The 55,521-nt window shown below is 72.0% G+C and carries 61 protein-coding genes (2 of these 61 cut by a window edge); 55 read left to right on the forward strand and 6 right to left on the reverse strand.

Annotation, left to right across the window (positions count from 1 at the left end; translation table 11 throughout):
- The 37 genes from rpoB to ABIE39_RS05255 all read left to right on the forward strand — a co-directional run.
- A protein-coding gene (gene rpoB / locus ABIE39_RS05075; RefSeq protein ID WP_175007841.1) for a DNA-directed RNA polymerase subunit beta crosses the window boundary here: on the forward strand, positions 1-63 show its end. It extends 3,450 nt beyond the left edge of the window; the window shows 63 of its 3,513 coding nt (coding positions 3,451-3,513); its start codon lies off the left edge, out of view; its stop codon occupies positions 61-63.
- A 116-nt stretch (positions 64-179) separates the two neighbouring features.
- The gene (locus tag ABIE39_RS05080) at positions 180-4,061 is read left to right on the forward strand and encodes a DNA-directed RNA polymerase subunit beta' (RefSeq protein ID WP_209827138.1); all 3,882 of its coding nucleotides are present in this window, start codon (positions 180-182) and stop codon (positions 4,059-4,061) included.
- 458 nt (positions 4,062-4,519) lie between these two features.
- Complete coding sequence (rpsL, locus tag ABIE39_RS05085) at positions 4,520-4,894, forward strand: 30S ribosomal protein S12 (protein WP_021479869.1); 375 nt, start codon at positions 4,520-4,522, stop codon at positions 4,892-4,894.
- Positions 4,894-5,364 carry a 30S ribosomal protein S7 gene (gene rpsG / locus ABIE39_RS05090; RefSeq protein ID WP_021479870.1) on the forward strand — a complete coding sequence of 157 codons (471 nt, stop codon included), beginning with the start codon at positions 4,894-4,896 and terminating at the stop codon, positions 5,362-5,364. Before rpsL ends, rpsG begins: the two co-directional genes overlap by 1 nt.
- A gap of 116 nt (positions 5,365-5,480) precedes the next feature.
- The gene (gene fusA, locus ABIE39_RS05095; protein WP_074808892.1) at positions 5,481-7,583 is read left to right on the forward strand and encodes an elongation factor G; all 2,103 of its coding nucleotides are present in this window, start codon (positions 5,481-5,483) and stop codon (positions 7,581-7,583) included.
- Between the two features lie 128 nt (positions 7,584-7,711).
- Complete coding sequence (tuf, locus tag ABIE39_RS05100; protein ID WP_053369624.1) at positions 7,712-8,908, forward strand: elongation factor Tu; 1,197 nt, start codon at positions 7,712-7,714, stop codon at positions 8,906-8,908.
- 479 nt (positions 8,909-9,387) lie between these two features.
- Entirely contained in the window at positions 9,388-9,696 is a 309-nt protein-coding gene (gene rpsJ, locus ABIE39_RS05105; protein ID WP_012867945.1) for a 30S ribosomal protein S10, read from the forward strand.
- 14 nt (positions 9,697-9,710) lie between these two features.
- Complete coding sequence (rplC, locus tag ABIE39_RS05110; RefSeq protein WP_021479874.1) at positions 9,711-10,373, forward strand: 50S ribosomal protein L3; 663 nt, start codon at positions 9,711-9,713, stop codon at positions 10,371-10,373.
- Positions 10,374-10,378: 5 nt separating this feature from the next.
- Positions 10,379-11,083 (forward strand): 50S ribosomal protein L4, encoded by a 705-nt coding sequence (rplD, locus tag ABIE39_RS05115; RefSeq protein WP_021479875.1) that lies wholly within the window; start codon positions 10,379-10,381, stop codon positions 11,081-11,083.
- The gene (gene rplW, locus ABIE39_RS05120; protein WP_021479876.1) at positions 11,080-11,370 is read left to right on the forward strand and encodes a 50S ribosomal protein L23; all 291 of its coding nucleotides are present in this window, start codon (positions 11,080-11,082) and stop codon (positions 11,368-11,370) included. The genes rplD and rplW overlap by 4 nt, the downstream gene beginning before the upstream one ends.
- Positions 11,371-11,401: 31 nt before the next feature.
- Positions 11,402-12,238 carry a 50S ribosomal protein L2 gene (gene rplB / locus ABIE39_RS05125; RefSeq protein ID WP_021479877.1) on the forward strand — a complete coding sequence of 279 codons (837 nt, stop codon included), beginning with the start codon at positions 11,402-11,404 and terminating at the stop codon, positions 12,236-12,238.
- Between the two features lie 15 nt (positions 12,239-12,253).
- Positions 12,254-12,535 (forward strand): 30S ribosomal protein S19, encoded by a 282-nt coding sequence (gene rpsS, locus ABIE39_RS05130; RefSeq protein WP_021479878.1) that lies wholly within the window; start codon positions 12,254-12,256, stop codon positions 12,533-12,535.
- Positions 12,536-12,593: 58 nt separating this feature from the next.
- The gene (gene rplV, locus ABIE39_RS05135) at positions 12,594-12,965 is read left to right on the forward strand and encodes a 50S ribosomal protein L22 (RefSeq protein ID WP_021479879.1); all 372 of its coding nucleotides are present in this window, start codon (positions 12,594-12,596) and stop codon (positions 12,963-12,965) included.
- Complete coding sequence (gene rpsC, locus ABIE39_RS05140) at positions 12,965-13,810, forward strand: 30S ribosomal protein S3 (RefSeq protein ID WP_034654910.1); 846 nt, start codon at positions 12,965-12,967, stop codon at positions 13,808-13,810. The genes rplV and rpsC overlap by 1 nt, the downstream gene beginning before the upstream one ends.
- Before the next feature lie 3 nt (positions 13,811-13,813).
- The gene (gene rplP / locus ABIE39_RS05145) at positions 13,814-14,233 is read left to right on the forward strand and encodes a 50S ribosomal protein L16 (RefSeq protein WP_021480428.1); all 420 of its coding nucleotides are present in this window, start codon (positions 13,814-13,816) and stop codon (positions 14,231-14,233) included.
- A complete protein-coding gene (rpmC, locus tag ABIE39_RS05150) occupies positions 14,233-14,469 on the forward strand; it encodes a 50S ribosomal protein L29 (RefSeq protein WP_021480429.1) in 237 nt (78 codons plus the stop codon). Before rplP ends, rpmC begins: the two co-directional genes overlap by 1 nt.
- An 11-nt stretch (positions 14,470-14,480) precedes the next feature.
- Positions 14,481-14,771 (forward strand): 30S ribosomal protein S17, encoded by a 291-nt coding sequence (rpsQ, locus tag ABIE39_RS05155; RefSeq protein ID WP_021480430.1) that lies wholly within the window; start codon positions 14,481-14,483, stop codon positions 14,769-14,771.
- Positions 14,772-14,978: 207 nt separating this feature from the next.
- Positions 14,979-15,347: a 50S ribosomal protein L14 gene (gene rplN / locus ABIE39_RS05160; protein ID WP_021480431.1), complete on the forward strand. Its 369-nt coding sequence runs from the start codon at positions 14,979-14,981 to the stop codon at positions 15,345-15,347.
- A 2-nt stretch (positions 15,348-15,349) separates the two neighbouring features.
- Entirely contained in the window at positions 15,350-15,691 is a 342-nt protein-coding gene (rplX, locus tag ABIE39_RS05165) for a 50S ribosomal protein L24 (protein ID WP_021480432.1), read from the forward strand.
- Positions 15,691-16,260, forward strand: coding sequence for a 50S ribosomal protein L5 (gene rplE / locus ABIE39_RS05170; RefSeq protein WP_087471317.1), 570 nt, complete (start codon positions 15,691-15,693; stop codon positions 16,258-16,260). Before rplX ends, rplE begins: the two co-directional genes overlap by 1 nt.
- A gap of 1 nt (position 16,261) precedes the next feature.
- A complete protein-coding gene (locus ABIE39_RS05175) occupies positions 16,262-16,447 on the forward strand; it encodes a type Z 30S ribosomal protein S14 (protein WP_021480434.1) in 186 nt (61 codons plus the stop codon).
- A gap of 81 nt (positions 16,448-16,528) precedes the next feature.
- Positions 16,529-16,927 (forward strand): 30S ribosomal protein S8, encoded by a 399-nt coding sequence (gene rpsH, locus ABIE39_RS05180; RefSeq protein ID WP_021480435.1) that lies wholly within the window; start codon positions 16,529-16,531, stop codon positions 16,925-16,927.
- A gap of 19 nt (positions 16,928-16,946) precedes the next feature.
- Entirely contained in the window at positions 16,947-17,483 is a 537-nt protein-coding gene (rplF, locus tag ABIE39_RS05185; RefSeq protein ID WP_021480436.1) for a 50S ribosomal protein L6, read from the forward strand.
- A gap of 2 nt (positions 17,484-17,485) precedes the next feature.
- On the forward strand, positions 17,486-17,857 hold the full coding sequence (gene rplR, locus ABIE39_RS05190) for a 50S ribosomal protein L18 (RefSeq protein WP_021480437.1): 372 nt from the start codon (positions 17,486-17,488) through the stop codon (positions 17,855-17,857).
- Positions 17,858-17,897: 40 nt separating this feature from the next.
- Complete coding sequence (gene rpsE, locus ABIE39_RS05195) at positions 17,898-18,554, forward strand: 30S ribosomal protein S5 (protein WP_021480438.1); 657 nt, start codon at positions 17,898-17,900, stop codon at positions 18,552-18,554.
- Positions 18,554-18,736, forward strand: coding sequence for a 50S ribosomal protein L30 (rpmD, locus tag ABIE39_RS05200; protein ID WP_021480439.1), 183 nt, complete (start codon positions 18,554-18,556; stop codon positions 18,734-18,736). The genes rpsE and rpmD overlap by 1 nt, the downstream gene beginning before the upstream one ends.
- 2 nt (positions 18,737-18,738) lie before the next feature.
- Positions 18,739-19,293: a 50S ribosomal protein L15 gene (rplO, locus tag ABIE39_RS05205; RefSeq protein ID WP_074808895.1), complete on the forward strand. Its 555-nt coding sequence runs from the start codon at positions 18,739-18,741 to the stop codon at positions 19,291-19,293.
- A gap of 310 nt (positions 19,294-19,603) precedes the next feature.
- Positions 19,604-20,902: a preprotein translocase subunit SecY gene (secY, locus tag ABIE39_RS05210; RefSeq protein WP_175007842.1), complete on the forward strand. Its 1,299-nt coding sequence runs from the start codon at positions 19,604-19,606 to the stop codon at positions 20,900-20,902.
- Between the two features lie 50 nt (positions 20,903-20,952).
- Positions 20,953-21,510 carry an adenylate kinase gene (locus tag ABIE39_RS05215; RefSeq protein WP_354050892.1) on the forward strand — a complete coding sequence of 186 codons (558 nt, stop codon included), beginning with the start codon at positions 20,953-20,955 and terminating at the stop codon, positions 21,508-21,510.
- Positions 21,511-21,550: 40 nt separating this feature from the next.
- Positions 21,551-22,387 carry a type I methionyl aminopeptidase gene (gene map / locus ABIE39_RS05220; RefSeq protein ID WP_074808899.1) on the forward strand — a complete coding sequence of 279 codons (837 nt, stop codon included), beginning with the start codon at positions 21,551-21,553 and terminating at the stop codon, positions 22,385-22,387.
- Between the two features lie 304 nt (positions 22,388-22,691).
- Positions 22,692-22,913, forward strand: a complete 222-nt coding sequence (gene infA, locus ABIE39_RS05225; protein WP_012867920.1) for a translation initiation factor IF-1 — start codon at positions 22,692-22,694, stop codon at positions 22,911-22,913.
- A 96-nt stretch (positions 22,914-23,009) separates the two neighbouring features.
- On the forward strand, positions 23,010-23,123 hold the full coding sequence (rpmJ, locus tag ABIE39_RS05230; RefSeq protein ID WP_009740505.1) for a 50S ribosomal protein L36: 114 nt from the start codon (positions 23,010-23,012) through the stop codon (positions 23,121-23,123).
- A gap of 237 nt (positions 23,124-23,360) precedes the next feature.
- Entirely contained in the window at positions 23,361-23,735 is a 375-nt protein-coding gene (gene rpsM, locus ABIE39_RS05235; RefSeq protein WP_021479758.1) for a 30S ribosomal protein S13, read from the forward strand.
- A gap of 113 nt (positions 23,736-23,848) precedes the next feature.
- The gene (rpsK, locus tag ABIE39_RS05240) at positions 23,849-24,253 is read left to right on the forward strand and encodes a 30S ribosomal protein S11 (protein ID WP_021479759.1); all 405 of its coding nucleotides are present in this window, start codon (positions 23,849-23,851) and stop codon (positions 24,251-24,253) included.
- Positions 24,254-24,470: 217 nt separating this feature from the next.
- Positions 24,471-25,490 carry a DNA-directed RNA polymerase subunit alpha gene (locus ABIE39_RS05245; RefSeq protein ID WP_074808900.1) on the forward strand — a complete coding sequence of 340 codons (1,020 nt, stop codon included), beginning with the start codon at positions 24,471-24,473 and terminating at the stop codon, positions 25,488-25,490.
- Positions 25,491-25,564: 74 nt separating this feature from the next.
- Positions 25,565-26,122: a 50S ribosomal protein L17 gene (rplQ, locus tag ABIE39_RS05250; protein WP_175007843.1), complete on the forward strand. Its 558-nt coding sequence runs from the start codon at positions 25,565-25,567 to the stop codon at positions 26,120-26,122.
- Positions 26,123-26,341: 219 nt separating this feature from the next.
- Complete coding sequence (locus tag ABIE39_RS05255; RefSeq protein WP_354050713.1) at positions 26,342-27,229, forward strand: alpha/beta fold hydrolase; 888 nt, start codon at positions 26,342-26,344, stop codon at positions 27,227-27,229.
- A gap of 16 nt (positions 27,230-27,245) precedes the next feature.
- On the opposite strand, the gene ABIE39_RS05260 is transcribed toward ABIE39_RS05255, so the two are convergent.
- Positions 27,246-28,016, reverse strand: coding sequence for an ROK family protein (locus ABIE39_RS05260; protein ID WP_108050515.1), 771 nt, complete (start codon positions 28,014-28,016; stop codon positions 27,246-27,248).
- A 131-nt stretch (positions 28,017-28,147) separates the two neighbouring features.
- Between ABIE39_RS05260 and truA the strand changes: the two genes are divergently transcribed.
- Entirely contained in the window at positions 28,148-29,026 is an 879-nt protein-coding gene (gene truA, locus ABIE39_RS05265; protein WP_255437038.1) for a tRNA pseudouridine(38-40) synthase TruA, read from the forward strand.
- A gap of 56 nt (positions 29,027-29,082) precedes the next feature.
- Here the strand turns inward: truA and ABIE39_RS05270 are convergent, their stop codons facing one another.
- The gene (locus ABIE39_RS05270) at positions 29,083-29,484 is read right to left on the reverse strand and encodes a DUF5709 domain-containing protein (RefSeq protein WP_034654904.1); all 402 of its coding nucleotides are present in this window, start codon (positions 29,482-29,484) and stop codon (positions 29,083-29,085) included.
- A gap of 144 nt (positions 29,485-29,628) precedes the next feature.
- On the opposite strand from ABIE39_RS05270, the gene ABIE39_RS05275 reads away from it, so the two are divergent.
- The 9 genes from ABIE39_RS05275 (at position 29,629) to ABIE39_RS05315 (ending at position 42,600) form a co-directional block, all read left to right on the forward strand.
- Positions 29,629-30,228, forward strand: a complete 600-nt coding sequence (locus ABIE39_RS05275) for a DUF937 domain-containing protein (RefSeq protein ID WP_175007846.1) — start codon at positions 29,629-29,631, stop codon at positions 30,226-30,228.
- Between the two features lie 63 nt (positions 30,229-30,291).
- A complete protein-coding gene (locus ABIE39_RS05280) occupies positions 30,292-31,986 on the forward strand; it encodes an ABC-F family ATP-binding cassette domain-containing protein (protein WP_074808910.1) in 1,695 nt (564 codons plus the stop codon).
- Between the two features lie 272 nt (positions 31,987-32,258).
- Positions 32,259-37,097, forward strand: coding sequence for a DUF7927 domain-containing protein (locus ABIE39_RS05285; protein ID WP_354050716.1), 4,839 nt, complete (start codon positions 32,259-32,261; stop codon positions 37,095-37,097).
- 129 nt (positions 37,098-37,226) lie between these two features.
- On the forward strand, positions 37,227-38,147 hold the full coding sequence (gene trhO, locus ABIE39_RS05290) for an oxygen-dependent tRNA uridine(34) hydroxylase TrhO (protein WP_086148956.1): 921 nt from the start codon (positions 37,227-37,229) through the stop codon (positions 38,145-38,147).
- A gap of 170 nt (positions 38,148-38,317) precedes the next feature.
- Positions 38,318-38,761 carry a 50S ribosomal protein L13 gene (gene rplM, locus ABIE39_RS05295; RefSeq protein WP_021479847.1) on the forward strand — a complete coding sequence of 148 codons (444 nt, stop codon included), beginning with the start codon at positions 38,318-38,320 and terminating at the stop codon, positions 38,759-38,761.
- A gap of 45 nt (positions 38,762-38,806) precedes the next feature.
- Positions 38,807-39,295 (forward strand): 30S ribosomal protein S9, encoded by a 489-nt coding sequence (rpsI, locus tag ABIE39_RS05300; RefSeq protein ID WP_074808912.1) that lies wholly within the window; start codon positions 38,807-38,809, stop codon positions 39,293-39,295.
- A gap of 149 nt (positions 39,296-39,444) precedes the next feature.
- Complete coding sequence (glmM, locus tag ABIE39_RS05305; protein WP_175007849.1) at positions 39,445-40,806, forward strand: phosphoglucosamine mutase; 1,362 nt, start codon at positions 39,445-39,447, stop codon at positions 40,804-40,806.
- A complete protein-coding gene (locus tag ABIE39_RS05310; RefSeq protein WP_499278623.1) occupies positions 40,803-41,447 on the forward strand; it encodes a peptide deformylase in 645 nt (214 codons plus the stop codon). Before glmM ends, ABIE39_RS05310 begins: the two co-directional genes overlap by 4 nt.
- Positions 41,448-41,712: 265 nt before the next feature.
- Positions 41,713-42,600 (forward strand): DedA family protein, encoded by an 888-nt coding sequence (locus tag ABIE39_RS05315; RefSeq protein WP_209827149.1) that lies wholly within the window; start codon positions 41,713-41,715, stop codon positions 42,598-42,600.
- A gap of 38 nt (positions 42,601-42,638) precedes the next feature.
- Here the strand turns inward: ABIE39_RS05315 and coaA are convergent, their stop codons facing one another.
- Together coaA and ABIE39_RS05325 are read right to left on the reverse strand one after the other, a co-directional pair.
- The gene (gene coaA, locus ABIE39_RS05320; protein ID WP_044144243.1) at positions 42,639-43,628 is read right to left on the reverse strand and encodes a type I pantothenate kinase; all 990 of its coding nucleotides are present in this window, start codon (positions 43,626-43,628) and stop codon (positions 42,639-42,641) included.
- 94 nt (positions 43,629-43,722) lie between these two features.
- Positions 43,723-44,619 (reverse strand): DUF72 domain-containing protein, encoded by an 897-nt coding sequence (locus ABIE39_RS05325; RefSeq protein WP_354050719.1) that lies wholly within the window; start codon positions 44,617-44,619, stop codon positions 43,723-43,725.
- Between the two features lie 143 nt (positions 44,620-44,762).
- On the opposite strand from ABIE39_RS05325, the gene glmS reads away from it, so the two are divergent.
- A complete protein-coding gene (gene glmS / locus ABIE39_RS05330) occupies positions 44,763-46,640 on the forward strand; it encodes a glutamine--fructose-6-phosphate transaminase (isomerizing) (RefSeq protein WP_354050721.1) in 1,878 nt (625 codons plus the stop codon).
- Between the two features lie 119 nt (positions 46,641-46,759).
- Positions 46,760-47,110, forward strand: coding sequence for a holo-ACP synthase (locus tag ABIE39_RS05335; protein ID WP_021482029.1), 351 nt, complete (start codon positions 46,760-46,762; stop codon positions 47,108-47,110).
- Positions 47,111-47,276: 166 nt separating this feature from the next.
- On the opposite strand, the gene ABIE39_RS05340 is transcribed toward ABIE39_RS05335, so the two are convergent.
- Positions 47,277-48,203, reverse strand: coding sequence for a type IV toxin-antitoxin system AbiEi family antitoxin domain-containing protein (locus tag ABIE39_RS05340; protein WP_354050723.1), 927 nt, complete (start codon positions 48,201-48,203; stop codon positions 47,277-47,279).
- Positions 48,204-48,413: 210 nt separating this feature from the next.
- Positions 48,414-49,463 carry a TIGR03560 family F420-dependent LLM class oxidoreductase gene (locus ABIE39_RS05345; RefSeq protein ID WP_175007854.1) on the reverse strand — a complete coding sequence of 350 codons (1,050 nt, stop codon included), beginning with the start codon at positions 49,461-49,463 and terminating at the stop codon, positions 48,414-48,416.
- 146 nt (positions 49,464-49,609) lie between these two features.
- Here ABIE39_RS05345 and ABIE39_RS05350 point away from each other — a divergent pair, with 146 nt between their 5' ends.
- From ABIE39_RS05350 to rimI, 6 genes are all read left to right on the forward strand, one after another.
- On the forward strand, positions 49,610-51,433 hold the full coding sequence (locus tag ABIE39_RS05350; RefSeq protein WP_354050725.1) for an NAD(P)H-hydrate dehydratase: 1,824 nt from the start codon (positions 49,610-49,612) through the stop codon (positions 51,431-51,433).
- A gap of 116 nt (positions 51,434-51,549) precedes the next feature.
- Positions 51,550-52,458: a pseudouridine synthase gene (locus ABIE39_RS05355; RefSeq protein WP_342779526.1), complete on the forward strand. Its 909-nt coding sequence runs from the start codon at positions 51,550-51,552 to the stop codon at positions 52,456-52,458.
- A 184-nt stretch (positions 52,459-52,642) separates the two neighbouring features.
- Complete coding sequence (gene alr, locus ABIE39_RS05360; RefSeq protein ID WP_354050894.1) at positions 52,643-53,890, forward strand: alanine racemase; 1,248 nt, start codon at positions 52,643-52,645, stop codon at positions 53,888-53,890.
- 77 nt (positions 53,891-53,967) lie between these two features.
- The gene (gene tsaE / locus ABIE39_RS05365; protein ID WP_074809371.1) at positions 53,968-54,465 is read left to right on the forward strand and encodes a tRNA (adenosine(37)-N6)-threonylcarbamoyltransferase complex ATPase subunit type 1 TsaE; all 498 of its coding nucleotides are present in this window, start codon (positions 53,968-53,970) and stop codon (positions 54,463-54,465) included.
- A 46-nt stretch (positions 54,466-54,511) separates the two neighbouring features.
- Positions 54,512-55,231, forward strand: coding sequence for a tRNA (adenosine(37)-N6)-threonylcarbamoyltransferase complex dimerization subunit type 1 TsaB (gene tsaB, locus ABIE39_RS05370; protein ID WP_209827155.1), 720 nt, complete (start codon positions 54,512-54,514; stop codon positions 55,229-55,231).
- A protein-coding gene (gene rimI / locus ABIE39_RS05375) for a ribosomal protein S18-alanine N-acetyltransferase (protein ID WP_175007858.1) crosses the window boundary here: on the forward strand, positions 55,228-55,521 show its 5' portion. Its footprint extends 246 nt past the window's final position; only the first 294 of its 540 coding nucleotides appear in the window; its start codon is at positions 55,228-55,230; its stop codon lies off the right edge, out of view. The genes tsaB and rimI overlap by 4 nt, the downstream gene beginning before the upstream one ends.

Consider the following 55,521-nt stretch of genomic DNA (forward strand, 5'->3'; position numbering starts at 1 on the left):
GAAGAGCTCGGCATCGACCTGTCGCGCCGCCCCAACGCGGCGTCCAGCGTCGACGAGATCTGATCTCGGGCAGGTGGGAGCGGGTCACCCCGCTCCCACCGACGACCCCCACACCAACCGTCTTTTTGGCGTCGGGGCCGGCCACGGCCGGTCCCGGCAGGCGAAGGAAGTAGGACAACTTGCTCGACGTCAACGTCTTCGACGAGCTGCGTATCGGCCTGGCCACGGCCGACGACATCCGTGCGTGGTCGCACGGTGAGGTGAAGAAGCCCGAGACCATCAACTACCGCACCCTCAAGCCCGAGAAGGACGGACTCTTCTGCGAGAAGATCTTCGGCCCGACCCGGGACTGGGAGTGCTACTGCGGCAAGTACAAGCGCGTGCGCTTCAAGGGCATCATCTGCGAGCGCTGCGGCGTCGAGGTGACGCGCTCGAAGGTGCGTCGTGAGCGCATGGGCCACATCGAGCTCGCCGCGCCGGTCACGCACATCTGGTTCTTCAAGGGCGTGCCCTCGCGCCTCGGCTACCTGCTCGACCTCGCGCCGAAGGACCTCGAGAAGGTCATCTACTTCGCGGCGTACATGATCACCTCGGTCGACGAGGAGGGCCGCCAGGAGGACCTCCCGAACCTCCAGAACGAGATCGACCTGGAGAAGAAGGAGATCGCGGACGCCCGCGACAACGACATCAACTCCCGCGCCCAGAAGCTCGAGGCCGACCTGGCCGAGCTCGAGGCCGAGGGTGCCAAGGCCGACGCGCGCCGCAAGGTCCGCGACTCGGCCGAGCGCGAGATGGCGCAGATCCGCAAGCGCGCCGACGCCCAGCTCGACCGTCTCGAGCAGGTGTGGGACCGCTTCAAGAACCTCAAGGTCGCCGACCTCGAGGGCGACGAGATGCTGTACCGCGCCCTCCAGGACCGCTACGGCACCTACTTCGAGGGCTCGATGGGCGCCGCGGCGATCCAGAAGCGTCTCCAGGACTTCGACCTGGAGGCGGAGGCCGAGTCCCTGCGCGAGACCATCCGCTCGGGCAAGGGCCAGCGCAAGACGCGTGCCCTCAAGCGCCTCAAGGTCGTCAACGCGTTCCTCACCACGACCAACTCGCCCACGGGCATGGTGCTCGACGCCGTCCCGGTCATCCCGCCGGACCTGCGCCCGATGGTGCAGCTCGACGGTGGCCGCTTCGCGACGAGCGACCTCAACGACCTGTACCGCCGCGTGATCAACCGGAACAACCGCCTCAAGCGTCTGCTCGACCTGGGTGCGCCGGAGATCATCGTCAACAACGAGAAGCGGATGCTCCAGGAGGCCGTCGACTCGCTGTTCGACAACGGCCGCCGTGGTCGTCCGGTCACCGGCCCGGGCAACCGCCCGCTCAAGTCCATCTCGGACATGCTCAAGGGCAAGCAGGGTCGTTTCCGTCAGAACCTGCTCGGCAAGCGCGTCGACTACTCGGGCCGTTCGGTCATCGTCGTCGGCCCGCAGCTCAAGCTGCACCAGTGCGGCCTGCCGAAGCAGATGGCGCTCGAGCTGTTCAAGCCGTTCGTCATGAAGCGCCTCGTCGACCTCAACCACGCGCAGAACATCAAGAGCGCGAAGCGCATGGTCGAGCGTGCCCGCCCGGTCGTGTGGGACGTGCTCGAAGAGGTCATCACCGAGCACCCCGTGCTGCTCAACCGTGCACCGACGCTGCACCGCCTGGGCATCCAGGCGTTCGAGCCGCAGCTCGTCGAGGGCAAGGCGATCCACCTGCACCCGCTCGTCTGCGCCGCGTTCAACGCGGACTTCGACGGCGACCAGATGGCCGTCCACCTGCCCCTGAGCGCCGAGGCGCAGGCCGAGGCCCGCATCCTCATGCTCTCGAGCAACAACATCCTCAAGCCGTCGGACGGCCGTCCGGTGACCATGCCCTCGCAGGACATGATCATCGGTCTGTACCACCTGACGAGCGACCGCGACGGCGCCGAGGGCGAGGGTCGTGCGTTCGGCTCGGTGGCCGAGGCGATCATGGCGTTCGACCAGGGCACCCTGGACCTCAACGCCCGGGTGAAGATCCGCACGACGGACCTCGTCCCGCCGGTCTCCGGCTTCGAGGCTCCCGAGGGCTGGGAGGAGGGTCAGCCGATCCTCTTCGACACCACGCTCGGTCGCGCGCTGTTCAACGAGACGCTCCCCGTCGACTACCCGTACGTGAACTCGGTCGTCGACAAGAAGCGCCTCTCGGCGATCGTCAACGAGCTCGCGGAGCGCTACCCGAAGGTCGAGGTCGCGGCGTCGCTCGACGCGCTGAAGGCCGCCGGCTTCCGCTGGGCGACCCGCTCGGGCGTCACGATCGCGATCTCCGACGTGGCGACGCCCAAGGAGAAGGCCGTCATCCTCGAGCAGCACGAGGAGCGCGCGCTCAAGGTCCAGCAGCAGTACGACCGTGGTCTCATCACGGACGACGAGCGCCGTCAGGAGCTCATCGAGATCTGGACCCAGGCGACGGACAAGGTCGCGTCGGTCATGCGCGAGAACCTCGAGGCGAACGACCGCAACACCGTGTACCGCATGGTCGGTTCGGGTGCCCGTGGTAACTGGATGCAGGTCCGTCAGATCGCCGGTATGCGCGGTCTCGTGGCGAACCCGAAGGGCGAGATCATCCCGCGCCCGATCAAGTCCAACTACCGCGAGGGCCTGTCCGTCCTCGAGTACTTCATCGCGACGCACGGCGCCCGCAAGGGTCTGGCGGACACCGCGCTGCGGACCGCCGACTCGGGCTACCTCACGCGTCGTCTCGTGGACGTGTCGCAGGACGTCATCGTCCGCGAGGAGGACTGCGGCACCGAGCGCGGCCTGACGCTGCCGATCGCCGAGGAGCTCGCGGGCAAGCTCGTGCGCCACCCGAAGGTGGAGACGAGCGTCTACTCGCGCACCCTCGCGGCCGACCTGGTCGACCCCGACGGCAACGTCGTCGGCAAGGCCGGCGACGACGCGGGCGACGTCCTCATCGACGCCGCGGTCACCGCGGGCGTCCGTGAGGCCAAGGTCCGCTCGGTCCTCACGTGCGAGTCGCGCGTCGGCACGTGCGCCAAGTGCTACGGGCGGTCGCTCGCCACGGGCAAGCTCGTCGACATCGGCGAGGCGGTCGGCATCATCGCTGCCCAGTCGATCGGTGAGCCGGGCACGCAGCTGACGATGCGTACCTTCCACACCGGTGGTGTCGCCTCCGCGGACGACATCACGCAGGGTCTGCCGCGTGTCACGGAGCTCTTCGAGGCCCGCACCCCCAAGGGTGAGGCGCCCATCGCGGAGTTCTCGGGCCGCATCGCGATCGACGACTCGGAGCGCTCGCGCCGTCTGGTGCTCACGCCGGACGACGGCTCGGAGGAGATCGCCTACCCGGTGACCAAGCGTGCCCGCCTGCTCGTGCAGGACGGCGACCACGTGAACGTCGGCACGCAGCTCGTCCAGGGTGCGGTGGACCCGAAGAAGGTCCTGCGCATCCTCGGCCCGCGCGCCACGCAGAAGCACCTGGTGGACGAGGTCCAGGAGGTCTACCGCTCGCAGGGCGTGGACATCCACGACAAGCACATCGAGGTCATCGTTCGGCAGATGCTGCGTCGCGTGACCGTGCTCGACTCGGGCGACTCGCACCTCCTGCCGGGCGAGCTCGCCGAGCGCGGCCGCTTCGAGGACGCGAACCGTCGCGCGGTGGCGGAGGGTGGCCAGCCGGCCTCCGGCCGTCCCGAGCTGATGGGCATCACGAAGGCGTCGCTCGCGACGGACTCGTGGCTCTCGGCCGCGTCGTTCCAGGAGACGACGCGCGTGCTCACCGAGGCGTCGATGAGCGGTCGTCGTGACCCGCTCCTCGGCCTCAAGGAGAACGTCATCATCGGTAAGCTCATCCCGGCCGGTACCGGTCTTCCGCGGTACACCAAGGTCCAGGTCGAGCCGACCGAGCAGGCGAAGACGGAGCTCTACCCGAGCTTCGGCTACGACGAGATCGACTTCCCGGCGCTCGGCATGGGCTCCGGCGAGGCGATCCCGCTCGAGGACCTGGACTTCGGCGACTACCGCTGACGTCCCCCGACGGGTGCCCGTCGGCCCGCCGCACCTCGTGTGCGGCGGCCGGCGGGCACCCGTCGTCGTCCCTCCTGCGGGACGACGACGCAGCCCGGGGGAGCGTCCGCGGTCGCGACCTGCTCCTTTGACTCCTTGCCGGGTGGCAGGTAACCTGGTAAACCGTGCCCGCGCCGTCGGGCCCTCCGTGATGTCCCTGGCGGGACGGTGCGGGCGAGAGATCGTCGCACACCGCCGCGTGGCGGTCTCCGGACGGGCCGATGTGAGTGCCCGGGCACTCCGGATCCCGGTCCTGGTGGCGCCGTCGCGCCCACGGTCGGGAGACGGACCATCGAGCCGGTGGTAGGTGGCTGCTGCAGCGTCTCTCGCGCTGCGGGTGCCTCGTGCGATCGGCTCCAGCAGCCAGCACGACCACCATCGGGGATAGCCCCGGTAGCTCGAGAAGACACGGAGACGTAGTGCCTACGATCCAGCAGCTCGTCCGCAAGGGGCGGACCTCGAAGGTGGGGAAGTCCAAGACTCCCGCCCTCAAGGGCTCCCCGCAGCGGCGCGGTGTGTGCACGCGCGTGTACACCACCACCCCGAAGAAGCCGAACTCCGCGCTGCGCAAGGTCGCTCGCGTGAAGCTCTCCTCCCAGGTCGAGGTCACGGCCTACATCCCCGGCGTCGGCCACAACCTCCAGGAGCACTCCATCGTGCTCGTGCGCGGCGGTCGTGTGAAGGACCTCCCGGGTGTGCGCTACAAGATCGTGCGCGGCGCGCTCGACACGCAGGGCGTGAAGAACCGCAAGCAGGCCCGCAGCCGCTACGGCGCCAAGAAGGAGAAGAGCTGATGCCTCGCAAGGGCCCGGCCCCGAAGCGGCCGCTCATCGTCGACCCGGTCTACGGGTCTCCCGTCGTCACGCAGCTCATCAACAAGGTGCTGCTCGACGGCAAGAAGTCCACCGCCGAGTCGATCGTCTACGGCGCCCTCGAGGGCGTCCGGGCGAAGACGGACGGCGACCCGGTCGTGGTGCTCAAGCGCGCGCTCGAGAACGTCCGCCCGGCGCTCGAGGTCCGCTCGCGCCGCGTCGGTGGTGCGACCTACCAGGTCCCGGTCGAGGTGCGCCCCGCGCGTGCGACGACCCTCGCGCTGCGCTGGCTCACGGACTACTCGCGCGCCCGTCGCGAGAAGACCATGACGGAGCGCCTCATGAACGAGATCCTCGACGCGAGCAACGGCCTCGGCGCCGCGGTCAAGCGCCGTGAGGACATGCACAAGATGGCGGAGTCCAACAAGGCCTTCGCCCACTACCGCTGGTAGTCCGCACGACGGGCCCCGGGGACCGGAGCGTCCCCGGGGCCGTCGGCGGGTCGAGGCCGGTCACCCCGGTCCGAGCAGCGCCCCCGACTCAACCCATCTAACGAGGGAAGCAGACCGTGGCACTTGACGTGCTGACCGACCTGAGCAAGGTCCGCAACATCGGCATCATGGCCCACATCGATGCCGGGAAGACCACGACCACCGAGCGCATCCTGTTCTACACGGGTGTGAACTACAAGCTCGGCGAGACGCACGACGGCGCGTCCACGACCGACTGGATGGAGCAGGAGAAGGAGCGCGGCATCACGATCACGTCCGCCGCCGTCTCGTGCTACTGGAACAAGAACCAGATCAACATCATCGACACGCCCGGCCACGTCGACTTCACGGTCGAGGTCGAGCGCTCCCTGCGCGTCCTCGACGGCGCCGTCGCCGTCTTCGACGGCAAGGAGGGTGTCGAGCCGCAGTCGGAGACGGTGTGGCGCCAGGCGGACAAGTACAACGTCCCCCGCATCTGCTTCGTCAACAAGATGGACAAGCTCGGCGCGGACTTCTACTTCACCGTCGACACGATCATCAACCGCCTCAAGGCGAAGCCGCTGGTCATCCAGCTCCCGATCGGTGCCGAGAGCGAGTTCACCGGCGTCGTCGACCTGCTCGAGATGAAGGCGCTCGTCTGGCACGGGGAGACCCAGCTCGGCGAGGCGTACGACACCGAGGAGATCCCCGCGGACCTGGTCGAGAAGGCCCAGCAGTACCGCAGCGAGCTCGTCGAGGCCGTCGCCGAGGCCGACGAGGAGCTGCTCGAGAAGTACCTCGGTGGCGAGGAGCTGACGATCGCCGAGCTCAAGGCCGGCATCCGCAAGCTCGTCATCGCGGGCGAGGCGTTCCCGGTCCTGTGCGGCTCCGCGTTCAAGAACAAGGGCGTCCAGCCCATGCTCGACGCGGTCATCGACTACCTGCCGTCGCCCCTCGACGTGCCGGCGATCGACGGTCACGACCCGAAGGACGAGGAGAAGGTCATCCAGCGTCACCCCGACGCCTCGGAGCCGTTCTCCGCGCTCGCCTTCAAGGTCGCGGCGCACCCGTTCTTCGGCAAGCTCACCTACGTCCGCGTGTACTCCGGTCGTGTCGAGCCCGGCCAGCAGGTCGCGAACTCGACCAAGGGCAAGAAGGAGCGCGTCGGCAAGATCTTCCAGATGCACTCCAACAAGGAGAACCCGGTCGACGAGGCGAGCGCCGGTCACATCTACGCGGTCATCGGCCTCAAGGACACCACGACCGGTGACACGCTGAGCGACATGGCGAACCCGGTGATCCTCGAGTCGATGAGCTTCCCCGAGCCCGTCATCGACGTCGCGATCGAGCCGAAGACGAAGGCCGACCAGGAGAAGCTCTCCACGGCGATCCAGAAGCTCGCCGAGGAGGACCCGACCTTCCGCGTGAAGCTGGACGACGAGACCGGCCAGACCGTCATCGGCGGCATGGGCGAGCTCCACCTCGACATCCTCGTCGACCGCATGCGTCGCGAGTTCAAGGTCGAGGCGAACGTCGGCAAGCCGCAGGTCGCGTACCGCGAGACGATCCGCCGCAAGGCCGAGAAGATCGAGTACACGCACAAGAAGCAGACCGGTGGGTCCGGGCAGTTCGCGAAGGTCCAGGTGACCTTCGAGCCGCTCGACACGTCCGAGGGCGAGCTCTACGAGTTCTCCAACGCGGTCACCGGTGGTCGCATCCCGCGCGAGTACATCCCCAGCGTCGACGCCGGCATCCAGTCCGCGATGGAGCTCGGCGTGCTCGCCGGCTTCCCGCTGGTCGGGGTGAAGGCGATCCTGCTCGACGGCGCCTACCACGAGGTCGACTCCTCGGAGATGGCGTTCAAGATCGCCGGCTCGATGGTCCTCAAGGAGGGCGTCAAGCGGGCGGACCCGGTTCTGCTGGAGCCGGTGATGGCGGTCGAGGTGCGTACGCCCGAGGAGTACATGGGCGACGTCATCGGCGACCTGAACTCACGTCGTGGAATGATCCAGTCCATGGAGGACGCGACGGGTGTGAAGGTCGTCCGGGCCCACGTACCGTTGTCAGAGATGTTCGGGTACATCGGTGACCTCCGGTCCAAGACCCAGGGTCGTGCGGTGTACTCGATGCAGTTCGACAACTACGCCGAGGTTCCTCGGAACGTTGCCGAAGAGATCATCAAGAAGACCCGGGGCGAGTGAGTCCCCACAGGTCGAAGACCCGCACAACCATCAACCTGTAGGAAAACCGCAACGCCCCGCGGATGTAGGATCTCTCGGTCGACATTCGCAACGTTCGGCACATCTACCCAAGTCCCAGGAGGACCCCAGTGGCTAAGGCCAAGTTCGAGCGGACCAAGCCGCACGTCAACGTCGGCACCATCGGTCACGTCGACCACGGTAAGACGACGCTCACGGCGGCGATCTCGAAGACGCTCGCGGACACGTACCCGGACCTGCCGGCGAACACGCAGCGCAACTTCGACGAGATCGACGCGGCTCCCGAGGAGAAGCAGCGCGGTATCACGATCAACATCGCGCACATCGAGTACGAGACGCCGAAGCGCCACTACGCGCACGTCGACGCCCCGGGTCACGCCGACTACATCAAGAACATGATCACCGGTGCCGCCCAGATGGACGGCGCGATCCTGGTGGTCGCCGCGACCGACGGCCCGATGGCCCAGACGCGCGAGCACGTCCTGCTCGCCCGCCAGGTCGGCGTGCCGTACCTGCTCGTCGCGCTCAACAAGTCCGACATGGTCGACGACGAGGAGATCCTCGAGCTCGTCGAGATGGAGGTGCGCGAGCTCCTCTCCTCGCAGGAGTTCGACGGTGACAACGCGCCGGTCGTGCGCGTCTCCGGTCTCAAGGCGCTCGAGGGCGACCCCGAGTGGACCGCGAAGATCCTCGAGCTCATGGAGGCCGTGGACGAGAACGTGCCCGAGCCCGTCCGCGAGCTCGACAAGCCGTTCCTCATGCCCGTCGAGGACGTCTTCACGATCACCGGTCGTGGCACCGTCGTCACCGGCAAGGTGGAGCGTGGCACGCTCGACCTCAACTCGGACGTCGAGATCGTCGGCATCCGCGCGCCCCAGAAGACCACGGTCACGGGCATCGAGACGTTCCACAAGCAGATGGACCAGGCTCAGGCCGGCGACAACACCGGTCTGCTCCTGCGCGGCATCAAGCGCGAGGACGTCGAGCGCGGCCAGGTCGTCGTGAAGCCGGGCTCGATCACCCCGCACACGCAGTTCGAGGCGCAGGTCTACATCCTGGGCAAGGACGAGGGCGGCCGTCACAACCCGTTCTACTCGAACTACCGTCCGCAGTTCTACTTCCGCACGACGGACGTCACCGGCGTCATCACGCTGCCCGAGGGCACCGAGATGGTCATGCCCGGCGACAACACCGAGATGACGGTCGAGCTGATCCAGCCGATCGCCATGGAGGAGGGCCTCGGCTTCGCCATCCGTGAGGGTGGCCGCACCGTCGGCTCGGGCCGCGTCACCAAGATCCTCAAGTGATCTGACGCTGCCTCCGCAGCATCTCGTCGAAGGCCCGGTCCCGTCCGCGGGGCCGGGCCTTCGGCCTGCGGTCACCGTCACAGCGACGTCGTGCCGTCCCGACTTGGACGACGGCACCTTCGTGTGGCAGACTGTTCAGGTTGCCTGTTACGGGTGCGCTCTTTCACGTGTCGAACAGTGTGTTGAACCGGTCCTCTCGCCGAGGGCCAGGACCCCGGGACATCTCCCGGGTCTGCGGGTTGAGCTCTCTGTGTCGCCATGGATCGAGTACCCCGCGGAACACACGTTCCGACAGGCTCGCACAAACGTTGTGGTCCGGTTCGCGGAGCCGTGCGTCAGCACGGAGCCCGGCGGGAGTCCACATATCCAACGGCCCTGCGCCTCTCGGCGTGTGCGCCCAGGTGCGTCGCGACTACGCGACACGCCCGAGCGCGGGGGTCGGACAGCTAGCGGTTCGAGAGAGAGAGTCAGACGACGCCATGGCGGGACAGAAGATCCGCATCCGGCTCAAGTCCTACGACCACGAGGTCATCGACAGCTCGGCGCGCAAGATCGTCGACACGGTGACGCGCGCTGGTGCAACGGTCGTGGGTCCGGTGCCGCTGCCGACGGAGAAGAACGTCTTCTGCGTCATCCGGTCGCCTCACAAGTACAAGGACAGCCGCGAGCACTTCGAGATGCGCACGCACAAGCGGCTGATCGACATCATCGATCCCACGCCGAAGGCGGTCGACTCGCTCATGCGTCTCGACCTGCCGGCTGACGTGAACATCGAGATCAAGCTCTGAGGCTGGAGGACATCATGACTACCCCCCAGCAGAACGCGCGCCCGGTCACCGCGGTGCTCGGCACGAAGCTCGGGATGACGCAGCTCTGGGACGAGGCCGGGCGCCTCGTGCCCGTGACCGTCGTCGCGGTCGGCACGAACGTCGTGACGCAGGTGCGCACGTCGGACGCCGACGGCTACGCCGCCGTGCAGCTCGCCTACGGCCAGATCGACCCGCGCAAGGTCACGAAGCCGCTCAAGGGCCACTTCGAGAAGGCCGGCGTCACGCCGCGTCGTCACGTCGCCGAGGTCCGCACCACCGACGCCACCGAGTACTCGCTCGGCCAGGAGATCACCGCGGAGGCCTTCGAGGCCGGCGCCGTGGTCGACGTCGTGGGCACGACCAAGGGCAAGGGCACCGCCGGTGTCATGAAGCGTCACGGCTTCTCCGGCGTGGGTGCCTCCCACGGCTCGCACCGTAACCACCGCAAGCCCGGCTCGATCGGTGGGGCCTCGACCCCGTCGCGCGTCTTCAAGGGCCTGCGCATGGCCGGTCGGATGGGCAACGTCCGTCAGACCACCCAGAACCTGACCGTCCACGCGGTCGACGCCGAGAAGGGTCTGCTGCTCGTCAAGGGCGCGGTTCCCGGCCCCAAGGGCGGCGTCGTCCTCGTGCGCAGCGCCGCGAAGGGAGCGTGAACCCCATGTCCGCTCTGACCGTTGACGTGCTGGACCCCAAGGGCAAGAAGGCCGGCACCGCCGAGCTCCCCGCCGAGGTGTTCGACGTCGAGCTCAACGTCCCGCTGATCCACCAGGTCGTCGTCGCCCAGCGTGCCGCTGCACGCCAGGGCACCCACGACACCAAGTCCCGCGGCGAGGTCCGCGGTGGTGGTCGCAAGCCGTACAAGCAGAAGGGCACCGGCCGCGCCCGCCAGGGTTCGACCCGTGCGCCGCAGTTCGCCGGGGGTGGCGTCGTCCACGGCCCGACGCCGCGCTCGTACGACCAGCGGACGCCCAAGAAGATGAAGGCCGCCGCCCTCCGCGGTGCCCTCTCGGACCGCGCCCGCAACGGCCGTGTCCACGTGGTGACCGGCTTCGGCGTCGACGGCCTGCCGTCGACCAAGACCGCCGTCACGACGCTCGCCAAGCTCTCCGGGCGCAAGCACGTCCTCGTCGTCACCGAGCGTGGTGACGAGCTGACGATCAAGTCGCTGCGGAACGTCGAGCAGGTCCACCTCCTGGTGGCCGACCAGCTCAACACCTACGACGTGCTCGTCTCCGACGACGTCGTCTTCACGCAGGGCGCGCTCGACGCGTTCCTGACGGGCCCGGCCACGGGTCGCTCCGCGAAGGCCGTCGCCACCTCCACCGAGGCGGACGAGACTGCTGCCGAGGAGGCCGCGAAGTGACCACCGTGACCAAGGACCCCCGTGACGTGATCCTCGCGCCGGTCGTCTCCGAGAAGAGCTACGGCCTGCTCGACGAGGGCAAGTACACGTTCGTCGTCGACCCGCGGGCCAACAAGACCGAGATCAAGATCGCCGTCGAGCAGATCTTCTCGGTCAAGGTCGCCTCGGTGAACACGATCAACCGCAAGGGCAAGACGCGTCGCACGCGTTTCGGCCTGGGCAAGCGCAAGGACACCAAGCGTGCGATCGTCACCCTCCGCGAGGGCACGATCGACATCTTCGGCTGAGCCGACGAGAGCAGATTGAGGACAGATCCCCATGGGAATCCGTAAGTACAAGCCGACGACGCCCGGCCGCCGCGGCTCGAGCGTCGCCGACTTCGCCGAGATCACGCGCTCGCAGCCGGAGAAGTCTCTGGTCCGCCCGCTCTCCAAGAGCGGCGGCCGCAACAGCTCCGGTCGTATCACCACCCGTCACAAGGGTGGTGGCCACAAGCGTGCGTACCGCGTGATCGACTTCCGTCGTCACGACAAGGACGGCGTGCCGGCGAAGGTCGCGCACATCGAGTACGACCCCAACCGCACCGCGCGCATCGCGCTCCTGCACTACGCGGACGGCGAGAAGCGTTACATCGTCGCGCCGGCGAAGCTCAAGCAGGGCGACGTCGTCGAGGCGGGCGCGGGCGCGGACATCAAGCCCGGCAACAACCTGCCGCTGCGCAACATCCCGACCGGTACGGTCATCCACGCCATCGAGCTCAAGCCCGGTGGCGGCGCGAAGATCGCCCGTTCGGCCGGTGCGTCCGTGCAGCTCGTCGCCAAGGACGGGCCGTACGCGCAGCTGCGCATGCCCTCCGGCGAGATCCGCAACGTCGACCTGCGCTGCCGCGCGACGGTCGGCGAGGTCGGCAACGCCGAGCAGTCGAACATCAACTGGGGCAAGGCCGGCCGCATGCGCTGGAAGGGCAAGCGCCCGACCGTCCGCGGTGTCGCCATGAACCCGATCGACCACCCGCACGGTGGTGGTGAGGGCAAGACCTCCGGTGGTCGCCACCCGGTGAGCCCGTGGGGCCAGCCGGAGGGTCGTACCCGCCGTCCCAACAAGCCGAGCGACAAGCTGATCGTGCGTCGTCGCCGTACCGGCAAGAAGCGCTGATAGGAGCCTGGAGACATGCCTCGTAGCCTGAAGAAGGGCCCCTTCGTCGACGACCACCTGCAGAAGAAGGTGGACGCTCAGAACGAGAAGGGGACCAAGAACGTCATCAAGACCTGGTCCCGTCGGTCGGTCATCACGCCCGACTTCCTCGGTCACACGTTCGCCGTGCACGACGGTCGCAAGCACACGCCGGTGTTCGTCACCGAGTCGATGGTCGGCCACAAGCTCGGCGAGTTCGCTCCCACGCGGACCTTCCGCGGCCACGTGAAGGACGACAAGAAGGGTCGTCGCCGCTGACCCCCGGGTCAGTCTGGTGACGACCTGGACGGTCAAGAGACAAGAAGGCAGGACAGCAATGGAAGCCAAGGCGCAGGCGCGGTTCGTCCGTGTCACGCCCCAGAAGGCCCGGCGCGTCGTGGACCTCATCCGTGGCAAGCAGGCCTCCGAGGCCGTCGCGGTGCTGAAGTTCGCACCGCAGGCGGCGAGCGAGCCCGTCCGCAAGGTCGTGGAGAGCGCCATCGCCAACGCCCGGGTGAAGGCGGACCGCGCGAGCGAAGCGTTCGAGGAGCAGGAGCTCGTCGTGCGTGAGGCGTTCGTCGACGAGGGCCCGACCCTCAAGCGTTTCCGCCCCCGGGCCCAGGGCCGTGCGAACCGCATCCTCAAGCGCACCAGCCACATCACCGTGGTCGTCGCTCCGCGTGAGAACACGAAGGGAAGTGCCCGATAGTGGGACAGAAGGTTCACCCGCACGGGTACCGCCTCGGCATCACCACCGACCACCGGTCGCGCTGGTTCGCCGACAGCACCAAGCCCGGACAGCGGTACCGCGACTACGTCCGCGAGGACGTCCAGATCCGCAAGCTCATGAGCACGGGTCTCGAGCGCGCCGGCATCTCCAAGGTCGAGATCGAGCGCACCCGTGACCGCGTCCGCGTGGACATCCACACGGCGCGCCCGGGCATCGTCATCGGTCGCCGTGGCGCCGAGGCCGACCGCATCCGCGGCGAGCTCGAGAAGCTCACCGGCAAGCAGGTGCAGCTCAACATCCTCGAGGTGAAGAACGCCGAGACGGACGCGCAGCTCGTCGCCCAGGGGATCGCCGAGCAGCTCGCGAGCCGCGTCTCGTTCCGTCGTGCCATGCGCAAGGGCATCCAGTCCGCGCAGCGCGCCGGCGCGAAGGGCATCCGCGTGCAGGTCTCCGGCCGCCTCGGTGGCGCGGAGATGAGCCGGTCGGAGTTCTACCGCGAGGGTCGTGTGCCGCTGCACACGCTGCGCGCGTACATCGACTACGGCTTCTTCGAGGCCCGCACCACGTTCGGCCGCATCGGCGTGAAGGTGTGGATCTACAAGGGCGACGTCACCGAGAAGGAGTTCGCCGCGCAGCAGGCCACGGCCGCTCCGCGCCAGGGCCGTGGCGGCCCGCGCGGTGAGCGCGGCGGCGACCGTCGTGGTGGCGGCCGTCGTCCCGAGCGTTCGGCCGAGCGGACCCCCGCGTCCGAGTCGCCGGCGGCGCCCGAGCAGGCTGCTCCCGCCGCGGAGGCGAAGGCCCCTGAGACCGGAACGGAGGCCTGAGTCATGCTGATCCCGCGCAGGCTCAAGCACCGCAAGCAGCACCACCCGTCGCGCTCCGGCGCGGCGAAGGGTGGCACCCAGATCTCGTTCGGCGAGTACGGCATCCAGGCTCTCGAGCCGGCGTACGTGACGAACCGCCAGATCGAGGCTGCTCGTATCGCGATGACCCGCCACATCAAGCGTGGCGGCAAGGTCTGGATCAACATCTACCCGGACCGTCCCCTGACCAAGAAGCCTGCCGAGACCCGCATGGGCTCCGGTAAGGGTTCGCCCGAGTGGTGGGTCGCCAATGTCAAGCCCGGCCGGATCGTCTTCGAGCTGGCGGGTGTCCCGGAGGACCTGGCTCGTGAGGCCATGCGCCGCGCGATCCACAAGCTCCCGATGAAGTGCCGTTTCGTGGTGCGCGAGGGTGGTGGCAACTGATGGCAATCGGAACGAAGGGGCTCGCCCCCGTCGACCTCGACGCCATGGACGACGAGACGCTCGTCGCCGAGCTCAAGAAGGTCAAGGAGGAGCTCTTCAACCTCCGTTTCCAGTCGGCCACCGGCCAGCTGGAGAGCCACGGGCGCCTCAAGGCCGTCCGCCGCGACATCGCGCGGATCTACACGATCCTGCGTGAGCGCGAGCTCGGCATCCGTACCGCGCCGAGCGCCGAGTGAGTGAGGCTGGAATGAGCGAGAACGCAACGAACGCGCCCGAGGCAGCCGAGGAGCGCGCGCACCGCAAGACGCGCCGCGGCTACGTCGTGAGCGACAAGATGGACAAGACCGTGGTGGTCGAGGTCGAGGACCGGGTCAAGCACCCGCTCTACGGCAAGGTCATCCGCCGCACGAGCAAGGTCAAGGCGCACGACGAGCAGAACTCTGCCGGCGTGGGCGACCTGGTGCTCATCATGGAGACCCGCCCGCTGTCCGCGACCAAGCGGTGGCGCCTCGCGGAGATCCTCGAGAAGGCCAAGTGATCCACCGGTCGTGACGGGCGGGCCCCGGCTCGCTCGTCACGACCGCTCTCGTGCCGCACCGCGGTGCGGCAACCAGTGAGGACAGGACGGGCGGGTCCTCCGCCCCGCTCCTGGCCGGTTCACCCGCGAGGGACCCGGCACTGACAGCTATCCGTTCGGCAAGGCTCGCCCTCGGCGAGAACCGGCTCGACGACAGGAGTTCATTACATGATCCAGCAGGAGTCGCGACTTCGTGTCGCCGACAACACGGGTGCCAAGGAGATTCTCTGCATCCGTGTTCTCGGTGGCTCGGGCCGTCGCTACGCCGGAATCGGCGACGTCATCGTCGCAACCGTCAAGGACGCGATCCCGGGCGGCAACGTGAAGAAGGGCGACGTGGTCAAGGCCGTCGTCGTCCGTACCGCCAAGGAGCGCCGTCGTCCGGACGGTTCCTACATCAAGTTCGACGAGAACGCCGCCGTGATCCTCAAGAACGACGGCGAGCCGCGCGGCACGCGCATCTTCGGCCCGGTCGGGCGCGAGCTGCGCGACAAGCGGTTCATGAAGATCATCTCGCTGGCTCCGGAGGTGCTCTGACCATGGCCAAGATCAAGAAGGGCGACCTCGTCGTCGTCATCGCGGGCAAGGACAAGGGCAAGCAGGGGCGCGTCCTCGAGGTGCTCACCGACCGTGACCGCGTCATCGTCGAGGGTGTCCAGCGCGTCACCAAGCACACCAAGGTCGGCCAGTCGCAGCGCGGCACGCGGACCGGTGGGATCGAGACCGTCGAGGCCCCGATCCACATCAGCAACGTGATGGTCGTCGACCCGGAGACCAAGAAGGGCACCCGCGTCGGGTACCGCACCGAAGAGGTCGAGCGTGACGGCCGCAAGCGCACCGTGCGCGTGCGTGTCGCCAAGCGCTCCGGGAAGGACATCTGATGAGCACCGAGATCGTCGCCCCCGAGGTGCCCCGCCTGAAGCAGCGCTACCGCGAGGAGATCGTCGCCGGTCTGCGCGAGGAGTTCGGGCACGAGAACGTCAACCAGGTCGCCCGCGTCACGAAGATCGTCGTGAACATGGGTGTCGGTGACGCCGCCAAGGACTCGAAGCTCATCGAGGGCGCCATCCGCGACCTGTCCGCGATCACCGGCCAGAAGCCGCAGGTGACCAAGGCCCGCAAGTCCATCGCGCAGTTCAAGCTGCGCGAGGGCATGCCGATCGGCGCGCACGTCACGCTGCGCGGCGACCGCATGTGGGAGTTCCTGGACCGCCTGCTGTCGATCGCCCTGCCGCGCATCCGCGACTTCCGCGGCCTGTCGCCCAAGCAGTTCGACGGGCACGGCAACTACACGTTCGGTCTCACGGAGCAGTCGATGTTCCACGAGATCGACCAGGACAAGATCGACCGTGTCCGCGGTATGGACATCACGATCGTGACCACGGCGACGACCGATGACGAGGGCCGCTCCCTGCTGCGCCGTCTCGGCTTCCCCTTCAAGGAGAACTGACATGGCGAAGAAGGCCCTGATCAACAAGGCGGCCGCCAAGCCGAAGTTCGCGGTCCGCGCCTACACCCGGTGCCAGAAGTGCGGTCGCCCGCACTCGGTGTACCGCAAGTTCGGCCTGTGCCGCATCTGCGTGCGCGAGATGGCCCACCGTGGTGAGCTTCCGGGCGTCACCAAGAGCAGCTGGTAACAACTACGTCGTAGGTCCTGGCGGAGCGCGTCGCTCGACGCGCCCCGCCCGGATACCACGTCGAGGAAGGGCTAGAGCCCGATGACGATGACCGACCCGATCGCAGACATGCTGACGCGTCTGCGGAACGCGAACTCGGCTTACCACGAGACGGTGACCATGCCGTACTCGAAGCTGAAGTCGCACATTGCCGAGATCCTCCAGGCCGAGGGCTACATCTCCGGCTGGAGCGTCGAGGACGCGACGGTGGGCAAGAACCTCACCATCCAGCTCAAGTTCGGCCCGAACCGTGAGCGCAGCCTCGCCGGCGTGCGCCGCGTGTCGAAGCCCGGCCTGCGCAAGTACGTCAAGTCCACCGAGCTGCCGAAGGTTCTCGGCGGCCTGGGCGTGGCGATCCTGTCCACGTCCTCCGGCCTGCTCACCGACAAGCAGGCCGCCACGAAGGGCGTGGGCGGCGAAGTCCTCGCCTACGTCTGGTAACCCGGAAAGGAGATACGCCATGTCTCGAATCGGCAAGATCCCCGTTCCGGTTCCCGCCGGAGTGGACGTCACCATCAGCGGCGCGCTCGTGACCGTGAAGGGCCCCAAGGGCTCGCTCGAGCACCACGTGCCCGCCCCCATCCAGGTCGCTCAGGAGGACGGCACCCTCGTGGTGTCGCGCCCGAACGACGAGCGCGAGTCCCGCGCGCTGCACGGCCTGACCCGCACCCTCCTGGCGAACCTCGTCCAGGGCGTGACGCAGGGCTACGAGAAGAAGCTCGAGATCGTCGGCACCGGCTACCGCGTGACGGCCAAGGGCTCGGACCTCGAGTTCGCCCTCGGCTTCAGCCACCCGGTCGTCGTGACGCCGCCCGCGGGCATCACGTTCGCGGTCGAGAGCCCGACGAAGTTCTCGGTCTCCGGCATCGACAAGCAGCAGGTCGGCGAGATCGCAGCGAACATCCGCAAGATCCGCAAGCCCGAGCCGTACAAGGGCAAGGGTGTGCGTTACGCCGGCGAGGTCGTCCGCCGCAAGGCTGGAAAGGCTGGTAAGTAACGATGGCTCTGAAGGTTCTCGGCAAGGGCAAGGCCGTCGCGCGTCAGCGCCGGCACCTGCGCCTGCGCAAGAAGATCAAGGGGACCGCCGGTCGTCCGCGCCTCGTGGTGACGCGTTCCACGCGTCACATCACGGCTCAGGTCGTGGACGACACGATCGGTCAGACGCTCGCGTCGGCCTCGTCGCTCGAGGCGGACCTGCGTGCGCTCGACGGCGACAAGAGCGCCAAGGCCCGCAAGGTCGGCGAGCTCGTCGCCGAGCGTGCGAAGGCCAAGGGCGTCGACTCCGTCGTCTTCGACCGTGGTGGCAACAAGTACCACGGTCGGGTCGCTGCGGTCGCCGACGGCGCTCGCGAGGGCGGTCTGTCCCTGTGACGACGCCGACCATCCCCACACGGAAGCAAAGGATTCTCTGATGGCTGCAGGGCAGCGCAGCAACACCGGCGCCCCCACGGGTGCCGCCAACGAGTCGAGCGACCAGAACGCGCGCGGGGGGCGCCGCGACGACCGTCGCGGTGACCGTCGCGACGGTCGCCGTGGCGACGCAGCCGAGAAGAACGCCTTCGTCGAGCGCGTCGTCACCATCAACCGCGTCTCCAAGGTCGTCAAGGGCGGCCGCCGCTTCAGCTTCACCGCGCTGGTCGTGGTGGGCGACGGCGACGGCACCGTCGGCGTCGGCTACGGCAAGGCGAAGGAGGTGCCCGCGGCGATCGCCAAGGGTGTCGAGGAGGCCAAGAAGAACTTCTTCAAGGTCCCGCGCATCCAGGGCACCATCCCGCACCCCATCCAGGGTGAGGCCGCCGCCGGCGTCGTGTTCCTCCGTCCGGCCGCTCCGGGTACCGGTGTGATCGCCGGTGGTCCGGTGCGCGCCGTGCTGGAGTGCGCGGGCATCCACGACGTGCTGAGCAAGTCGCTCGGCTCGTCCAACGCGATCAACATCGTGCACGCGACCGTCGAGGCACTGCGCAACCTGGAGCAGCCTGAGGCTGTCGCCGCGCGCCGTGGTCTCCCGCTCGAGGACGTGGCCCCGGCCGCGCTCCTGCGTGCCCGTGCTGCGGGGGTGAACGCCTGATGGCCAGGCTCAAGGTGACCCAGACGAAGTCCGCCATCGGCGGCAAGCAGAACCAGCGCGACACGCTGCGCACTCTGGGCCTCAAGCGGATCGGCGACACCGCCGTGAAGGAGGACCGCCCGGAGATCCGCGGCATGGTCGCGACGGTGGCGCACCTCGTCACCGTTGAGGAGGTCGAGTGACCATGGCTGAGAAGGCCACCAAGGAGACCGCCGAGGCTCCGAAGAAGAAGACCGCTGCGAAGGCGTCGGCTCCGGCGAAGGCCGAGCAGACCCCCGCGCAGACCGAGGGTGCCGGCGGCACGCTCAAGGTCCACCACCTGCGTCCGGCTCCCGGCGCCAAGAAGGCCAAGACCCGCGTGGGTCGTGGTGAGGCGTCGAAGGGTAAGACGGCGGGCCGCGGTACCAAGGGTACGAAGGCTCGTTACCAGGTTCCCGAGCGCTTCGAGGGTGGGCAGATGCCTCTGCACATGCGCCTCCCGAAGCTGCGCGGCTTCAAGAACCCGTTCCGCACCGAGTACCAGGTCGTGAACCTGGACAAGCTCGCGGCGCTGTACCCCGAGGGTGGCCAGGTCACCGTCGAGGACCTCGTCGCGAAGGGCGCGGTCCGCAAGGGCCAGCTCGTCAAGGTGCTCGGCACGGGTGAGATCACCGTCAAGCTCGAGGTCGCGGTCGACGCCCTCTCGGGCGCGGCGCGCGAGAAGATCCTCGCGGCCGGCGGTTCGGTCTCGGAGGACTGACACCCCTGGACAGGGCCGGTGGCGCGTACGCGCCGTCGGCCCTGTCCGCGTCTGGGGCCGTCTCCCTGCACGACCCGTGGTCCGTCCGGCAGCGCACCACGGTCTAGACTCTCCGACGGCTGTCTCCCCGCACCCCGGGGGTGACCGCCGTCACTCCCAGGTCCACGGCCGGCCCGTCCGGTGATCGGGACCGACTTGCCGTTCGACGCGGCGCTACGGCTAGGGTGCCTCTTGGCGCCCGTGCCGTGCGTCACACCTCGCCGGGCCTCCCGGCGACACGACATCCCGCCTCGGCGGGCCAGGAGGATAGGTGCTCAGCGCATTCGCCCGGGCTTTCCGGACGCCCGACCTGCGGCGCAAGCTGCTGTTCACGATCGCGATCATGGCGATCTTCCGGGTGGGGTCGTTCATCCCCACGCCCGGCGTGGACTACCCCAACGTGCAGCAGTGCATCGCGGAGACCGCCGACGGCAACGACCTGCTCAGCCTGGTCAACCTCTTCAGCGGCGGCGCGCTGCTCCAGCTGTCGATCTTCGCGCTCGGCATCATGCCGTACATCACCGCGAGCATCATCGTCCAGCTGCTGCGCGTCGTGATCCCTCGCTTCGAGGCGCTCCACAAGGAGGGCCAGTCGGGCCAGTCGAAGCTGACGCAGTACACGCGCTACCTGACGATCGCGCTCGCCATCCTCCAGTCGACGACCGTCATCACGACGGCGCGCAACGGCCTGCTCTTCCAGGGCTGCTCCGTCGACGTCATCCCGGACGCCAGCTTCGTCACGATGGCCCTCATGGTGATCACCATGACCGCGGGCACCGGCCTCATCATGTGGCTCGGCGAGCTCATCACGGAGCGCGGCGTCGGCAACGGCATGTCGCTGCTCATCTTCACGTCGATCGCCGCGAGCTTCCCGACCGCCCTGTGGTCGATCGCCGGCGGCGCGAACGGCGCGACGAACTTCATCATCATGATCGCGGTCATCGTGCTCGTCATCGGGCTGGTCGTGTTCGTCGAGCAGTCGCAGCGCCGGGTGCCGGTGCAGTACGCCAAGCGCATGGTCGGGCGCCGCATGTACGGCGGCTCGAGCACCTACATCCCGATCAAGATCAACATGGCGGGCGTCATCCCGGTGATCTTCGCGGCCTCGCTGCTCGCGGTCCCGGGCCTCATCGCGCAGTTCGGCGACCAGAGCGCCGACTGGGTGATCTGGATCAGCACGAACCTGGCCGACCCGGCCGCGCCGCTGCACATCCTGCTGTACGTGCTGATGATCCTGTTCTTCTGCTTCTTCTACACGTCGATCACGTTCAACCCGGACGAGGTCGCGGACAACATGAAGAAGTACGGCGGCTTCATCCCGGGCATCCGCGCCGGCCGGCCCACCGCCGAGTACCTCGACTACGTCATCACCCGCATCACCTCCGCGGGTGCCATCTACCTCGCGCTCGTCGCACTGCTGCCGACGCTGGTCCTCATCGGGCTCGGCGTGAGCACGAACATCCCGTTCGGTGGCTCCTCGATCATCATCGTCGTCGGCGTCGGCCTGGAGACGGTCAAGCAGATCAACTCCCAGCTGCAGCAGCGCCACTACGAAGGGTTCCTCCGTTGAGCAACGCCACCGACGGCCAGTCCGCACCGCGCCCCGCGCGCCTCGTCATCATGGGCCCGCAGGGAGCGGGCAAGGGGACGCAGGCCGCCCGGCTCGCCGAGCGGCTGTCCATCCCGGCGATCTCGACCGGCGACATCTTCCGGGCGAACATCAAGGGCGGCACGGAGCTCGGTCGCCTCGCGCAGGAGTACACCGCGAAGGGCGACCTCGTCCCCGACTCGGTGACGAACGCGATGGTCCGCGACCGTCTCGCGCAGGACGACGCCGCGCAGGGGTTCATCCTCGACGGCTACCCGCGCAACGCGGCCCAGGTCGTCGAGCTCGACGCGATCCTCGCCGACCTGGGGGTCGCGCTCGACGGCGTCGTGGAGCTCACGGCGGACCGCGACGAGCTGCTCGGCCGCCTCGCGAAGCGCGCGGAGATCGAGGGTCGCGAGGACGACACGGAGGAGGCCATCGCGCGCCGCCTCGACATCTACGCCGAGCAGACGGCGCCGCTCACCTCCGCCTACGCCGACCGCGGTCTGCTGGTCCGCGTCGACGGCATCGGCGACATCGACGAGGTCACCGGCCGCATCGTGTCGGCGCTGACCGCGCTCGTCGGCTGAGCGCGCGTCCGTCCGTCCGTCGGTACTGAGGAGCAGCAGGGTGTTCGGTCGCGAGCGCATCGAGTACAAGACGCACGACCAGGTCCGGTCGATGCGCAGCGCCGGCCTCGTGGTGGCGCGTGCGCTCGGGACGGTGCGCGACGCCGTCCGCCCGGGCATGACGACGGCGGACCTCGACGCGCTCGCCGCGGCGGTCATCGCCGACGCCGGGGCGACGCCGTCGTTCCTCGGGTACGAGGGGTACCCGGCCTCGCTGTGCGTGTCGGTCAACGACGAGGTCGTCCACGGCATCCCGGGCCCGCGCGAGCTGCGCCCGGGGGACGTCGTCTCCGTCGACTGCGGGGCCGTCGTCGACGGCTGGCACGGCGACTCGGCGGTCTCGTTCGTCCTCGGCGAGGGCGACCCGCACGACGAGGCGCTGGTCGAGGCGACGCGTCGCGCCATGTGGGCGGGCATCGCCGCCCTCGCGACGAGCGAGCGGCTGTGCGACGTCGGGGCCGCCATCGAGGACTCGGTGCGCGCCTCGGGGGAGTCGGACGGCGTGACCTACGGCATCGTCGAGGACTACGTCGGCCACGGGATCGGGTCGGCGATGCACCAGCCCCCGGACGTCCCGAACTACCGCACACGTGACAAGGGCCCGCGGCTGCGCCCGGGCATGTGCCTCGCGATCGAGCCGATGCTCACGCGGGGCGAGCGGTTCACCGAGGTGTGCGAGGACGACTGGACGGTCGTGACGGACGACGGCACGCGCGCCGCGCACTGGGAGCACAGCGTCGCGATCCTCGACGAGGGCATCTGGGTGCTCACCGCGCCCGACGGCGGCGCCGCGGAGCTCGCGGAGCTCGGCGTCCGCGTCGCACCGCTCGCGGCCTGACCGCGCACCGGCCCGTCGCGGCCCGGCTCGCTCCCGTCCGGCAGCGCCCGACGGCACCCGTCGTGCGACGGGGGAGTGACGCGTCGCACCGCGTTCGTCCCCGCCACGGTTTCCCGTCTCTTGCCGGATGCCGTAGGATGGTCCGTCGGGTGTAGTCCGTGCACGTCGTTCATCCGGCCCCCGTCCCTCGGGACCCGGGCGACCGACCCCCGCACGCGGCTCCACGCACCTCCCACGATCGGACGACCCTCGGGTCGGGCGTGCGCGGGAGTCCTAGCAGTTCAGACGAGAGTTAGCGGAGGACATGGCAAAGAAGGACGGTGTCATCGAGATCGAGGGCAGCGTGGTCGAGGCCCTGCCGAACGCGATGTTCCGCGTGGAGCTGGCCAACGGGCACAAGGTTCTCGCGCACATCTCGGGCAAGATGCGCCAGCACTACATCCGGATCCTCCCCGAGGACCGGGTCGTGGTCGAGCTGAGCCCGTACGACCTGTCCCGCGGCCGCATCGTCTACCGCTACAAGTAGTCGTCACGCGTCCACCCACTCACCCGCCTCGCACCCGGGACCACCGGGGCCGCTCGTCGGTCGCGCCCGGAGCGGGGCACCACTGAGGGAACGAAGATGAAGGTCAAGCCCAGCGTCAAGAAGATCTGCGACAAGTGCAAGGTGATCCGCCGGCACGGTCGCGTCATGGTGATCTGCGAGAACCTGCGGCACAAGCAGCGCCAGGGCTGAGCCCTCACCTGCGCCACGGGTGACGGTCCTCCGGGACCGCGATCACCAGGCCGCCCGTCACGACGACGGCCGGCCACCAGCGCACCACCACGAACCTGCTCGGCACCCCGGACGCGAGTCCGGGAGGAGAGCGCCACAGGCAGGGGAACCCCCGGCTCGGAGGCCGGGGCCCACGGAGCTCCCCGTGGGAGGGCGGTGCGACAGACCTCCGACGAAGCACGAGGAGCCGAAAGGCACATGGCACGTCTCATCGGCGTCGACCTCCCCCGCGACAAGCGGCTCGAGGTCGCGCTCACCTACATCTACGGCGTCGGCCGTACCCGCGCCCAGCAGACGCTGGCCGCTACCGGCATCAGCCCGGACGCCCGCGTCAAGGACCTCGGCGACGCCGAGCTCGTCGCGCTCCGCGACTACCTCGAGGGCAACTACAAGCTCGAGGGTGACCTCCGTCGTGAGGTGGCCGCCGACATCCGCCGCAAGGTCGAGATCGGCACCTACCAGGGCCTGCGTCACCGCCGCGGCCTGCCCGTGCGCGGCCAGCGCACGAAGACCAACGCGCGTACGCGCAAGGGACCGAAGCGCACCGTGGCCGGCAAGAAGAAGGCCCGCTGAGCCAGTCCGCAGGGCGGGCCCTGCTCGCGCACTGACCCGGACCTCATGGTCCGTGCCGTGCCGGGTAGAGATCCCCGCGGTCAGACCACCTCAGACCAGGAGAGAAGAAGGACATGCCTCCCAAGACTCGCGCCGCCGCTGGGCGCAAGCCTCGTCGCAAGGACAAGAAGAACGTCCCCGCCGGCCAGGCGCACATCAAGAGCACGTTCAACAACACGATCGTGTCGATCACGGACCCGTCGGGCGCCGTGATCGCGTGGGCCTCCGGCGGCGACGTCGGCTTCAAGGGCTCCCGCAAGTCGACCCCCTTCGCCGCCGGCCTCGCGGCCGAGGCCGCTGCCCGCAAGGCGCAGGAGCACGGCATGAAGAAGGTCGACGTCTTCGTCAAGGGCCCGGGCTCGGGTCGTGAGACGGCGATCCGCTCGCTGCAGTCGGCCGGCCTCGAGGTCGGCTCGATCCAGGACGTGACGCCGCAGGCGCACAACGGGTGCCGGCCGCCCAAGCGCCGTCGCGTCTGACCCTCGTCGTCGGCGTGCCGTCGACGGGCCGCCCGGTCTTCGACCGGCCGAGCCCGTCGACGGCGCCCGTCACGGGGCAGCCGCCTCCTGACGGGGTCGACGCACCCTTCCCGGCCGGGTGGACAGAGTCCCGGCCGGGGCCGCGTGCCGCAGGCACGCACCTCGCCTTGAACCGTGCAGCGTCATATGGCGGACGCTCACCGAAAGGAAACCACCAGTGCTGATCGCACAGCGCCCCACCTTGACCGAAGAGGTCATCTCGGAGAACCGTTCGCGCTTCTCCATCGAGCCGCTGGAGCCCGGCTTCGGCTACACGCTCGGCAACTCGCTGCGTCGCACGCTGCTGTCGTCCATCCCGGGCGCGGCGGTCACCTCCATCCGCATCGACGGTGTGCTCCACGAGTTCACCACCGTGCCGGGTGTGAAGGAGGACGTGACCGAGGTCATCCTCAACATCAAGAACCTCGTCGTCTCCTCGGAGAACGACGAGCCCGTCGTGATGTACCTGCGCAAGCAGGGTGCTGGTGCGGTCACCGCGGCGGACATCGTCCCGCCCGCGGGTGTGGAGGTCCACAACCCCGAGCTGCACATCGCCACGCTCAACGACAAGGGCAAGCTCGAGATCGAGCTGACCGTCGAGCGCGGCCGTGGCTACGTCTCGGCCTCGCAGAACAAGTCGTTCGACGCCGAGATCGGCCGGATCCCGGTCGACTCGATCTACTCGCCGGTCCTCAAGGTGACCTACAAGGTCGAGGCGACGCGTGTCGAGCAGCGCACGGACTTCGACAAGCTGGTCGTGGACGTCGAGACGAAGCCGGCGATCTCGCCGCGCGACGCGCTCGCGTCGGCCGGCAAGACGCTGGTGGAGCTCTTCGGCCTCGCCCGCGAGCTCAACGTCGAGGCCGAGGGCATCGAGATCGGTCCGTCGCCGACGGACGCGGCCCTGGCCGCGGACCTGGCGCTGCCGATCGAGGAGCTCAACCTCACGATCCGCTCGTACAACTGCCTCAAGCGCGAGGGCATCCACCAGGTGGGCGAGCTCGTCGCACGCAGCGAGGCGGACCTGCTGGACATCCGCAACTTCGGTGCGAAGTCCATCAACGAGGTGAAGGAGAAGCTCGCCGAGCTCGGCCTGTCCCTCAAGGACTCGCCGCTCGACTTCGACCCGTCGGCCGCCGCGTACTACGAGGGCGACGACGACGAGGCGACGTTCTCGGACACCGAGCAGCAGTACTGAGCCTGCGGCTCTAGACACCTCAGCGCGTCCGGGTCCGCACCTGCGGCGCGATCACTTCCCAAGGAGCACATCCCATGCCTACCCCCGCCAAGGGCCCCCGGCTCGGCAGCGGACCGGCTCACGAGCGCCTGATGCTCGCGAACCTGTCCACCCAGCTCTTCGAGCACGGCCGCATCACGACCACCGAGACCAAGGCGAAGCGCCTGCGCCCGGTGGCCGAGCGCCTCATCACGTTCGCCAAGCGCGGCGACCTGCACGCGCGCCGTCGCGTCCTGCGCGTCGTCCGCGACAAGTCCGTGGTGCACACGCTGTTCACCGAGATCGCCCCGCAGATGGCGGAGCGTGAGGGTGGCTACACGCGCATCACGAAGGTCGGCACGCGCAAGGGCGACAACGCGCCCCTCGCGGTGATCGAGCTCGTGACCGAGCCCGTCAGCCCGAAGCAGGCCGTCGTCCGCGAGGCGGAGAAGGCTGCCGAGAAGGCGAGCAAGAAGAAGGCCGACAAGCCGTCCAAGAAGGCCGACAAGGTCGAGGACGCGCCCGTCGAGGACGCCGCCGTCGAGGACGCTCCCGTCGAGGACGTCCAGGACGCGCCCGTCGAGGACGCCGCGGAGGAGAAGAAGGAGGCCTGAGCCTCCTCTCCCCGCCGAGCCCGCCAGGGGTTCGTCGCGCAGGGCCCGGGACCGCACGGTCCCGGGCCCTGCCGCGTTCGGGGGACGGGGCGCCGTCGGGCACGGCGGGGCCGCCCGGTGAACGCCGAGATCGGCCCGAAGGGTGGAGATCGACCCTCGGGAGGTCGACGGCGCGACCTCCGGGTCGATCTCGCGTGGAGGAGGACCTACCGTCGAGACGTGACCTTCGTCGACGCGTCTCCCGGGACCGGGGCGTGGCCGCCCGTCGTCCTCGTGCACGGCTCGCGCACGTCGCGCTCGATGTGGCGCGACCAGCTCGCGGCGCTGCACCGCGCCGGGGTGCAGGCCGTCGCGGTGGACCTGCCGGGCCACGGCGTTCGGCGCGGCGAGGCGTTCACGCTCGACGGCGCGGTCGAGGCGGTCGCGGCCGGGATCGACGAGGTCGGCGGACGCGCGCTCGTCGTCGGGCTGTCCCTCGGGGGCTACGTCGCGATCGAGACGCGCGCGCGCCACCCGGAGCGCGTCGTGGGGCTGGTCGCCGCCGCGTGCTCGACGCCGCCGTCGACGCGTCTGCGCGGCGGCTGGCTCGTCCTCGCGCGCGGCATCGAGCGGCTCCCGGACGGGGGCGCCGGGCTGAACCAGGCGCTCGTCGACCGGGCGATGACGCCCCAGGCCGGCGCCGACCTCGCGGCGGGCGGGTTCGCCCTCGACGTCATGAGCGCGATCCTGCGCGAGGTGGGGGCGGTCGACCCGGTCCGCGCTCTCGCGGCGGCGGACTCGCCGGTCTGGCTCGTCAACGGCCGCTGGGACCACTTCCGGCTCGGGGAGCGCGGGTTCCTCGCCGCGGCGCGCGCGGGCGGGGCCTCGGCCCGGCTCGTCGTCGTCCCGGGAGCGCGGCACCTGGTGAGCCTGGACGCCCCGGTGGCGTTCAACCGCGTCCTGCTCGACGCCCACCGGACGCTGGCCGCGGGCGCGTCGCCCGGGGACGGGGGAGCGGACGCCGCGCCGGGCTCCTCCGAGCCCGTGGCGGGACTCCGCACCGCGGGAGCCGCGCCGGGTCCCCGCCCCGCCGAAGGGGCGCCCCAGCGCCGCACGGCCCGTCGCTGAGAAGGTGGCTGAGGGGTCAGGCGGGCGGGAGGTCCCATGCGCGAGCGCCCCCGACGAGCGCCGCCGAGTTCGGTACCACGACGACGTCGTCGCCGAGCCGGTCGAGGACGCTCGGCGTGATCCGCCGCGAGTTGCCCCCGCCCAGGTAGAGGCGGTCCCACCAGAACACGGGCCGCAGGCCCTCGACGACCGCGAGGACCCGCCGCGACCAGAGCCCGTCGCCGAGGCGACGACGCTCGGGCTCGCCGACGTACTCGTCGTACGTGGTGCCGCGACGCACGGGTGCCCGCGACCACTCGAGGTGCGGGGCGAGCCGGCCCCCGTGGAACAGCGCGGAGCCGAGCCCCGTCCCCAGCGTCAGCACGAGCTCCAGCCCGGACGCCGCGACGACGCCCGCGCCGTGCACCTCGGCGTCGTTGAGCACGAGCGCCGGGACGCCGAGCCGGTGCTCGACTGCGGCGCGGACGTCGAAGCTCGTCCACGCCTCGACGAGCGCGGGGTCCACGCGCGACCGCGGCCCGCTGCGCGTCACGTAGTGGGGCGTGTGCACGACGACGCCGCGCCGGATCATCCCGGGCATGCCCACCGTGACCCGGTCCGCGGGAGGCAGCGTGGCCGCGATGCCCGCGACCGTCTCGACGAGGAGGTCGGGCGGGAGGGGGTAGGGCGTGGGGACGCGCACGGCCGCGGCGTGCGCGGTGCCCGACGCGTCGAGCACGTTCGCCTTGATCCCGCCCCCGCCGCAGTCGACGGCGAGCGTGCGGACGTCGTGCGGGTCGCCGGTCATGGGCGGCAGCGTAGGCACGGTGGCGCGCGCGGCGCACGGGCGGGCGACTACGGTGATCTCCCGTGACCGCCGTCCCGCCCTCCGCCCCGCCGGCCCCCGACCCCCCGCGCCCCGACGGGCCGGACGACGTCGTGCGCGTGCGCCTGGACCTCGCCTACCAGGGGACGGCGTTCGCCGGCTGGGCCCGGCAGCCGACGCTGCGCACGGTGCAGGGGACGATCGAGGAGGGGCTCGCGACGATCCTGCGGGGCGCGGCTCCACGGCTCACGGTCGCGGGTCGCACGGACGCGGGCGTGCACGCGCGGGGCCAGGTCGCCCACGTCGACCTCGGGCGCGCGCAGTGGGAGGCGCTGCCCGGCCGGTCCGACCGCGCGCCGGGGGACGCGCTCGTCGCGCGGCTGGGCGGCGTGCTGCCGGGGGACGTCGTCGTGCACCGTGCGACGCGGGCACCGGTCGGGTTCGACGCCCGCTTCTCCGCACTGCACCGCGCGTACACCTACCGCGTGGCGGACGACCCGGCGCAGCGCGACCCGCTGCGCCGGGAGTGGGTGCTGTGGAACCGGCGGCCGCTCGACGTCGCGGCGATGGACGCGGCCGTGCGGCCGCTGCTCGGGGTGCGGGACTTCGCCGCGTTCTGCAAGCCACGACCCGGCGCGACGACGATCCGGGAGCTGCAGCACCTGTCGTGGTCGCGCCCGACGGACGGGCCCGACGCGGGTCTCGTCGTGGCGCACGTCCGCGCGGACGCGTTCTGCCACAACATGGTGCGCGCGCTCGTCGGCGCGTCGCTCGCCGTCGGGGAGGGGCGGCGCGGCGTGGGCTGGCCCGCCGAGCTCCTCGCGAGCCGGCGCCGGGACGCGGGGGCGGGCGTGGTGCCCGCGCACGGGCTCGTGCTGGAGGAGGTCACCTACCCGCCCGACGCCGAGCTCGCGGCGCGGGCCGACCGCATCCGCGCCGTGCGGAACGAGGAGGACGTCTGGGAGGACGCGCCGCCCCGCGGGCCGGCCTGAGCCGGCCGCGGGCGGTCGCTCGTCCTCGGTGCTCCCGAACTCAGGGCTGCTCGACCTCAGGGCTCCTCGACGACGTGGACGGCGGCCTCCTCGGCGCCGGCGGCGCCCCCGGAGATCCCCTCGTCGTCGGCGTACGTGTCGTTCTGGCGCCCGTCGAGGGCGTCGGGGTCCGCGACGAGGCGGCCCGCGCGGGTCTCGTCGGGGCGCTCGGACGGGTCGCGCTCCCACTCCTCCGGCTCCTCCTCGGCCAGGCGCTGGTCGAGCGTCTCGCCATGCACCTCTTCCCACGGCGTCTCGCCGAAGTGGTTCGAGCGAGGGCGCTCGGGCGGGGAGTAGCCCTCGTCGAGCACGTCGTCCACGCCGCGGTCGAGGAGCGTCTCCTCGGGCTGGAGCTGGTCGGTGTCGCCCTCGGCGCCCGTCTCCGGGTCGGGGCTCGTGGCGGTGGTGTCTTCGCTCATGCGTTCCACCCTGGCACCTCGCGGGGACGGACGCAGCCCCGGAGGCTCGTGCCTGCGAGGACGTCGCGCCGGGACTACGGTGGGGCCGCACCGCGCCCCCCGGCGCGCAACCCCTGGAACACCCCCGAACCGGAGGACGACCCCATGGCCGGCATCGACGACATCCTGTCCACCGTCCCGCTCGACCAGCTCGCCGGTCGGCTCGGCGTCGACGAGGCGACGGCGCAGCGCGCGGTCGACGCGGCGCTGCCCGCGCTGCTGGGCGGGCTGCGCGCGAACGCCCAGGACCCGGCGGGCGCGGCGTCGCTCGGCGAGGCCGTCGCGCAGCACGACCCCGCGCTCGTCGAGGGCGGGGTCGACCTCGACGACGTCGACACGGACGACGGCCGCAAGATCGTCGGGCACGTGTTCGGGCAGAACGAGCAGGCGGTCGTCGCGCAGCTCGCCGACTCGACGGGCACCGGCAAGGACCTGCTCGCGAAGGTGCTGCCCGCGCTCGCGCCGATCGCGCTGGCCTTCCTCGCGAAGCAGCTCGGCGGCGCCGGGTCGTCGGGCGGCGCCCCGACCGGCACCGGCACCGCGGCGGGGGAGGGCGCGGGCGAGCGGTCGGGCGCTCCGCAGACCGGCGGGGGCGGCCTGGGCGACGTCCTCGGCGGGCTGCTGGGCGGCGGCTCGGGCTCCGGGGGCGGTCTCGGGGACCTCCTGGGCGGGCTGGGCGGTCTCCTCGGGGGCGGCCGGCGCTGAGCCCTCCGGGCGGGCGCGCGCAAAGCGCGTGACCGCGCGGCCGACGTCGGGGACCATGACGGGGTGGGACACCTCGACCTCAGCGACGTCACGTATCACCTGCCCGACGGGCGCACCCTGCTCGACGGCGTCGACCTGCGGGTCGCGGACGGCGCGCGCGTCGCGCTCGTGGGGCCCAACGGCGTCGGGAAGTCGACGCTGCTGCGCATCGTCACCGGCGAGGTCGCACCGCACGGGGGCGCCGTCGTGCGCAGCGGCGGGCTCGGGGTCATGCGCCAGGACGTGGGCCGCATCGACGACGACCGCACGGTGCGCGACCTGCTCGTCGGGCTCGCGCCGACCGCCGTCCGCGAGGCGGCGCTCGAGCTCGCGGCCGCCGAGCACGACATCATGACGGTCGACGACGAGCCCGCCCAGCTCCGCTACGCGCAGGCCCTCGTGGACTGGGCGGACGTGGGCGGCTACGACGCCGAGGCCGGCTGGGACGAGGTGACCGACGAGGTGCTGTCGGTCCCGTTCGAGAAGGCGCAGTGGCGCGACGTGCGGTCGCTGTCCGGGGGCGAGCAGAAGCGGCTCGCGCTCACGGCGCTGCTGCGCGGACCGGAGGAGGTCCTGCTGCTCGACGAGCCGGACAACCACCTCGACGTGCCGACGAAGCGCTGGCTCGAGGAGCGGCTCGTCGCGTCGTCCAAGACGGTCCTCTTCGTGTCCCACGACCGCGAGCTGCTGTCGCGCACCGCGACCCAGGTCGCGACGCTCGAGCCGACGCCGGGCGGCGGCACGGTGTGGGTGCACGGCGGCGGCTTCGCGACGTACGCCCAGGCCCGTGCGGACCGGCGCGACCGGCTCGCCGAGCTCGCGCGCCGCTGGGACGAGGAGCACGCCAAGCTCCAGGAGCTCGTGCGGACGCTCAAGACGAAGGCCGCGTTCAACGACGGCCTCGCGAGCCGGTACCAGGCCGCGCGCACGCGCCTGCGCAAGTTCGAGGAGGCGGGGCGTCCCGAGGTGGTCGCGCGCGACCAGAACGTGACCGTGCGGCTCACGGGCGGGCGGACGGCCAAGCGCGCGGTGACGTGCGAGCGGCTCGAGCTCACGGGGCTCATGAAGCCGTTCGACGTCGAGGTGTTCTTCGGCGAGCGCGTCGCGGTGCTCGGCTCGAACGGCTCCGGGAAGTCGCACTTCCTGCGCCTCCTCGCCGCGGGCGGGAGCGACCCCGAGCCGGGCACCGTGCCCGACGACGTTGCCGGCGGCCCGGCGGCGCCCGCTCCCGTGGCGCACACGGGCCGGGCCGTGCTCGGGTCGCGGGTGCGGCCGGGGTGGTTCGCGCAGAACCACGACCACCCGGAGCTGCGCGGGCGCACGCTGCTGGAGATCCTCCACCGCGGCGAGGGGCACCGGGCGGGCATGGGGCGCGAGGGCGCGAGCCGGGCGCTCGACCGGTACGAGCTCGTGGGCCAGGCCGAGCAGCGCTTCGAGACGCTCTCCGGTGGCCAGCAGGCGCGCTTCCAGATCCTGCTCCTCGAGCTCGACGGCGCGACGCTCCTCCTGCTCGACGAGCCGACGGACAACCTCGACCTGCACTCGGCGGAGGCGCTCGAGGCGGGGCTCGCGGCCTTCCAGGGCACCGTGCTCGCGGTGACGCACGACCGGTGGTTCGCCCGCGGCTTCGACCGGTTCCTCGTGTTCCGCGAGGACGGTGAGGTCGTCGAGGCGCCGGAGCCGGTCTGGGACGTCGAGCGCGTCCGTCGGGCACGTTAGGCACGGACGCGACGACCCCAGAGAACTGGAGCGTCAGCAGGTCGGCCCCGACCGCTCCCCGGCCGACGACTCCCGACCACGATTCACGATCGCGCTCCGCGACGTCCCCGCCGTGCGACCACGGAGCCGCGCCCCAGAGGTCGCCAGACGCGACACGCGGTGTCACTCTGAATGCAGGCCGCGCCATCGGCGGTGTGGTAAGCGCGAGCGAAGTTGGCTCGTGGGAGACGACAGTCCGGCCGCAGGGGGAAGCAATGCGACAGGTACGTACCGTGAACTCGACCAGCTCCAGGAAGCGGCACACGGTGTCGGGGCTCACGGCCTCGCTGGCCGTCGCTTCCCTGATCGTGATCGGAGCGGTGGCCCCTGCGGGGGCGGACCCGGCACCCGCGGCGGAGTCGAGCAGCGCGAGCGCTGCGACGGACCCGACCCCCGCACCGGAGTGGACCCAGGCACCGACCGAACCCGCAGACCCTGCGGACCCGGACCCGGACCCCGGTGGTCAGCCGCCCGCCACGGACAGCCCGGCGCCCGGCGGCGAACCAGTCACGCCGCCGACGGAGCCCGGCCCGGCCGGGACGACGGACGCGCCGGGCGGGGCCGAGGTGCAGGAGGCTCCCACCCCGGAGGCCACCTCATCCGAGACGCCGGTCGAGGCCGAGGATCCCGGCAGCACACCGTTCCTGGTTCCTCCGGCGACCGGCAACAACGCGGTCATCACGGTCAAGGTGGGCGACGACCGCACCAGTCTGGTCGCGATCGGGCCGTTGGCCGGGGTCACCCTCCGGCTCTACGACGGCGGCAGCGCGCCTACGACCCCGGTCGCCGACGCATGGGCGACGTGCGTGTCCGACGCCGACGGCGACTGCTCGTTCGTCGTGCCGAGCACGCAGCTGGGCGGGGCGAACCGCGACCGCCGGTTCTGGGTGGTCCAGGACGGAGCGCCGACAGACTGGTACCAGAACCCGGAGCTCGGGACCGGGAGCGTCGGCGGGACCATCACGCCGTACGACTTCCGGACCGGGACCCAGCTCCGGGCCGGTACGACCTACACGTCGCAGGGGTCGTTCATGCTCGGCACGGGCAACACGAACAGCGCGGCCTCGGGCGGCATCTGGCAGAGCTCTCGTGTCAACCCGATCTTCCCCGCACAGTGCGGGATCGACGTGGCTCTCGTGCTCGACCTCTCCGGCTCCGTCGCCGGTAATCTCTCGCAGCTCAAGGCCGCGGCGAACCAGCTGGTGGATTCGCTGACCGGCACACCTTCGAACGTCGGACTCTTCACGTTCAGCTCTCTCGCGCCGGCGACGGGCAACCCGAACCTTGCGCTCACGCCGGTGTCGACCGCCACGAGCGCCCAAGGCGTGAAGAACCGGATCAACTCCTACACCGCGGGCGGCGGCACCAACTGGGACCGGGGGATCTATCAGGTGGCGGCCGACGCCAACACGTACGACGTCGCGGTCGTCCTGACCGACGGCAACCCGACCTTCTACGGCAACCAGGAGGGTCCGGGGAACTTCACGCGCCTGCGCGAGGTCGAGAACGGCGTCTTCAGCGCCAACGCGGTGAAGGCCAAGGGGACCCACCTGGTGGCCTTCGGTGTCGGGGACGGGATCGAGAACGCCGGCAGCGGCCTCAACCTGCGGGCCATCTCCGGAGAGCTCGCGGGGACGGACTACTACCAGACCGACGACTACCAGGAAGCGGGGAACCAGCTGCGCGATCTCGCCCTGGGCAGCTGCGAGGGGTCGGTCTCGGTCATCAAGCAGGTGATCCCCTCGAGCGCACCGGCAGGGTCGATCGAGGGTGCCGAGCCGGCAGGCGGGTGGCAGCTCACCGCGGAGGTGCAGGACGGGGACGTCAGCATCGTCCCGCCGACGACCGCGACCACGGATTCCGATACGGGCGCCGCGAACTTCGACCTCTCGTATCCCTCGTCGACCTCCTCGGGCGTGCTCGGCATCACCGAGACACCGCAGGGCGGCTACACCCTCCAACCGGTGGACGGCGACAACGCGGTCTGCACGAACATCGCGACCGGCGACCCCATCGCGGTGACGAACAGCGGGGAGGCAGGGTTCACGGTCCCCGTCGACCCGACAGCCGCCGTGACGTGCACGGTCTACAACCGGGCGCCGAACCCCGTCGCCTCGCTGACGCTCAGCAAGGAATGGGTCGTCAACGGTCAGACCTACGCGGACGGCGACCAGCCGCAGGGGCTCTCCGCGTCGGCGTCGATCGCCGGGACCCCCCAGGGGTGGGGCGTGCCGCGCACCGGTCTCCAGACGGGCCAGACCCCCAGGATCGGCGAGCAGACGACGGTGATCCTCACCCAGTGCACGCTCGACTCGACCGCGGTGACCGAATTCAACGGCACCGATATCTCGGAGCCGCTGCCGTACTCACCCACCCTCGTGACCGGGAGCAACACCGCCACGGTCACCAACACCGTCACGTGCACCAGCCGCCTCACGCTCGCCAAGCTCGTGGAGGGCGGGGACGGGGACGACGACCCGGCGCCCACGGACTGGACGCTCGACGCGGTCGCCCCCTCGGGGGCGCTCCCCGGCCCCAGTGGTGTCACCGGGTCGCCGGAGGCGACCGCGGAGGTCACGCCGGGTGTGGTCTACCCCCTGAACGAGTCCGGCGGTGATCCCAACTACGCCCAGTCGACCGAGCCCAACGCGGTCCCGATCCCCGGTTCGACGACGAGCTGGTCGTGCGTCGAGCTCGCCGCGGACGGCACCACGGTCATCCCGGGGTTCTCCGACGGCCTCAACGGTGGCGTCAACGTGCCTTTCGGGCGCTGGATCCGATGCACCGCCGTCAACCAGACCGCGACGCTCGAGCTTCGCAAGGTCGTCGAGAACTCCTACGGCGGGACGGCCGAGCCGGAGGACTGGAGCATCACGGCGACGCCCACCGGGACCTTCCCTGCCGGACTCCAGCCGCAGACCGTCACGGGCTCCACGGCCGGCACCACGATCAACGTGCGGCCCGGCGTGGCGTACGAGATCACGGAGTCGGGGGCACCTGTGGGCTATGTGCAGCAGGACACCAGCTGCGTCACCGACTCGGGTGGACCGCTCGACGGGACGACGATCACCCTCCAGGCGCTGGACACGGCGACGTGCACGTTCACCAACGCGGACACGCCGGCCCGGTTGACGCTCGTCAAGGAGGTCGAGGCCGGGACGACCAGAGCCACCGAGGTCCCCGCGAGCTGGACGCTCACCGCCTCACCGGACGGCATCGTCGGTCAGGGTGAGGTCTCCGGCAACGGCGACCCGACGAGCGCGGGTGGTATCGCCCAGGTCGAGGTCTTCGCCGGGACGTACGACCTCGCGGAGTCCGTGATCGCGGGCTACACGGCGGGGGCCTGGAGCTGTACCGGGGCGACGGTCACCGGCGCCGCCGTGTCGATCGAGCCGGGGGCGGACGTGACGTGCACGATCGTCAACCGCGCGCAGCAGTCGACCCTGACGCTCGTCAAGGACGTCGACAACGGGACGACCGGTGGGACGTACGAGCCGTCCGACTGGACGCTGACCGCGGCCGGCCCGACGGTCGTCTCGGGTGCGTCGGGCTCGGAGGCCGTGACCTCGGCCCCCGTCGCGATCGGCGACTACGTGCTCTCCGAGGAAGGCCCGGAAGGTTATACGGCCGACCCGTGGACCTGCACCGGGGGGACGCTGGAAGGATCGACCGTCACCGTCCCGCTCGGGGCGGACGTGACGTGCACGATCCTCAACACGGCCCTGCAGCCGTCGCTGACCCTGGTCAAGGAGGTCGTCAACGACGACGGCGGATCCGCGGAGCCCACCGACTGGACGCTCGAGGCCGACGGGCCCACGCCGCTCAGCGGCGTGAGCGGTGACCCTGCGGTCACGGGAGCGGACGTCGAGGTCGGCGCCTACGCGCTCTCCGAGACGGGCGGCCCGGCCGGGTACGAGGCGTCCGACTGGACGTGCGAGGTCCCCGGCGTCGACGGCGGGACCGCCACGCCCGTGGCTGTCTCCGACGGGACGGTCCAGGTCGACGTCGGGCAGACGGTCGTCTGCACCGTCGTGAACGACGACGTCCCGGCGCCGTTCACCGTCGTCAAGTCGAGCGAACCGGGCAGCGGCGCGACGGTCCTGCCGGGCGACGTGATCACGTACACCGTGACTGTGGCGACGGTCGGCGAGGGGTTCGACCCGGACGTCGTCATCACGGACGACCTTGCGGAGGTACTGAGCAACGCGACCTTGGTCGAGGGCACCGTCGAGCCCTCGACGGGCGGTGTCGTGCTCACGGGGACCACGCTCGTCTGGACCGTCGGGGACCTGGTCGGCACCGAGACCATCACGTACCAGGTGCGCGTCGACGACGGCGCGTACGGGGTCGCCCTGACCAACGTGGTCACGGCACCGGGCGCCGAGCCCTGCGTCGAGCCGGAACCGCCCGTCGAGCCTGAGGCGGCACCAGGGGGGTCCACCCGGGAGGCGACCACGCTCGCGGCCGGCGCGGCGGCGGCCGTGGCGGCCGCGCCTGACGCGCTCGCGGTCGTGGACCCGGCGGAGGCCTGCCGCACGACGTCCCATCTCACGCCCGCGTGGACGCTCGCGAAGACGAGCGACCCGACGACGGGCACGACGGTCCCGGCGGGCAGCGTCATCACCTACACGCTGACCGTGACGAGCACGACCGACGCCGTGGTCAGCGGGGCCGTCGTGACCGACGACCTGTCCCAGGTCCTGCAGCACGGGAGCCTGCTCTCGCAGCCTCTGGGGACCACGCTCTCCGGGACGACCCTCACCTGGACCGTGCCGGACCTCGGGCCCGCGGGAGCGACGTCCGAGATCTCCTACCAGGTCAGGCTCTCGCCGAGCGCTCACGACGTGACGGTCACCAACGTCGCGACGCCAGGCCCGGGGGGCGGGTGCGTCTCGTGCAGCACGACGCACAAGGTCCCGCCCGTGGCAGCGGCCGCGGCGGCGACAGGGCAGCCGGGTCTGCCGGCCACCGGAGCCGATGTCGCCGCCGTCCTCACGGGTGCGCTGCTCCTCGTGCTCCTCGGAGGGTCCCTCGTCACGGCGCGCCGACGCCGGGCGAACCCCGGGCTGTGATGTGCAGCGAGGGTCGTCGCCCGCTCGTCGGCGGCCGCTCGCCGATCCCGCTGCGAGGTCTGAGGTGGGCGTCGACAGGGAGGGCGGCGCGGAGGGAGGCACGCCCTGGCCGTCCCTATCCTGGTGGGCATGGCCGTCCACAAGATCGTGCTCTTCTACGCCTTCACGCCGTTGCCGGACCCGCGTGCCGTGCAGCTCTGGCAGCAGGCGCTGGGGGAGCGGTGGCACCTCACGGGTCGCGTGATCGTGTCGGAGCACGGGATCAACGCGACCCTCGGCGGGACGGTCGAGGACCTCAAGCAGTACGTGAAGACCACGCGCCGGTACCCGGGCTTCGAGGGCGTCGACGTGAAGTGGTCCGACGGCACGGGCCGCGACTTCCCGCGCCTGTCCGTCAAGGTGCGCCCCGAGCTCGTCGCGTTCGGGGTGCCGGACGAGGTCCGGGTCGACGAGCACGGCGTCGTCGGCGGCGGGGAGCGGCTGAGCCCGCAGGCCCTGCACGACCTCGTCGAGGAGCGCGGCGACGACGTCGTGATGCTCGACGGCCGCAACGCGTTCGAGGCGGCGATCGGTCGCTTCCGCGGGGCCGTCGTGCCCGACGTCGCGACCACGCGGGACTTCGTCGCCGAGATCGACTCGGGCCGCTACGACGACCTCAAGGGCCGGCCCGTCGTCACGTACTGCACGGGGGGCGTGCGGTGCGAGGTGCTGTCGGCGCTGCTGCGCGCCCGCGGGTTCGAGGAGGTCTACCAGCTCGACGGCGGCGTCGTGCGCTATGGCGAGGTGTTCGGCTCGCAGGGACTGTGGGAGGGGTCGCTCTACGTGTTCGACGAGCGCATGCACGTCGAGCTCGGCCCGGGGTCGACGCCGCTCGGCGCGTGCACGGCGTGCGGGGCGCCGACGGCGAAGTACGAGAACTGCGCCGACCCGAGCTGCCGGACCCTGCGCCTGTACTGCTCCGGCTGCGTCCACGAGGCCCGCTCGACGCGCTGCGAGACGTGCGTCCGGGAGCGCCCGGCCGCTTTGACCGGCGGCCTGCCTCGCGGGTAGTCTGGTGAGTCGTTGTGCTCATCTCACGACACCCGTGTCGCTAGCGCGCCCACTCGCTGCCGGCCAAGGAGCGGGTGTCGACCGAGCCCGCCGCGCAACGACCTGCCCTCTCGGCCGCACGCTTCAGCGGTCGAAGAAGACATCCTGAGACAGAAACGAAGGCTACGACCGTGCGTACGTACACCCCGAAGCCCGGCGACGTCCAGCGCGACTGGTACGTCATCGACGCGACCGACGTCGTCCTGGGCCGCCTGGCCACCCACGTGGCCACCCTGCTGCGCGGCAAGCACAAGCCGACCTTCGCTCCGCACGTCGACGGCGGTGACTTCGTCATCGTCATCAACGCCGGCAAGGTCGCCCTGAGCGGCAACAAGCGCGAGCAGAAGATGGCCTACAACCACTCCGGTTACCCGGGTGGTCTGCGTGCCGTCGCCTACGGCGACCTGCTCGACAAGCACCCCGAGCGTGCCGTCGAGAAGGCCGTGCGCGGCATGCTCCCCAAGACGACCCTCGGTCGCGCCCAGTTCGGCAAGCTGAAGGTCTACGCGGGTGCCGAGCACCCGCACGCCGCGCAGCAGCCGAAGCCGTTCGAGATCACCCAGGTCGCGCAGTAATCGCCGCTCAGGCGTAGCGCACAGAGAGACGCGAGGACACCACCCGTGGCCGAGACCACCGTCGACACCGACACCCTGGGCGACGAGACGCCCAGCACCTACACCTCCGAGTCCGCCGCCCCCACGGGCCGCGGCCAGAGCATCACCGCCCCCGGCCAGGCCCTGGGCCGTCGCAAGGAGGCCGTGGCGCGCGTGCGCCTCGTCCCCGGCACCGGCCAGTGGAAGGTCAACGGGCGCACGCTCGAGGACTACTTCCCGAACAAGGTCCACCAGCAGCTCGTCAACTCCCCGCTGAAGCTGGTCGACGTCGAGGGTCGCTTCGACGTCGTCGCCCGCATCACGGGCGGCGGCTCCTCGGGCCAGGCCGGCGCGCTGCGCCTGGCGATCGCGCGCGCGCTCAACGCGATCGACGCCGAGCACAACCGCCCCGCGCTGAAGAAGGCCGGCTTCCTCACTCGCGACGCCCGCGTCGTCGAGCGCAAGAAGGCCGGTCTCAAGAAGGCCCGCAAGGCACCGCAGTACTCCAAGCGCTGATCCTGCGCTGTGCGCTCGTCGGCCCCGGTGGACCTCGTCCACCGGGGCCGACGGCGTTTGTGAGGAGCGGTGACCAAGGCTCGCCGACGGCGGGCAGCGGCTGACGGTCGTACGGTCGGCGTACGTCCGGTACGAGGGGAAGGACTTCCATGGGACGGCTTTTCGGCACCGACGGGGTGCGCGGTCTCGCGAACGGGAACGTGACGGCGGAGCTCGCGCTGGACCTCGGCGTCGCCGCGGCCCGCGTGCTCGCGAGCGGCCAGGAGGAGGGGCACCGCCCGCGCGCGGTCGTCGGGCGCGACACGCGCGTGTCCGGGGAGTTCCTCGGCGCGGCGCTCATCGCGGGGCTCGCGAGCGCGGGCGTCGACGTGAAGGACGTCGGCGTCCTGCCGACCCCGGCGGTCGCCTACCTGACGAGCACCATGGACGTCGACTTCGGCGTCGTCATCTCGGCGTCGCACAACCCCATGCAGGACAACGGGATCAAGTTCCTCGCGCGCGGCGGCGTGAAGCTCGACGACGCCGTCGAGGACCGCATCGAGAGCCTGCTGGGCCAGGAGTGGGAGCGCCCGACGCACGGCGTCGTCGGCCGCATCTCCCCGGACTCGGGCCGTGCGGGCGGCGCGTACGTCGAGCACCTCATGTCGAGCATCGGCGCGGACGAGGACCACAAGCCGCTGGCCGGCCTGCGGATCGCCGTCGACTGCGCGAACGGCGCGGCGAGCGACGTCGGTCCCGCGGCGCTGCGCGCGGCCGGTGCGGACGTCGTCGTCATCAACGCGAGCCCCGACGGTCGCAACATCAACGCGGCGTGCGGCTCGAACCACCCGGAGCAGCTCCAGGCCGTCGTCGTCGCGTCCGAGGCCGACTTCGGTGTCGCGTTCGACGGCGACGCGGACCGCTGCATCGCGGTCGACCACGGCGGCACCGTCGTCGACGGCGACCAGATCATGGGCGTCCTCGCCCTCGCGCTCAAGGACGAGGGCGCGCTCCCGCACGACACGCTCGTCGTGACGGTCATGAGCAACCTCGGGCTCCTGCTCGCGATGCGCGCGGCAGGGATCAGCACCGTCCAGACCGCGGTCGGCGACCGGTACGTGCTCGAGGAGATGCGCGCCCACGGCTACGGCCTGGGCGGCGAGCAGTCCGGCCACATCGTGATGTCGCGCTACGCGACGACGGGCGACGGCGTGCTCACCGCCCTCCAGCTCGCGGCGCGGGTGCGCGCGACGGGCCAGAAGCTCGCGGACCTCGCGGGCGTCGTGCAGCGGCTCCCGCAGACCCTCCTCAACGTCCCGGGCGTGGACAAGGCGCGCGCGTCGACCGACGAGGCGCTGCTGGCGGCGGTCGCCGGTGCTGAGCAGTCGCTCGGCGAGACGGGCCGCGTGCTCCTGCGGCCGTCGGGCACCGAGCCCCTCGTGCGGGTCATGGTCGAGGCGGCGACGCAGCAGCAGGCCGACGCGGTCGCCGGGCAGCTCGCGGGCGTCGTGCGCGAGCGGCTCGCCCTGTGAGCGCGTCGGGACGACCGACGGGACGCGAGGCGGGCACGACCGTGCGGCAGGGGGTGGACGAGGCGCTGCGCGAGCACGTCCTCGCGCTCCTCGCCGCCTACCCCGACGGCGTCCTGCCGATCGTGCAGGCCGGCCACCCCGTCCTGCGCACGCCGGCCGTGCCGTACGCGGGCCAGCTCGGTGACGCGCTGCCGCGCTTCCTCGACGCGATGCACGCGACGATGCGCGCGGCGCCCGGGGTGGGGCTCGCCGCGCCGCAGGTCGGCATCGGCCTCGCGGTGGCCGTGGTCGAGGACCCGGGTGCACCGGACGTCGACGACGACCGGGAGCGAGGCCCCCTGGAGTACCGGGTGCTCGTGAACCCGCGCTACGAGGTCGTCGGCGAGGAGACGCGCACCTTCTTCGAGGGTTGCCTCTCCGTGCACGGCTGGCAGGCCGAGCGGACGCGCGCACGCACCGTCCGGCTCACCGGCCAGGACGAGGCCGGCGAGCCGTTCGACGACGTGCTGACCGGGTGGCCCGCGCGCATCGTCCAGCACGAGACGGACCACCTGCGGGGCGAGCTCTACCTCGACGCTGCCGACCTGCGCACGCTGTCGTCGACCCTCGGCGTCGCGCGGCTCCCGGGCGCCGGGAGCTAGCGCTCCGGGCGTCCGCGGACCCCTGGTCCTCACGACGTACGCGACCGCCGCGGGATGTCGTCCGTCGGGATGACGACCCGCGGCGGCCCGGCACGGCAGACTCGGCAACGGCGCGGCGCCGTCGCGCCAGGGTCCTCAGGGGTGAACCGGGGGTCTCCCTGATGGTCGTCGTCCTCGCGCTCCGTAGGCTTGTCCTGGTGCAGGACGACCGACCTGCCGCCACCGCCCGCCTGGCCTCCCCGCCAGCAGACGAACGAGGACGCCGTTGCCCGACGCCGTGTCGATCTTCCTGGAGAATCTCGAGCACTGGATTCTCGCCCTCGCGGCGTCCGTGTGGATCTATCCCGCGCTGTTCGGCTTCGCGACGATCGACGGGTTCTTCCCGCCGGTCCCCAGCGAGTCGGTCGTCATCACGCTCGCGGTCTCCGCGCACTCGACCGGGGAGCCGAACCTCGTCCTCGTGCTCCTCGTCGCGGCCCTGGGCGCCTGGACCGGTGACCAGATCGCGTTCGCGATCGGCCGCGCCGTCGGCACGGAACGCCTCCGCATCCTGCGCACGCCCCGTGGGCGTCGCGCGGTGGCCTGGGCGGAACGTGCCCTCGCGCACCGGGGCGCGTCGTTCATCCTCGCCGCGCGCTACATCCCCGTGGGCCGCGTCGCGGTGAACATGACGGCCGGTGCCGTCGGGTACCCGCGTCGTCGCTTCATGGCGTTCTCCGGCGTCGCGGCGGTGACGTGGGCCGTCTACTCGGTGCTCATCGGGCTCGTCGCCGCCCAGTGGCTGGGGCACGAGCCGCTGCTCGCGATGGTCGTCGGCATCGTGCTGGGCGTCGGGAGCGGGTTCGTCATCGACCGCGTGCTCATGATCCGCGCGCGCCAGCGCGGCGAGCTGCCGCCGACGCCGCGGGCGCCGGCCGGCGAGGGTGGCGCGGCTCCCGACGCCGCTCCGACGGCCGGCGGGGCGCCGGTCGCGACCGCGCCCGGCGAGCGCGCGTCGCCCGACGGGAGCCCGGCGACCGAGGCGGTGACCGGGTCGGCCAGCGGCGAGCCCGCGGCCGGTCCGCGCGCGACGGGTGCCCCCGGGACGGTGCCGCCCGGGTCGTCGGGGGCGACGTCGTCGGGCGCACCGGGCTCCACACCCCGCGCGAGCTGACCGTTCCCGGCGGCGTGCCCAGCACGCCGCCGGCCGCGTCAGAGCTTGCGCAGGCGGACGCGCTGCACCGAGTGGTCCGAGCCCTTCGTGAGGACCAGGGTGGCGCGGCCGCGCGTCGGCAGGATGTTCTGCTCGAGGTTCGGCGCGTTGATGGCGTCCCAGATCGACTTCGCCCGCTCCACCGCCTGCTCGTCCGTGAGGTCGGCATAGCGGCGGAAGTACGACTCGGGGCGCGCGAACGCCGTGCGACGCAGCGCGAGGAACCGGTCGACGTACCACTGGCGGATGTTGCGCGTGCGGGCGTCGACGTAGATCGAGAAGTCGAAGAAGTCCGACACGGCGACGGTCGACTCGTCGTGCGCGCTCGGGCGCGCCGGCTGGAGCACGTTGAGGCCCTCGACGACGAGGACGTCGGGCTTGCGCACGACGGCCTCGGCCCCCGGCACGATGTCGTACGTCAGGTGGTCGTAGACGGGCGCCCGCACCTCGGCGTGGCCCGCCTTGACCTTGGACAGGAACCGGATGAGCGCGCGACGGTCGTAGGACTCGGGGAAGCCCTTGCGGTCCATGAGCCCCCGGCGCGCGAGCTCGGCGTTGGGGTAGAGGAAGCCGTCGGTCGTGATGAGCTCGACGCGCGGGGTCTCCGGCCAACGGGCCAGCATCTCGCGCAGCACGCGTGCCGTCGTCGACTTCCCGACGGCGACCGAGCCCGCCACGCCGATGACGTACGGCGTGTTGCCGGTCTCCTCGCGCAGGAACGTCGACGTCGCCTCGTGCAGGCCGGACGTCGCGGTGACGTACAGGTTGAGCAGGCGCGACAGCGGCCGGTACACGGCGTCGACCTCGGCGAGGTCGATCGGGTCACCGAGGCCGCGCAGGCGCGCGACGTCGTCGTCGGTCAGCGGCAGCGGCGTCGACTCCGACAGCCGGCTCCACACGGCCCGGTCGAGATCGACGTACGGCGAGGACGACGGCGCGGCCAGGTGGGCCCGCAGGAGGTCGGACGGGTCGTCGGCGGGGGAGGACACCCGCCCGATTCTGCCGGATGCGCGACGGTGCCGGTGCACGGCACGTCCGTCGCGCCCCGACCACGCCCCGCGGGGCCGTCCTCCGCGGGTCTGCTCAGCGCGCGTCGTCGGGCCTGCGTGCTACACGACGGCGGCGCGGCGCCGGTTCGACGGCGGGCCCCGGACCGCGGAGCGCGAGGTCGGGCAGGCGGGACATGAGGGCGAGCGCGTCGGCCGGGGCGTGGGCGTCGACGTCGTTGTCGAGGTAGACCTCGACGTCGTGGCCCGCGGCGTGCCAGGCGCGCACGCGCTCGGCCCACGCGTCGAGCACGTGCGGCCGGTAGCCGCTGCGGTAGAGCTCCTGGTCCCCGTGCAGCCGCACGTACACGAGCGGGCTCGTGACCGCCTCGACGAGCGGCCACCGGCCCGCGCCGTCCGAGACGGTGAACGCCACCCCGTGCCGGCGCAGGAGGTCGAGCGCCTCGGGGGCGGCGAACGAGGCGTGCCGCGGCTCGAGCGCGTGCACGAGCGGGCGGTCCGCGTCCGCCTCCGTCCACGCCGGCGCGCGCAGGCGGTCGTCGTGCTCCTGCGCGAGCCTCGCTGCCGCGCCGGTGGTGCGCGGCAGGAGCGTGAGGAACGCCTCGAGCAGGTCGTGGTCGAAGGCGGTGCGCGCCGGGAGCTGCCACAGGACCGGCCCGAGCCTGCTCCCGAGCGCGAGCACGCCGCTCGCGAAGAAGTTGGCGAGCGGCGTCCGCACGTCGCGCAGCCGTCTCATGTGCGTGACGAAGCGCGGGCCCTTGACCGCGAACGTGAAGCCCTCGGGCGTCTGGTCGCGCCACGCGACGAACGACGACGGCCGCTGCATCGAGTAGAACGACCCGTTGAGCTCGACGGCGGGGAAGAGCGAGGCGACGTGCTCGAGCTCGCGGCGCTGGGGGAGTCCCACGGGGTAGAACGGTCCGCGCCAGTCCGCGTACCGCCACCCCGAGAGACCGATCCGGACGGTGGGCACGAGCACCAGCCTCGCGGCGGCGCGCGTCGCACGCCCGGCGAACGCGGCGCGGACCGCGCGGCGATTAGGCAGCGGACCTCACGAAGAACCGCGAGATCGTGCGGCCCCGAAAGGACACGGGTCCGTGGCTAGACTCGATCACCATGTGCGGAATCGTGGGCTACGTGGGCCCTGGAACCATGGTCGGAGAGGCCTCGGGGCGACCCCTCGACGTCGCTCTCGAAGGACTCGGACGGCTCGAGTACCGCGGCTACGACTCGGCCGGGGTCGCGCTCGTCGCGCCCGGAGTCGACGCGGTCGCGTTCGCGAAGAAGTCGGGCAAGCTCGCGAACCTCGTGCAGGAGATCGAGACGCACCCCCTGCCCGCGGCCACCGCGTCGATCGGCCACACGCGGTGGGCGACGCACGGCGGCCCGACGGACACCAACGCGCACCCCCACCTCGCGGACGACGGCCGCCTCGCCCTGATCCACAACGGCATCGTCGAGAACTTCGCGACCCTCAAGGCCGAGCTCCTCGCCGAGGGCGTGACGTTCCGGTCCGAGACGGACACCGAGGTCGCGGCGCAGCTCCTCGCGCGGGCGTACCGCGACACGAAGGACCTCACGCTCGCGATGGGTCAGGTCGCGCGACGGCTCGAGGGCACCTTCACGCTCCTCGCCGTGCACGCGGACGCACCCGACACGGTGGTGGGTGCACGGCACGACTCGCCGCTCGTCGTCGGGCTGGGCGAGGGCGAGAACTTCCTCGGCTCCGACGTCGCGGCGTTCATCTCCCACACCAAGGAGGCGCTCGAGCTCGGTCAGGACCAGATCGTCACGATCACCCCGACGTCGGTCGAGGTGACCGACTTCGACGGCAACCTCGCCGAGGCGAAGCGCTACACGGTCGACTGGGACGCGGCGGCCGCGGAGAAGGGCGGCTTCTCGTCCTTCATGGACAAGGAGATCCACGACCAGCCGCACGCCGTCGCCGACACGCTGCTCGGCCGCACCGACCCGTCGGGCAAGCTCGTGCTCGACGACCTGCGCATCGACGAGGCCGTGCTGCGCTCGGTCGACAAGATCATCGTCGTCGCGTGCGGCACGGCGGCGTACTCGGGCCACGTCGCGAAGTACGCGATCGAGCACTGGTGCCGCATCCCGGTCGAGGTCGAGCTCGCGCACGAGTTCCGCTACCGCGACCCGATCGTCGACGAGAAGACGCTCGTGGTCGCCGTGACCCAGTCCGGCGAGACCATGGACACGCTCATGGCCGTGCGCCACGCGCGCGAGCAGGGCGCGAAGGTCATCTCGATCGTCAACACGCACGGGTCGACGATCCCGCGCGAGTCCGACGCCGTGCTCTACACGCACGCCGGCCCGGAGATCGCGGTCGCCTCGACGAAGGCGTTCCTGTCGCAGATCACCGCCGCGTACCTCCTGGGCCTCTACCTCGCGCAGCTGCGCGGGAACAAGTTCCCCGACGAGATCTCGGCCATCCTCGAGGACCTGCGCGAGATGCCGCGCAAGATCCAGACGGTCATCGAGCGCGGCGAGTACGTGCGCGCGACCGCCCGGTCGATGAAGGACGCCTCGTCGGTGCTGTTCCTCGGGCGCCACGTCGGCTTCCCCGTCGCGCTCGAGGGCGCGCTCAAGCTCAAGGAGCTCGCGTACATCCACGCGGAGGGCTTCGCGGCGGGCGAGCTCAAGCACGGGCCGATCGCGCTCATCGACGAGGGGCAGCCGGTGTTCGTCGTCGTGCCGTCGCCGAAGGGCCGCGAGGGCCTGCACTCCAAGGTGATCTCGAACATCCAGGAGATCCGGGCGCGCGGCGCGCGCACGCTCGTCATCGCCGAGGACGGGGACGATGCCGTGCGTCCCTACGCGGACGAGATCTTCTGGATCCCCGAGTCGCCGACGCTGCTCTCGCCGCTGCTGGCCGTCGTGCCGCTGCAGATCTTCGCGATGGCGCTCGCGACGGCGAAGGGCCTGGACGTCGACCAGCCGCGCAACCTCGCGAAGTCGGTCACGGTCGAGTAGCCCTCCCGGCCCCGCCCACGCGTCGACCAGGTGGTCCTGGTTCGTCCGGTCTCCCGGACGGACCAGGACCACCTGCTCGTGGAGGCGGGGAGGCCTGGTCGCCGCCGTAGGGTGGACGCATGATCAAGGGCGTGGGGATCGACGTCGTGGACGTCGCGCGGTTCATGGAGACCCTGGAGCGCACGCCCCGGCTCCGCGAGAAGCTGTTCACCGAGGCCGAGCGGGACCTGCCGCCCGCGTCGCTCGCCGCGCGGTTCGCCGCGAAGGAGGCCATCGCCAAGGCGCTGGGCGCCCCCGCGGGCATGCGCTGGCACGACGCGACCGTGCACCGCGTCGTCGGCGGCCCGCCGGAGGTCGAGATCACCGGCACGGTCGCGGCACGCGCGGACGCGCTCGGCATCACGGCCTGGCACCTGAGCATCTCGCACGACGCCGGCATCGCCTCGGCCATGGTCGTCGCAGAGGGCTGACCCCCGCGCCCCGCGCCCCCCGCACCGGTCGAGCAGGTGGTCCTGGCTCGTCCTGCATCGCCGAGGCGCCAGGACCACCTGCTCGGCCGACGCGGATCGCCTGCTCGACCCACGAGCAGGTTCCGGTCGACCGCGGTGTGCCCACCGTCGGGCGGTGAGGTGCCCGTCAGACGGCGAGGTGGCGGCGTACGGTCCCGGCGACCCGGCCGAGGTCGCGCGACGTGAAGCGCAGGAGGTCTACGGTGCCCGAGCCGGTGAGGAGGTTCTGGCGACGACGGTCCGCGAAGACCGCGACGGGGGTGTCGTGGTGCTCGCGGCCGTCGAGCTCGGCGACGAGCCAGCGACCGCCGGGCCGCCGCCATCCCATGTCACCTCGAGCGACCACGGCGCCCGTCTCGTCGCGCACGGGGAGCTGCAGGGTGTCTGGCGGCACACCCTCCTCGATGCACTCCAGACGGGCGAACGACTCCAGCGGGGACTCTGCTCGGCCGTCGGACAGCTCCCAGAGGTCGTGCCGGGTGGCGATGCCTCGCCGTCCGCGAGCGAGGTCGTGCGCGCGGGTGAGCTCGTCGGGCGCCAGGAGTCGGAGGCGCCGGACCGTGTCGAGGACGGCGAGCCCGTGGGGACGGGGAAGCTCCGGGACGGCCTGAGCGAGAGCCCAGTCGAGCGTCACGACCCGGAACCCGTCGATGGTCGTCGTGCGCATCCCGTCGTCGAACTGGCGCAGTCGGACGCCGTCGCGATGCCTCCGGCGCGACGCCTCGTCGAGGGCGACCTGAGGGGTGGGCCGGTGCGGCAGGCCGTCCACGCCGTGCAGCACCAGGGCGCAGGCGCCGACGGCGACGGCCTCCGCGCCGTAGGCGAGCAGGCCGAGGAGCGCTGCGCGACGTCGTCGGCCGTCGAGGCCCGCCACGGCAGACGACCGGAGCTCGTAGACGTTCATCGCGGCGCGGCGCCACTCTCGCCGGTCGACGAGCCCACGGACCTTGCCCCGCGACAGTCCTGCTGCACCGGCCTGCGCGGTCGTGACCAGTCCCGACTGCCGGGACGCGATCCGGAGGAGCTCGGCGGGGACGGCGGTGCGTGCGTGCATGAGGCGATCACAGCGGGTCGTGCGCCGCCACCGCAGCCTCGTCGTCGCGATCTGTGGACGACGCTCGGCGCCGCATTCCCTGTGGTCGGCGTCGACCATGCGATCCACGCCAGACGAGCAGGCGATCCTGGTTCGTCCCCTCGACCGGACGAACCAGGACCACCTGTTCGCGCGGGGAGGGGGAGGGTGGAGGGGGCGGGAGGTCGCGGGTCAGAGCTGGAGGGCCGGGATGACCTGGCGCTGGAAGAGCTCGAGCTGGTCGCGGTCGGTCGCGGCGAAGGGGAAGTAGCCGATCGCGTAGCCGAGGCCCTGGGCGCGCAGCGCCGTGAGTGTCTCGACGATCTGCTCCGGCGTCCCGACGAGGGGGCCGTCCCGCCACGACGCGATGCTGTCGTCCGCCTTCTCGGGGAAGTACCGGCGGGCGTGCTCCTCGACCCGGGCGAGGCGGTCCGCGACGTCCTGCTCGGTCTCGCCGATGACGACGTTGTAGTTGGCCGACCGCGTGATCTCCCCGAAGTCGCGGCCGAGGTCGCGGCAGTGCTGCTCGAGCACCGCGGACTTGTGGGCGAAGCCCTCCGGCGAGCCGTCGAAGTTCGTGTACTGGGCGTGCTGCGCGGCGATGCGCAGCGTCTTCTTCTCGCCCCCGCCGGCGATCCACAGGGGGATGCTCGGCACGGCGCCCTCGCCGTCGACCGCGACCCGCTGGAGCGGCTGCGGGTAGCACAGGGCGCCGTCCACCTGGTAGCGCTGGCCCTCGAACGTGCCCGACGACCCGGTCCGCCACATGCGCGCCATGATCTGCACGCCCTCGTCGAGCGCGCGCAGACGCTCGCCCGCGCTGGGGAAGCCGTACCCGTACGCGCGCCACTCGTGCTCGTACCAGCCCGCGCCGATGCCCATCTCGAGACGGCCTCCCGAGACGTGGTCGACCGTCGCGGCGACCTTCGCGAGGTAGGTCGGTTCGCGGTACGCCATGCACGTGCACATCTGGCCGAGGCGCACGCGCTGCGACGCCGCGGCGAACGCCGCCATGAGCGTCCACGCCTCGTGGGTCGCCTCGGTGCTCGGGGTCGGGGTCGTGTGGAAGTGGTCGTAGACCCACACGCCGTCCCACGCGAACTCGCCGCCGGGCAGGGGCTCGCCCGCCGCTGCGTTGTCGGCGTAGTGGAGCAGGGAGAGCATCGTCTTCCAGTGGTCCTCGGGGGCGACGTCGACGAGGTCGTAGCGCCAGCCCTGCGGGATGAAGAGTCCGAATCGCATGCTCGTCACCCTATGCGGGCCTGCGCCGCCCGCAGCGCGCCCGCGGGGACCGTCTCAGCCCTCGGCCGTCACGACGACCCGGGCACGCCGGGCGCGCGCGGGCGCGCGCGCAGGCGGCCCCGGCGACCGGTGGGCAGGATGAGGCCATGATCGAAGCCTGGTCCGTCGCCGACGTCCGCGCCGCCGAGGAGCCCCTGCTCGCCGCGGGCGTCCCGCTCATGGAGCGGGCGTCGTTCGCGCTCGCCACAGTCGTCGCGCGCGACCTCGCCCGACGGCGGTCGGTCGCCCTGCCCGACGGCGGCCGTCGCGACGGGCGCGTGACCGGCGCCCGGGCGGTCCTGCTCGTCGGCTCGGGCAACAACGGCGGGGACACGCTGCACGCGGGCGCGCACCTCGCGCGCCGCGGCGTCGAGGTGCTCGCGGTGCTCACGGGCGAGCACGCGCACGCCGGCGGTCTCGCGGCGCTCCGGGACGCGGGCGGGCGGGTCGAGGTGCTCGTCGGCAGCCCCGACGGCGCGGCGCACGACGGCGGTCAGGACGACCGCCTCCACGACCACCTCGACCCGCACGTCGCCGACCGGGTCGCCGCCCAGGCGGCGCGCGCCGACGTCGTGCTCGACGGCCTCGTCGGGATCGGCGCCCGCGGGGCGCTGCGCCGGGTCGCGGCGGACCTCGTGGTGCGCCTGACCGCGGTGCTCGACGGCGGCCCCGCGCACGGTCCCGAAGGCCTCGGTCGCCCGTGGGTCGTCGCGGTGGACACGCCGAGCGGCATCGGGGTCGACGACGGCTCGGTCCCAGGTCCGGTGCTGCGTGCCGACCGCACCGTGACGTTCGGCGCCGCCAAGCCGGGGCTGCTCCTGCCGCCCGCGACGCACCTCGCGGGGCGCGGCGCGGTCGTCGACATCGGGCTGCGCCTCGGCGCGCCCGCCGACGGCGCACCCGCCCCGAACGCGCCCGCCCCGAACGCACCCGCCCCGAGCGCACCCGCCCCGAGCGCACCCGGACCCGACGCACCCGGACCCGACGCACCCGGACCCCGCGCGCCCGGCCCCGACCGAGGGACCGCGACGCCGGTCGTGCGCCGGCTCGAGCCGGCGGACGTCGCCGCGCTCTGGTCCGTGCCCGGCGCGACCGACCACAAGTACACGCGCGGCGTCGTCGGCGTCGTGGCGGGCACGCCGACCTTCCCGGGCGCGGCGGTGCTCGTCACGACCGCGGCCGTCCGCACCGGTCCGGGCATGGTGCGCTACCGCGGGCCCGACGACGCCACGCGCGCCGTGCTCGCGGCCCGCCCCGAGGTGGTGCCCGCCCCGGGCCGCGTCCAGTCCTGGGTGCTCGGCCCGGGCGTCCCGGCGGTCCCCGGCCCGGACGACGACCCGGTCGGCGACGGCGGCCAGCACGAGCGCGTGCGGTCCGCGCTCGCCGCCGCGACGACGACCGCCGCGACGACGACCGCCGCGACGCCGGAGCGCGTCCCCGCCGTCGTCGACGCCGGGGCCCTGTCCCTGCTGCCCGACCGGTGCCCGCCGTCGGTCGTGCTCACCCCGCACGCCGGGGAGCTCGCGACGCTCCTGCGGGCGCACGGTGACGACGTGACGCGGGCCGGCGTCGAGGCAGAGCCCCTGCGCTGGGCGCGCCGCGCGCACGAGGCCACCGGCGCGACGGTGCTGCTCAAGGGGTCGGCGACGGTCGTCGTCGGGCCGGAGGGTGCGTGGTCCCAGGCGGACGCGCCCGCGTGGCTCGCGACCGCGGGCGCGGGCGACGTGCTCGCCGGGGTCCTCGGCACGCTGCTCGCGGCGCACTCCGAGCGCGTCGTGCGGGAGCCGGGCCTCGCCGCGCGGCTCGCGGCGGCGGCCGCCGTCGTGCACGGTCTCGCCGCGGAGCGCGCGAACCCGGGCGGCCCCGTCGCGGCGCTCGACGTCGCGCACGCGGTCCCGGGGGTCGTCGCGGAGCTGCTCGCCGCGCGCTGACCGCGTACGACCGCGCACCCCCCCCGCGCACGACCGCGCACCCCCCGCGCACGACCGCGCACCCACCGCGCGCGACCCGCACCGACGGTGGGGACACCGCCGGTACCGTGGTGTGCGTGGTCCCCCTCCCCGTGCGCGACGGCCTCAACCCGACGCGCCTCGTGCTGCCGCACGACGCCGAGAGCGTCGCGCGGTACCCGCGCACGCTCGACTACGTGCGCGACCGCTTCCCCGACGACGCCGCGCGCCTCGCGGAGAAGGTCGCTGCGGGCGAGGTCGTCGACGGCCGCGGGCGCCCGGTCGACGCGCGCACGCCGTACGAGCCGCGCGGGTTCGTGTTCCTCTACCGCGACCCGCCCGTCGAGCCGGACGTGCCGTTCGAGGTCCGCGTGCTGCACCGGGACCGCGACCTGCTGGTCGTCGACAAGCCGCACTTCCTCGCGACGATCCCGCGCGGGTCGTACGTCGCGCGGTCGGTGCTGGTGCGGCTGCGCCGCGACCTCGACCTGCCCGAGCTCAGCCCCGCGCACCGCCTCGACCGCGTGACCGCGGGGGTCCTGCTGCTCACGCTGCGCCCGCAGGTGCGCGGCGCGTACCAGGAGCTCTTCGCGCGGCGCGAGGTGCGCAAGACCTACGAGGCGGTCGCGCCGTGGGACCCGTCGCTCGACCTCCCCGCGACCGTGCGCAGCCGCATCGTCAAGCGCCGCGGCGTCATGCGGGCGGAGGAGGTCGACGGCGAGCCGAACGCGGAGAGCCGCGTCGACGTGGTCGAGACCGACCCGGCGCGCGGGCTCGCGCGGTACCGGCTCGAGCCGCACAGCGGCAGGACGCACCAGCTCCGCCTGCACATGGCGCGGCTCGGCGTGCCGATCGTGCACGACAACTTCTACCCCGAGCCGTACGACGTCTCGCCCGAGGACTACTCGCGCCCGCTCCAGCTCGTCTCGCGGTCGCTCGCGTTCACGGACCCGTTCACGGGTCGCGAGCGCCGCTTCGCCACGGACCGCGTGCTCTCCGCGTGGTGACCCGCGGGTGAGAGAATCGACGACCGTGAGCGACACCCAGCGCACGACCTCGGCCGGCACACCCGCCGGCGCCCCCGGCACCGTCCCGACCGGCGCGCGGGCGGGCTCCTCCGCGGACCCCGCCCCGACGCCCCGCGCGGGCGGTCCCGACGGCCCGGACCCCCACGTCCACCCGGCCCGCGCCGTGGTCGACCTGGCGGCGGTGCGCGACAACGTGCGTGCGCTCGCGGACCTGGCGCCGTCGTCCGAGGTGATGGCCGTGGTCAAGGCGGACGCGTACGGGCACGGGCTGGTCGCGACCGCGCTCGGGGCGCTCGCGGGCGGTGCGACGTGGCTCGGGACGGCGCAGCCCGGCGAGGCGCTCGCGCTGCGGGCGGCGGGCGTCGGCCCGGACCGGGCGCGCGTGTTCACGTGGCTCTACCCGCCGGGCGCGCCGCTGCGCGAGCTCGTCGAGGCGGACGTCGACGTGTCGCTCGCCGCGCGCTGGGCCGTCGACGAGGTCGTCGCGGCGGCGCGGGCCGCGGGCCGGACGGCGCGCGTTCACCTCGCGGTCGACACGGGCCTGGGCCGCAACGGGATCATGCCGGCCGACCTGCCGGACGTGCTCGACGCCGTCGCGCGCGCCGAGGCGGAGGGTGCCGTGCGCGTCGTCGGGATGTGGTCGCACCTGGCGTTCGCGGACGAGCCCGGCCACCCGACCGTCGTCGCGCAGGCCGACGTCCTCGACGAGGCCGTGCGCGAGGCCGCGCGGGCGGGCGTCGTGCCGGAGCTGCGCCACCTCGCGAACTCCGCGGCGACGCTCACCGCCCCCCGCACGCACTACGACCTCGTGCGCCCCGGCCTGGCCGCGTACGGGATGACGCCCGTGCCGCAGCTCGGGCCGCCGTCGCGGTTCGGCCTGCGCCCCGCGATGACGCTCGAGGCGCGCCTCGCGACGGTCAAGCGCGTGCCCGGCGGCCACGGCGTCTCCTACTCGCACCACTACACGACGCCGCAGGACACGACGCTGGGCGTCGTGCCGCTCGGCTACGGCGACGGGATCCCGCGCCACGCGTCGGGCGGCGGGCCCGCGGGCGCGCCGGGCGGGCCGGTGCTCGTCGGCGCCCGCCCGGGGGAGCCCGGCGGACGCGTCGTGCGCGTCGCGGGCCGCGTGTGCATGGACCAGCTCGTGCTCGACCTCGGCCCGGGCGCGACCGAGCGCGCGGGCGACGTCGTCACGTTGTTCGGCGCGGGCGACGGCGTGGCATCGGCCGGGATCCCCACGGCCGAGGACTGGGCGCAGGCCGCGGGCACCATCAGCTACGAGATCACGACGCGCCTCGGTGCGCGCGTGCCGCGCGAGCACGTGGGGAAGCACGTGCTCGACGACGGCGCGCGGGCGCTCCTCGCGCGCGACCCGCACGACAGCACGGAAAGGACGGTCCGCGCGTGAGCGACGACCCGAACCTCTCGACCCCGGCGCCCGCGGCCGGGGGGACCGCCGCCGACGACGCGCCGGGCGGCGTCGTCGTGCTGCCCGACGCCGAGGCGACCCGCGCGTTCGGCCGCGCCCTCGCCGCGGTGCTGCGCGCAGGCGACCTGGTGATCCTCACGGGCGACCTCGGGGCGGGGAAGACGACGCTCACGCAGGGGATCGGTGCCGGGCTCGGCGTGCGCGGCCAGGTCGCGTCCCCGACGTTCATCGTCGCGCGCGAGCACCCGTCCGTCGTCGGGGGTCCGGCGCTCGTGCACGTGGACGCGTACCGCCTCGGGTCGCTCGACGAGGTCGACGCGCTCGACCTCGACTCGAGCCTGGACGAGTCCGTGACGGTCGTCGAGTGGGGCAGCGGCCTCGTCGAGGCGCTCGCGGGCGACCGCCTGGAGATCGTGCTCGAGCGCCCGCGCGGCGGGGTGGGCACGTCGCAGGAGCAGGAGGACGACGCGCCCGAGGCGGGGGAGCGGCGCGTGACGGTGCGCGGCGTCGGCGCGCGCTGGGCCGGCCTCGACGTCGCCGCGCTGAACCGGTAGCGCCCGACGACGGGGACGGCCCCGCTCTCGGCCGTAGGCTGGAGCCGTGGCTGTTCTCGCGCTCGACACCTCCGCCTCCGTCACCGTCGCCGTCGTCTCCGACGACGGCGCTCGTCTCGCCCGCCGCGACGCGCCCGAGCGCCGCCGGCACGCCGAGGCGCTCGCCCCGCTCGTCGAGGAGGCGCTCGCCGAGGCGGGCGTCGACCGCCGCGACCTCACCGCGGTCGCCGTCGGGACGGGCCCGGCGCCGTTCACCGGCCTGCGGGTCGGGCTCGTCACGGCCCGCGCCCTGGGCTTCGCGCTCGGCGTCCCCGTGCTGGGCGTCCCGAGCCTCGACGCCGTCGCCGCGCAGGCCGTGAGCGACCTCGGCCTCGCGCCCGACGACGAGCTCCTCGTCGCGACCGACGCACGTCGCCGCGAGGTGTACTGGGCGCGGTACCGCGTCGTCGCGCACGAGGGGCCGCACGCCGTGCCCGTGCTCGAGACCGTCGCGGGGCCCGACGTCGGCCCCGCCGCCGACGTCGCGACGCACGCCGCGGGCGCCGTCGTGGTCGGGGAGGGCGCCGAGCTGTACCCCGACGCGCTCGACGTCGCGCAGGACGCGCCGCAGGTCCCCGACGCCTCCGTGCTCGCGCGCCTCGCGATCGCGCGCCGGGCGGCCGGGATCGAGCAGCCGACCGAGCCGCTGTACCTGCGCCGCCCCGACGTCCAGGAGGCCGCGGCGCGCAAGCGCGTGAGCGACGCGTCGCCGGAGCGGTCGCGATGAGCACGCGGTCGTACGAGATCCGGCTGCGGCCCCTCAAGGCCGCCGACCTCGACCGGGTGGTCGAGCTCGAGCGCGAGCTGTTCGGGCGCGGCGCGTGGACCTACGGGATGCTCGCCGACGAGCTCGCCGGGTTCGGGCGGTGGTACGTCGCCGCCGAGCCCGTCCGGCTCTACGCCGCGGGGCCGCAGCCGCTCGTCGGCTACGCGGGCCTGTGGTTCGACGGCGACGTCACCCAGGTCATGACCATCGGCGTCGACCCGGCGTTCCAGCACCAGGGCGTGGGCTCGGTG

The sequence above is a fragment of the Cellulosimicrobium sp. 4261 genome (assembly GCF_040546915.1).
GTDB classification, from domain to species: Bacteria; Actinomycetota; Actinomycetes; order Actinomycetales; family Cellulomonadaceae; genus Cellulosimicrobium; species Cellulosimicrobium cinnabarinum.

Bases quoted from the DNA above. Each gene is read 5' to 3' on its own strand.
- rpsG (WP_021479870.1), top strand. From the start codon at position 4,894: ATGCCTCGCAAGGGCCCGGCCCCGAAGCGGCCGCTCATCGTCGACCCG.
- rpsJ (WP_012867945.1), top strand. From the start codon at position 9,388: ATGGCGGGACAGAAGATCCGCATCCGGCTCAAGTCCTACGACCACGAG.
- rplC (WP_021479874.1), top strand. From the start codon at position 9,711: ATGACTACCCCCCAGCAGAACGCGCGCCCGGTCACCGCGGTGCTCGGC.
- rplD (WP_021479875.1), top strand. From the start codon at position 10,379: ATGTCCGCTCTGACCGTTGACGTGCTGGACCCCAAGGGCAAGAAGGCC.
- rplB (WP_021479877.1), top strand. From the start codon at position 11,402: ATGGGAATCCGTAAGTACAAGCCGACGACGCCCGGCCGCCGCGGCTCG.
- rpsS (WP_021479878.1), top strand. From the start codon at position 12,254: ATGCCTCGTAGCCTGAAGAAGGGCCCCTTCGTCGACGACCACCTGCAG.
- rplV (WP_021479879.1), top strand. From the start codon at position 12,594: ATGGAAGCCAAGGCGCAGGCGCGGTTCGTCCGTGTCACGCCCCAGAAG.
- rplP (WP_021480428.1), top strand. From the start codon at position 13,814: ATGCTGATCCCGCGCAGGCTCAAGCACCGCAAGCAGCACCACCCGTCG.
- rpmC (WP_021480429.1), top strand. From the start codon at position 14,233: ATGGCAATCGGAACGAAGGGGCTCGCCCCCGTCGACCTCGACGCCATG.
- rpsQ (WP_021480430.1), top strand. From the start codon at position 14,481: ATGAGCGAGAACGCAACGAACGCGCCCGAGGCAGCCGAGGAGCGCGCG.
- rplN (WP_021480431.1), top strand. From the start codon at position 14,979: ATGATCCAGCAGGAGTCGCGACTTCGTGTCGCCGACAACACGGGTGCC.
- rplX (WP_021480432.1), top strand. From the start codon at position 15,350: ATGGCCAAGATCAAGAAGGGCGACCTCGTCGTCGTCATCGCGGGCAAG.
- rplE (WP_087471317.1), top strand. From the start codon at position 15,691: ATGAGCACCGAGATCGTCGCCCCCGAGGTGCCCCGCCTGAAGCAGCGC.
- ABIE39_RS05175 (WP_021480434.1), top strand. From the start codon at position 16,262: ATGGCGAAGAAGGCCCTGATCAACAAGGCGGCCGCCAAGCCGAAGTTC.
- rpsH (WP_021480435.1), top strand. From the start codon at position 16,529: ATGACGATGACCGACCCGATCGCAGACATGCTGACGCGTCTGCGGAAC.
- rplF (WP_021480436.1), top strand. From the start codon at position 16,947: ATGTCTCGAATCGGCAAGATCCCCGTTCCGGTTCCCGCCGGAGTGGAC.
- rplR (WP_021480437.1), top strand. From the start codon at position 17,486: ATGGCTCTGAAGGTTCTCGGCAAGGGCAAGGCCGTCGCGCGTCAGCGC.
- rpsE (WP_021480438.1), top strand. From the start codon at position 17,898: ATGGCTGCAGGGCAGCGCAGCAACACCGGCGCCCCCACGGGTGCCGCC.
- rpmD (WP_021480439.1), top strand. From the start codon at position 18,554: ATGGCCAGGCTCAAGGTGACCCAGACGAAGTCCGCCATCGGCGGCAAG.
- rplO (WP_074808895.1), top strand. From the start codon at position 18,739: ATGGCTGAGAAGGCCACCAAGGAGACCGCCGAGGCTCCGAAGAAGAAG.
- ABIE39_RS05215 (WP_354050892.1), top strand. From the start codon at position 20,953: ATGGGCCCGCAGGGAGCGGGCAAGGGGACGCAGGCCGCCCGGCTCGCC.
- infA (WP_012867920.1), top strand. From the start codon at position 22,692: ATGGCAAAGAAGGACGGTGTCATCGAGATCGAGGGCAGCGTGGTCGAG.
- rpmJ (WP_009740505.1), top strand. From the start codon at position 23,010: ATGAAGGTCAAGCCCAGCGTCAAGAAGATCTGCGACAAGTGCAAGGTG.
- rpsM (WP_021479758.1), top strand. From the start codon at position 23,361: ATGGCACGTCTCATCGGCGTCGACCTCCCCCGCGACAAGCGGCTCGAG.
- rpsK (WP_021479759.1), top strand. From the start codon at position 23,849: ATGCCTCCCAAGACTCGCGCCGCCGCTGGGCGCAAGCCTCGTCGCAAG.
- rplQ (WP_175007843.1), top strand. From the start codon at position 25,565: ATGCCTACCCCCGCCAAGGGCCCCCGGCTCGGCAGCGGACCGGCTCAC.
- ABIE39_RS05260 (WP_108050515.1), bottom strand. From the start codon at position 28,016: ATGACCGGCGACCCGCACGACGTCCGCACGCTCGCCGTCGACTGCGGC.
- ABIE39_RS05270 (WP_034654904.1), bottom strand. From the start codon at position 29,484: ATGAGCGAAGACACCACCGCCACGAGCCCCGACCCGGAGACGGGCGCC.
- ABIE39_RS05275 (WP_175007846.1), top strand. From the start codon at position 29,629: ATGGCCGGCATCGACGACATCCTGTCCACCGTCCCGCTCGACCAGCTC.
- trhO (WP_086148956.1), top strand. From the start codon at position 37,227: ATGGCCGTCCACAAGATCGTGCTCTTCTACGCCTTCACGCCGTTGCCG.
- glmM (WP_175007849.1), top strand. From the start codon at position 39,445: ATGGGACGGCTTTTCGGCACCGACGGGGTGCGCGGTCTCGCGAACGGG.
- glmS (WP_354050721.1), top strand. From the start codon at position 44,763: ATGTGCGGAATCGTGGGCTACGTGGGCCCTGGAACCATGGTCGGAGAG.
- ABIE39_RS05335 (WP_021482029.1), top strand. From the start codon at position 46,760: ATGATCAAGGGCGTGGGGATCGACGTCGTGGACGTCGCGCGGTTCATG.
- ABIE39_RS05340 (WP_354050723.1), bottom strand. From the start codon at position 48,203: ATGCACGCACGCACCGCCGTCCCCGCCGAGCTCCTCCGGATCGCGTCC.
- ABIE39_RS05345 (WP_175007854.1), bottom strand. From the start codon at position 49,463: ATGCGATTCGGACTCTTCATCCCGCAGGGCTGGCGCTACGACCTCGTC.
- ABIE39_RS05350 (WP_354050725.1), top strand. From the start codon at position 49,610: ATGATCGAAGCCTGGTCCGTCGCCGACGTCCGCGCCGCCGAGGAGCCC.